The organism is Streptococcus sanguinis (assembly GCF_008329445.1).
Taxonomy (GTDB): Bacteria; Bacillota; Bacilli; order Lactobacillales; family Streptococcaceae; genus Streptococcus; species Streptococcus sanguinis_O.
This window is the reverse complement of sequence record NZ_VIBR01000003.1, coordinates 115,343-173,013: the sequence shown is the minus strand read 5'-3', so window position 1 is coordinate 173,013 and position 57,671 is coordinate 115,343. Positions and strand designations below refer to the sequence as shown.

General features: G+C 44.1%; 56 protein-coding genes and 1 pseudogene (1 of these 57 cut by a window edge). 15 read left to right on the top strand and 42 right to left on the bottom strand.

Translation table 11 applies throughout. From position 1 onward, the window contains the following. The 4 genes from FKX92_RS07835 to FKX92_RS07820 form a co-directional block, all read left to right on the top strand. On the top strand, positions 1–735 hold the 3' portion of the coding sequence (locus FKX92_RS07835; RefSeq protein ID WP_149566001.1) for a threonine/serine exporter family protein. The gene continues 42 nt to the left of window position 1, outside the view; 735 of the gene's 777 nt are visible here — the last part of the coding sequence; its start codon lies off the left edge, out of view; its stop codon occupies positions 733–735. A gap of 4 nt (positions 736–739) precedes the next feature. Beyond that, the gene (locus FKX92_RS07830; protein ID WP_149566000.1) at positions 740–1,207 is read left to right on the top strand and encodes a threonine/serine exporter family protein; all 468 of its coding nucleotides are present in this window, start codon (positions 740–742) and stop codon (positions 1,205–1,207) included. A gap of 145 nt (positions 1,208–1,352) precedes the next feature. Continuing rightward, complete coding sequence (locus FKX92_RS07825; protein ID WP_149565999.1) at positions 1,353–2,531, top strand: hydroxymethylglutaryl-CoA synthase; 1,179 nt, start codon at positions 1,353–1,355, stop codon at positions 2,529–2,531. After that, on the top strand, positions 2,528–3,802 hold the full coding sequence (locus tag FKX92_RS07820; protein WP_002919713.1) for a hydroxymethylglutaryl-CoA reductase, degradative: 1,275 nt from the start codon (positions 2,528–2,530) through the stop codon (positions 3,800–3,802). The genes FKX92_RS07825 and FKX92_RS07820 overlap by 4 nt, the downstream gene beginning before the upstream one ends. Positions 3,803–3,841: 39 nt before the next feature. On the opposite strand, the gene fni is transcribed toward FKX92_RS07820, so the two are convergent. From fni to gla, 8 genes are all read right to left on the bottom strand, one after another. Next, positions 3,842–4,849: a type 2 isopentenyl-diphosphate Delta-isomerase gene (gene fni, locus FKX92_RS07815; protein ID WP_149565998.1), complete on the bottom strand. Its 1,008-nt coding sequence runs from the start codon at positions 4,847–4,849 to the stop codon at positions 3,842–3,844. Then, entirely contained in the window at positions 4,830–5,849 is a 1,020-nt protein-coding gene (locus FKX92_RS07810) for a phosphomevalonate kinase (protein WP_125346874.1), read from the bottom strand. The genes fni and FKX92_RS07810 overlap by 20 nt, the downstream gene beginning before the upstream one ends. After that, positions 5,839–6,786 carry a diphosphomevalonate decarboxylase gene (mvaD, locus tag FKX92_RS07805; protein WP_125346873.1) on the bottom strand — a complete coding sequence of 316 codons (948 nt, stop codon included), beginning with the start codon at positions 6,784–6,786 and terminating at the stop codon, positions 5,839–5,841. The genes FKX92_RS07810 and mvaD overlap by 11 nt, the downstream gene beginning before the upstream one ends. After that, entirely contained in the window at positions 6,768–7,646 is an 879-nt protein-coding gene (gene mvk / locus FKX92_RS07800) for a mevalonate kinase (protein WP_125382087.1), read from the bottom strand. The genes mvaD and mvk overlap by 19 nt, the downstream gene beginning before the upstream one ends. 150 nt (positions 7,647–7,796) lie before the next feature. Beyond that, on the bottom strand, positions 7,797–8,732 hold the full coding sequence (locus FKX92_RS07795) for a serine hydrolase domain-containing protein (RefSeq protein ID WP_149565997.1): 936 nt from the start codon (positions 8,730–8,732) through the stop codon (positions 7,797–7,799). Continuing rightward, positions 8,729–9,463, bottom strand: coding sequence for a CppA N-terminal domain-containing protein (locus tag FKX92_RS07790; RefSeq protein WP_149565996.1), 735 nt, complete (start codon positions 9,461–9,463; stop codon positions 8,729–8,731). The genes FKX92_RS07795 and FKX92_RS07790 overlap by 4 nt, the downstream gene beginning before the upstream one ends. A gap of 95 nt (positions 9,464–9,558) precedes the next feature. Further along, positions 9,559–10,842, bottom strand: coding sequence for a DUF308 domain-containing protein (locus FKX92_RS07785; RefSeq protein WP_149565995.1), 1,284 nt, complete (start codon positions 10,840–10,842; stop codon positions 9,559–9,561). 63 nt (positions 10,843–10,905) lie between these two features. Continuing rightward, positions 10,906–11,769 (bottom strand): aquaglyceroporin Gla, encoded by an 864-nt coding sequence (gla, locus tag FKX92_RS07780; protein WP_002914417.1) that lies wholly within the window; start codon positions 11,767–11,769, stop codon positions 10,906–10,908. A 104-nt stretch (positions 11,770–11,873) separates the two neighbouring features. Here gla and FKX92_RS07775 point away from each other — a divergent pair, with 104 nt between their 5' ends. Next, complete coding sequence (locus tag FKX92_RS07775) at positions 11,874–14,162, top strand: Xaa-Pro dipeptidyl-peptidase (RefSeq protein ID WP_149565994.1); 2,289 nt, start codon at positions 11,874–11,876, stop codon at positions 14,160–14,162. Positions 14,163–14,200: 38 nt separating this feature from the next. On the opposite strand, the gene FKX92_RS07770 is transcribed toward FKX92_RS07775, so the two are convergent. Continuing rightward, on the bottom strand, positions 14,201–14,614 hold the full coding sequence (locus FKX92_RS07770) for a glycosyltransferase (protein WP_187759408.1): 414 nt from the start codon (positions 14,612–14,614) through the stop codon (positions 14,201–14,203). Between the two features lie 169 nt (positions 14,615–14,783). Between FKX92_RS07770 and FKX92_RS07765 the strand changes: the two genes are divergently transcribed. Next, positions 14,784–15,083 (top strand): YbaB/EbfC family nucleoid-associated protein, encoded by a 300-nt coding sequence (locus FKX92_RS07765; protein WP_032906355.1) that lies wholly within the window; start codon positions 14,784–14,786, stop codon positions 15,081–15,083. A gap of 117 nt (positions 15,084–15,200) precedes the next feature. On the opposite strand, the gene FKX92_RS07760 is transcribed toward FKX92_RS07765, so the two are convergent. Both FKX92_RS07760 and FKX92_RS07755 read right to left on the bottom strand, forming a co-directional pair. Further along, the gene (locus FKX92_RS07760; protein WP_149565993.1) at positions 15,201–16,955 is read right to left on the bottom strand and encodes a glycerophosphoryl diester phosphodiesterase membrane domain-containing protein; all 1,755 of its coding nucleotides are present in this window, start codon (positions 16,953–16,955) and stop codon (positions 15,201–15,203) included. A 90-nt stretch (positions 16,956–17,045) separates the two neighbouring features. After that, positions 17,046–17,540: a DUF536 domain-containing protein gene (locus FKX92_RS07755; protein ID WP_002903414.1), complete on the bottom strand. Its 495-nt coding sequence runs from the start codon at positions 17,538–17,540 to the stop codon at positions 17,046–17,048. 300 nt (positions 17,541–17,840) lie between these two features. On the opposite strand from FKX92_RS07755, the gene FKX92_RS07750 reads away from it, so the two are divergent. Together FKX92_RS07750 and FKX92_RS07745 are read left to right on the top strand one after the other, a co-directional pair. Then, entirely contained in the window at positions 17,841–19,016 is a 1,176-nt protein-coding gene (locus tag FKX92_RS07750; RefSeq protein WP_149565992.1) for a BaiN/RdsA family NAD(P)/FAD-dependent oxidoreductase, read from the top strand. Positions 19,017–19,060: 44 nt separating this feature from the next. Beyond that, positions 19,061–19,516, top strand: a complete 456-nt coding sequence (locus tag FKX92_RS07745; protein WP_032909604.1) for an 8-oxo-dGTP diphosphatase — start codon at positions 19,061–19,063, stop codon at positions 19,514–19,516. Between the two features lie 31 nt (positions 19,517–19,547). Here FKX92_RS07745 and FKX92_RS07740 read toward each other — a convergent pair whose 3' ends face one another. The 8 genes from FKX92_RS07740 to FKX92_RS07705 all read right to left on the bottom strand — a co-directional run bounded on the left by FKX92_RS07740 (position 19,548) and on the right by FKX92_RS07705 (position 24,904). Beyond that, on the bottom strand, positions 19,548–20,288 hold the full coding sequence (locus FKX92_RS07740) for a MerR family transcriptional regulator (protein ID WP_149565991.1): 741 nt from the start codon (positions 20,286–20,288) through the stop codon (positions 19,548–19,550). A 104-nt stretch (positions 20,289–20,392) separates the two neighbouring features. Next, positions 20,393–21,139, bottom strand: a complete 747-nt coding sequence (locus FKX92_RS07735; RefSeq protein WP_149565990.1) for a class I SAM-dependent methyltransferase — start codon at positions 21,137–21,139, stop codon at positions 20,393–20,395. Between the two features lie 122 nt (positions 21,140–21,261). Further along, on the bottom strand, positions 21,262–21,600 hold the full coding sequence (locus tag FKX92_RS07730; RefSeq protein WP_125407315.1) for an AzlD domain-containing protein: 339 nt from the start codon (positions 21,598–21,600) through the stop codon (positions 21,262–21,264). After that, positions 21,590–22,285, bottom strand: coding sequence for an AzlC family ABC transporter permease (locus tag FKX92_RS07725; protein ID WP_149565989.1), 696 nt, complete (start codon positions 22,283–22,285; stop codon positions 21,590–21,592). The genes FKX92_RS07730 and FKX92_RS07725 overlap by 11 nt, the downstream gene beginning before the upstream one ends. Before the next feature lie 9 nt (positions 22,286–22,294). Continuing rightward, positions 22,295–23,305, bottom strand: coding sequence for a tRNA (adenosine(37)-N6)-threonylcarbamoyltransferase complex transferase subunit TsaD (gene tsaD / locus FKX92_RS07720; protein WP_149565988.1), 1,011 nt, complete (start codon positions 23,303–23,305; stop codon positions 22,295–22,297). Continuing rightward, complete coding sequence (gene rimI, locus FKX92_RS07715) at positions 23,295–23,747, bottom strand: ribosomal protein S18-alanine N-acetyltransferase (RefSeq protein ID WP_002901553.1); 453 nt, start codon at positions 23,745–23,747, stop codon at positions 23,295–23,297. Before rimI ends, tsaD begins: the two co-directional genes overlap by 11 nt. Next, positions 23,744–24,430 (bottom strand): tRNA (adenosine(37)-N6)-threonylcarbamoyltransferase complex dimerization subunit type 1 TsaB, encoded by a 687-nt coding sequence (gene tsaB, locus FKX92_RS07710; RefSeq protein ID WP_149565987.1) that lies wholly within the window; start codon positions 24,428–24,430, stop codon positions 23,744–23,746. The genes rimI and tsaB overlap by 4 nt, the downstream gene beginning before the upstream one ends. 9 nt (positions 24,431–24,439) lie before the next feature. Beyond that, positions 24,440–24,904: a MarR family winged helix-turn-helix transcriptional regulator gene (locus FKX92_RS07705; protein ID WP_149565986.1), complete on the bottom strand. Its 465-nt coding sequence runs from the start codon at positions 24,902–24,904 to the stop codon at positions 24,440–24,442. A 132-nt stretch (positions 24,905–25,036) separates the two neighbouring features. Here FKX92_RS07705 and FKX92_RS07700 point away from each other — a divergent pair, with 132 nt between their 5' ends. The 3 genes from FKX92_RS07700 to rnjA all read left to right on the top strand — a co-directional run bounded on the left by FKX92_RS07700 (position 25,037) and on the right by rnjA (position 28,353). After that, entirely contained in the window at positions 25,037–26,089 is a 1,053-nt protein-coding gene (locus FKX92_RS07700; RefSeq protein ID WP_002903702.1) for an SDR family oxidoreductase, read from the top strand. A 347-nt stretch (positions 26,090–26,436) separates the two neighbouring features. Next, positions 26,437–26,667 (top strand): DNA-dependent RNA polymerase subunit epsilon, encoded by a 231-nt coding sequence (locus FKX92_RS07695; RefSeq protein WP_002896634.1) that lies wholly within the window; start codon positions 26,437–26,439, stop codon positions 26,665–26,667. 3 nt (positions 26,668–26,670) lie between these two features. Further along, positions 26,671–28,353 carry a ribonuclease J1 gene (rnjA, locus tag FKX92_RS07690; protein ID WP_002898451.1) on the top strand — a complete coding sequence of 561 codons (1,683 nt, stop codon included), beginning with the start codon at positions 26,671–26,673 and terminating at the stop codon, positions 28,351–28,353. Positions 28,354–28,372: 19 nt separating this feature from the next. Here the strand turns inward: rnjA and FKX92_RS07685 are convergent, their stop codons facing one another. From FKX92_RS07685 to FKX92_RS07615, 15 genes and pseudogenes are all read right to left on the bottom strand, one after another. After that, complete coding sequence (locus FKX92_RS07685) at positions 28,373–29,128, bottom strand: DNA alkylation repair protein (protein ID WP_149565985.1); 756 nt, start codon at positions 29,126–29,128, stop codon at positions 28,373–28,375. Beyond that, positions 29,112–29,699 (bottom strand): TetR/AcrR family transcriptional regulator, encoded by a 588-nt coding sequence (locus FKX92_RS07680; RefSeq protein WP_149565984.1) that lies wholly within the window; start codon positions 29,697–29,699, stop codon positions 29,112–29,114. Before FKX92_RS07680 ends, FKX92_RS07685 begins: the two co-directional genes overlap by 17 nt. After that, positions 29,692–30,111 (bottom strand): VOC family protein, encoded by a 420-nt coding sequence (locus FKX92_RS07675; protein ID WP_149565983.1) that lies wholly within the window; start codon positions 30,109–30,111, stop codon positions 29,692–29,694. The genes FKX92_RS07680 and FKX92_RS07675 overlap by 8 nt, the downstream gene beginning before the upstream one ends. 90 nt (positions 30,112–30,201) lie before the next feature. Then, complete coding sequence (locus FKX92_RS07670) at positions 30,202–30,621, bottom strand: GNAT family N-acetyltransferase (protein WP_149565982.1); 420 nt, start codon at positions 30,619–30,621, stop codon at positions 30,202–30,204. A gap of 54 nt (positions 30,622–30,675) precedes the next feature. Then, complete coding sequence (glnA, locus tag FKX92_RS07665; protein WP_002896640.1) at positions 30,676–32,022, bottom strand: type I glutamate--ammonia ligase; 1,347 nt, start codon at positions 32,020–32,022, stop codon at positions 30,676–30,678. A 31-nt stretch (positions 32,023–32,053) separates the two neighbouring features. Then, positions 32,054–32,419: a MerR family transcriptional regulator gene (locus tag FKX92_RS07660; RefSeq protein WP_125351030.1), complete on the bottom strand. Its 366-nt coding sequence runs from the start codon at positions 32,417–32,419 to the stop codon at positions 32,054–32,056. A gap of 80 nt (positions 32,420–32,499) precedes the next feature. Beyond that, on the bottom strand, positions 32,500–33,024 hold the full coding sequence (locus FKX92_RS07655; protein WP_002903432.1) for an FUSC family protein: 525 nt from the start codon (positions 33,022–33,024) through the stop codon (positions 32,500–32,502). A 183-nt stretch (positions 33,025–33,207) separates the two neighbouring features. Continuing rightward, entirely contained in the window at positions 33,208–33,873 is a 666-nt protein-coding gene (locus tag FKX92_RS07650; protein ID WP_002907349.1) for a COG3942 and LysM peptidoglycan-binding domain-containing protein, read from the bottom strand. Positions 33,874–34,045: 172 nt separating this feature from the next. Next, positions 34,046–38,611 carry an antigen I/II family LPXTG-anchored adhesin gene (locus FKX92_RS07645; RefSeq protein ID WP_316250853.1) on the bottom strand — a complete coding sequence of 1,522 codons (4,566 nt, stop codon included), beginning with the start codon at positions 38,609–38,611 and terminating at the stop codon, positions 34,046–34,048. Between the two features lie 314 nt (positions 38,612–38,925). Continuing rightward, a complete protein-coding gene (locus FKX92_RS07640; protein ID WP_149565980.1) occupies positions 38,926–40,122 on the bottom strand; it encodes a phosphoglycerate kinase in 1,197 nt (398 codons plus the stop codon). Positions 40,123–40,334: 212 nt separating this feature from the next. Further along, positions 40,335–40,913, bottom strand: a complete 579-nt coding sequence (locus tag FKX92_RS07635; protein WP_149565979.1) for a DUF4352 domain-containing protein — start codon at positions 40,911–40,913, stop codon at positions 40,335–40,337. 34 nt (positions 40,914–40,947) lie between these two features. Further along, positions 40,948–41,592: a DUF4352 domain-containing protein gene (locus FKX92_RS07630; RefSeq protein WP_149565978.1), complete on the bottom strand. Its 645-nt coding sequence runs from the start codon at positions 41,590–41,592 to the stop codon at positions 40,948–40,950. A gap of 157 nt (positions 41,593–41,749) precedes the next feature. After that, the gene (locus FKX92_RS07625) at positions 41,750–42,439 is read right to left on the bottom strand and encodes a VIT1/CCC1 transporter family protein (protein ID WP_149565977.1); all 690 of its coding nucleotides are present in this window, start codon (positions 42,437–42,439) and stop codon (positions 41,750–41,752) included. A gap of 156 nt (positions 42,440–42,595) precedes the next feature. Beyond that, positions 42,596–43,575: pseudogene (locus FKX92_RS07620) on the bottom strand (helix-turn-helix domain-containing protein). Between the two features lie 18 nt (positions 43,576–43,593). Then, complete coding sequence (locus FKX92_RS07615; protein ID WP_149565976.1) at positions 43,594–44,412, bottom strand: oxidoreductase; 819 nt, start codon at positions 44,410–44,412, stop codon at positions 43,594–43,596. Positions 44,413–44,478: 66 nt separating this feature from the next. Between FKX92_RS07615 and FKX92_RS12065 the strand changes: the two genes are divergently transcribed. From FKX92_RS12065 to FKX92_RS07600, 4 genes are all read left to right on the top strand, one after another. Continuing rightward, positions 44,479–44,637, top strand: coding sequence for a hypothetical protein (locus FKX92_RS12065; RefSeq protein WP_187759407.1), 159 nt, complete (start codon positions 44,479–44,481; stop codon positions 44,635–44,637). Between the two features lie 26 nt (positions 44,638–44,663). Next, on the top strand, positions 44,664–45,467 hold the full coding sequence (locus FKX92_RS07610) for a Cof-type HAD-IIB family hydrolase (RefSeq protein WP_008809768.1): 804 nt from the start codon (positions 44,664–44,666) through the stop codon (positions 45,465–45,467). 58 nt (positions 45,468–45,525) lie between these two features. Beyond that, positions 45,526–46,461 (top strand): LacI family DNA-binding transcriptional regulator, encoded by a 936-nt coding sequence (locus tag FKX92_RS07605; RefSeq protein ID WP_125351039.1) that lies wholly within the window; start codon positions 45,526–45,528, stop codon positions 46,459–46,461. A gap of 103 nt (positions 46,462–46,564) precedes the next feature. After that, entirely contained in the window at positions 46,565–47,710 is a 1,146-nt protein-coding gene (locus tag FKX92_RS07600; protein WP_149565975.1) for a low temperature requirement protein A, read from the top strand. A gap of 114 nt (positions 47,711–47,824) precedes the next feature. Here the strand turns inward: FKX92_RS07600 and leuS are convergent, their stop codons facing one another. The 8 genes from leuS to FKX92_RS07555 all read right to left on the bottom strand — a co-directional run bounded on the left by leuS (position 47,825) and on the right by FKX92_RS07555 (position 57,671). Further along, positions 47,825–50,326: a leucine--tRNA ligase gene (leuS, locus tag FKX92_RS07590; protein WP_149565974.1), complete on the bottom strand. Its 2,502-nt coding sequence runs from the start codon at positions 50,324–50,326 to the stop codon at positions 47,825–47,827. 166 nt (positions 50,327–50,492) lie between these two features. Then, complete coding sequence (locus tag FKX92_RS07585; protein WP_009659773.1) at positions 50,493–51,587, bottom strand: glycerol dehydrogenase; 1,095 nt, start codon at positions 51,585–51,587, stop codon at positions 50,493–50,495. 47 nt (positions 51,588–51,634) lie between these two features. Further along, a complete protein-coding gene (locus FKX92_RS07580; RefSeq protein ID WP_149565973.1) occupies positions 51,635–52,303 on the bottom strand; it encodes a fructose-6-phosphate aldolase in 669 nt (222 codons plus the stop codon). A gap of 14 nt (positions 52,304–52,317) precedes the next feature. Beyond that, positions 52,318–54,759, bottom strand: a complete 2,442-nt coding sequence (locus FKX92_RS07575; RefSeq protein ID WP_149565972.1) for a glycyl radical protein — start codon at positions 54,757–54,759, stop codon at positions 52,318–52,320. Positions 54,760–54,927: 168 nt separating this feature from the next. Further along, positions 54,928–56,229, bottom strand: coding sequence for a PTS sugar transporter subunit IIC (locus FKX92_RS07570; protein ID WP_002916103.1), 1,302 nt, complete (start codon positions 56,227–56,229; stop codon positions 54,928–54,930). 17 nt (positions 56,230–56,246) lie between these two features. Further along, positions 56,247–56,558 (bottom strand): PTS sugar transporter subunit IIB, encoded by a 312-nt coding sequence (locus FKX92_RS07565; protein WP_002896658.1) that lies wholly within the window; start codon positions 56,556–56,558, stop codon positions 56,247–56,249. Between the two features lie 20 nt (positions 56,559–56,578). Further along, positions 56,579–56,902: a PTS lactose/cellobiose transporter subunit IIA gene (locus FKX92_RS07560; protein ID WP_002896659.1), complete on the bottom strand. Its 324-nt coding sequence runs from the start codon at positions 56,900–56,902 to the stop codon at positions 56,579–56,581. A 286-nt stretch (positions 56,903–57,188) separates the two neighbouring features. Continuing rightward, on the bottom strand, positions 57,189–57,671 hold the full coding sequence (locus FKX92_RS07555) for a hypothetical protein (RefSeq protein WP_173346389.1): 483 nt from the start codon (positions 57,669–57,671) through the stop codon (positions 57,189–57,191).

The following is a 57,671-nucleotide window of genomic DNA, read 5'->3' as shown; positions in this document are numbered from 1 at the left end:
CTGGCGGTAGATGTTATCATGCTGGCTGGAACACTACTGCTGCAGAGCGGATCCGAGACCTATCGGGTGGAAGACACCATGATTCGTATCGCTCATTCGCAAGGGATCATTGACTGCAATGCCTTAGCAATGCCAGTGGCTATTTTCTTTTCGATTGAAAATACAAATATCTCACGGATGAAGCGCAATCTCAAAACCAACTACAATATCGAAAAGGTCTGCGATGTCAATCAGGTCTCCCGTCAGTTGGTAACAAGAGAAATCAGCCTTCAAGAGGCTTTTGATGAGCTGAATCGCCTCAAAGTTAAGGAGCTACCCTATAACAACAAGCAGCTGATTGCTGCCGCAACGCTCAGTGCTCCCTTCTTCTCCATCATGTTTGGCGGAAATTTCTACGATGCTTTAGGCGCGGCTATTGCTACCTTCTTTGGCTTTGCCTTCTCTTTGTATGTTGACAAATATATCCGTATCCCTTTTGTGACAGCTTTTGCTGGAGCCTTTGTCTTTGGACTGCTGGCTCATATCTGGACACGCTATTCTGGTTTTAACTCCACAGATGATTTGATTATTGCGGGTTCTGTCATGCCTTTTGTGCCCGGCATTGCTCTGACCAACTCTGTGCGTGACATCATGACCAACCATATCAACTCTGGGATGAGCAAGCTCTTTGAATCGCTCCTCATCACTCTTGCTCTCGGTGCAGGTACCTCTGTCGCCCTCCTTATTATGAAATAAGCCTATGACAATCTTGACTTTCTTACTGCAAGCAGTTGCCAGCCTACTGGCCATTATTACTTTTTTAATCGTTTTAAATGTTCAGCGCAGTATGCTGATTCCCGGCGGAGTGCTGGGCATGGCTATTTGGCTACTCTATCTCCTGCTCAAAGGACCGACCAATGTCATCATAGCAACCTTTGTGGCTGCTATCGTCGGTTCCTGCATCAGCCAAATTCTCAGCATCATCTATAAAACGCCCGCTGTTGTTTTTATTTTGGCTATTCTAGCGCCTCTGGTCCCAGGCTACATTTCCTATCGGACGACTGCCTTCTTTGTCACTGGTGATTACAGCCAGGCCATGATTCACGCCACTCTGGTAGTCATTCTAGCCTTGGTCATCTCGATTGGCATGGCCAGCGGCACCGTCGTACTCAAGCTCTACCACTACTTGAAAAAGCGCCAAACCAAACTCACAGCACATAAACAGTAGAACCATCTGCTGTTTTTATTTTGGAAAATACATCTTAAGCCTGATTTAGCTGAGATTAGATGTTTTTTGTAAGAGTTTTATTCCTAAGTATGGTAAAATAGTTTTCGGAATATACTAGAATAAAAGGATTTAAAGAGGTCTTATAATGACAATCGGAATCGACAAAATCGGTTTTGCGACCAGTAATTATGTCTTAAAATTAAATGATTTAGCTGCAGCCCGTGGGACTGACCCAGACAAGCTTAGCAAGGGGCTCCTACTCAAAGAACTAAGCATTGCTCCTCTGACTGAGGATATTGTTACCTTGGGAGCGGCGGCAGCAGAACCCATCCTGACAACAGAGGACAAAGAAAAGATTGATATGGTCATCGTGGCTACTGAGTCAGGGATTGACCAGAGCAAGGCGGCAGCCATTTTTGTCCACGGCCTTTTGGGCATCCAGCCTTTTGCCCGCAGCTTTGAAATCAAGGAAGCCTGCTATGGAGCTACTGCTGCACTGGACTATGCCAAGCTCCATATCGAAAAACATCCAGACAGCAAAGTTTTGGTGCTAGCTAGCGACATTGCCAAGTATGGCATTAACACACCTGGCGAGCCAACCCAGGGAGCGGGAGCTATTTCTATGCTGATTAGCAGCAATCCCCGTATTCTTGCTTTCAATGATGATAATGTAGCTCAGACACGCGATGTCATGGATTTTTGGCGCCCAAATTACTCGACAACGCCTTATGTCAACGGCCTCTATTCAACCCAGCAATATCTGGATAGCTTAAAGACAACTTGGGTGGAGTACCAGAAGCGCCACAAGCTAGCTCTCAAAGATTTTGCGGCCTACTGCTTCCACTTGCCTTATCCAAAACTGGCCCTTAAAGGCCTCAATAAAATCATGGATAAAAGCCTGCCCCAAGAGCAGCAAGACCAGCTCAGAAAGAACTTTGAAGCCTCTATTCTCTACAGCCAAAAAGTTGGAAATATCTATACAGGCTCCCTCTTCCTAGGCCTCCTGTCTCTTTTAGAAAACTCTGACAACCTCAAGGCCGGCGATCGGATTGCTCTTTTCGGCTATGGCAGCGGGGCTGTCTCTGAAATCTTCAGTGCCAATTTGGTAGAGGGCTATGAAAAGCATCTATCTCAAACACGCCTAGAGGAATTAAACCAGCGTCAAGCTCTTTCCATCGCAGACTACGAGCGCATCTTTTTTGAAGAAGCTGAGCTGGATGCGGAAGGCAATGCCCGCTTCTCTGACTATGAAAACCAAAGCTTTGCTCTGGCAGAAATTGCAGAGCACCAGCGCAAGTACATCAAAGTTGAGAAATCATCATGAAAGTAAACTGGACTGGATTTTCCAAAAAAACTCCTGCTGAACGGCTGCAGATGCTGAAAGAAAAGGGACTTTTACAAGATGAACATTGGCAGCTGCTAGACAGTCAGCAGACTTTGCCTCTGGAAACGGCCAACCAGATGAGTGAAAATGTACTGGCCACTCTAGCCTTGCCCTACTCTCTAGTGCCAGACTTTTTGGTGGATGGCAAAAGCTATCAAGTTCCTTTTGTGACAGAAGAGCCATCTGTTGTAGCAGCGGCTAGCTTTGCGGCTAAGATTATCAAACGGTCAGGCGGATTTGAGACCGAGGTTCACAAACGCCAGATGATTGGGCAAATCGCCCTCTATCAGGTTGATAATCCAGACCAAGCTATTAAAAATGTTCTCAAAAAAAAGAAAGAGTTACTGGAGCAGGCCAACCAAGCCTATCCATCAATTGTTGCCCGTGGGGGCGGAGCTAGAGATCTCTGGCTGGAGCCAAAGGAAGACTTCCTCATTTTCTATCTATCTGTGGATACGCAGGAAGCTATGGGAGCCAATATGCTCAACACCATGCTGGAGGCCCTCACCCTTCCTCTGGAAGATCTGACTGGCGGTAAGAGTCTGATGGCTATCCTGTCAAACTATGCAACAGATAGCCTAGTAACAGCCCGCTGTGTCATCGACTATCGCTTTCTCAGTCGGGATAAGGCTGAGGCAGAACTTCTTGCGGATAAGATGCAGCTGGCCAGCAAATTAGCTCAGGTCGACCCTTACCGGGCAGCTACCCACAATAAAGGTATCTTTAATGGTATTGATGCTTTGGTGCTGGCTACTGGAAATGACTGGAGGGCTGTGGAAGCCGGTGCTCACGCCTATGCCAGCCGAGAAGGAAGCTACCGTGGCCTCTCTACTTGGACGGCAGACCCATACAAACGCCAGCTTCATGGTCAGATGACCCTGCCCATGCCCATTGCAACTAAGGGAGGCTCCATCGGCCTCAATCCAGCAGTGGCAGCCAGCTTTGACTTGCTGGGGCAGCCTCAAGCCAAGGAATTGGCTTCCCTCATCGTATCGGTCGGATTGGCACAAAATTTCGCTGCCCTCAAAGCCCTGGTCAGCACTGGCATCCAAGCCGGACATATGAAATTGCAAGCCAAATCTTTAGCATTACAAGCTGGAGCCCAAGGCGAAGAAATTGCTGCTGTAGCCAATCGCTTAACAGCCATGAAGACTTTCAACCTCGCTGCTGCTCAAGAAATACTAACTGACTTACGAAAACAGGACAAGTAAAAAGGCCTTGATGGCCTTTTTTGTATGTCTTTATGCTTTTTAGTCAATCTGTTCCTGAGCTTCTTTTAGCCGACCGTAGAGTAGATAGGGAACATTCTTTAATTCTTGCAAGTTTCGGCAGGATAGGGCGCACATGATGAGACGCAGATCTGATTTCCAGCCTTCTACAATATCAATAACTTCTTCCACTGAGTGATTTTCCACCAAGTCCAGCATGGTACGAGAGAGGCCGACCGCCTTGGCTCCTAAGACCAAGGCTTTGATCATATCCAAAGGATGGCGGACACCTCCACTAGCCAAGAGTTCGACCTCATCGCGCAATAGCTGAAGCGCCAACAGGCTCTGCAGAGTAGATTGTCCCCAATCATTGAGGTAGTCACGATTGCCACCCCGCTGATTTTCAATATAGGCAAAGCTAGTGCCGCCCCGACCAGAAAGGTCAAAAGTCTGAATCCCCAAGGAGCGCGCTTCTTCAACAGTAGAGCGATCCATGCCAAAGCCAACTTCTTTAAGAATTAGGGGAAGATCCAGTCGCTGACTATAATCAGTCAAGTGCTGGAGCCAAGAGCGAAACTCCCGCTCGCCCTCTGGCATCAGCAATTCCTGCATGAGATTGACATGGACCTGCAAAAAGAGGGGCTTCAAATCAGCTACTGCCTGCTGGGCGGCTTGATAAGGCTTGTCCAAGCCGATATTGGTAGCCAGCAATAAATTAGGCCGACCAGCCGCCACCCGATAGGAAGGATCAGAAGGATTCTTCAAGGCCGCGCTGTAAGAGCCAGTTACAAAAAGAAGGCCGCAACTTTCAGCTACTTGAGCCAGCTTTTCATTGATTTGACCGCCTTTTTGGCTGCCGCCAGTCATGGCATTGATGTAAAAGGGAAACTCCCAGTCACGACCAGCAAAGTGAGTAGATAGATCAATCTCCGCCAAATCATACTTGGGCAAAGAACGGTGAACCAGTTCCATTTCATCAAAACTGTTGTAACCCGGACGCTGCTCTAAAGCGTATTTGATATGGTCGTCCTTACGATTCTGACTCATCATGGCCCATCCTTTCTCTGTATAATAGCTCAATGCCAGCTGCTTGCCAGGCTTGAATCAGTTGGTTGCTGGATGCGGCATCAAAGCTGAGAGCAATCCCGCAGTCCCCACCGCCGGCACCGCTACTCTTAGCCACACAGTTCAGTCCCTCTGTTGCTTCCTTTAGGGCTTTCAGCCTGTCTGTATAGATAGCCGGACTGAGCCTTTCTAAGAGCTTACTAGCCTTTTCCAAACTGGACTGAATAGCGGGCTGCTCTCCTGCTAATAAAGCGCTCTCCAAAGCATCAACCTGCGTCCTACTGCCTGTCAAAAAGGACTCTGAAATAGCTGACTTGACTTGATTGACCAAGTCCTTAGAAATCGCCGGCTGCTTGGTCCAGCCAACCAGAAAATCCATGGCTAAGCAAGGCTTAATGCTGCGAATTTCAAAATCCCAATCCTCTGCTAGTAATTGCTGTAAATCAACTTTGTCCATACGCTTACGAACCAATTCTCTATCAAAAGACCGATAGTATATCAAGTCTTCATAGGCAATACAGGCCAAATCTCCCATGGAACCATTGTCTCCGCACTTGAGGAGGACGTAGGAAGCCAGCTTAAAGAGTAGCTCTGGCTCTAAGTCCAGCTCATAAAGTGCTCCCATAGCCTTGATGGTCAGAATAACAACACTACCGCTGGAGCCAATACCGAACTTCTTGCCTTCTCTTTCCATCTTGCCACTAATCTTCAGAGAAAAAGGCTGAAGTTGGTAGCCTAAAGCCTGCAAATAAGCATTCATAACTGCTACCGTCTCCTGAATCAAGGCATAATCAGGGTCTGGCTCTAGGTTAGCACTATGATCAAACATATCAGATGTCAAGTGATAGGCAGAGGTTGTCTGGATTTCTCCCGTCATATAGATAGGAATGGCCTTGATAATGGCTGGCTGACCTGCTGTCAGCACTGCATATTCACCCGCCAGATAGAGCTTGCCACAGGTTTGGACTCTTGCACTAGTCTTCATCTGACAAGTCCTTTGTTTTAGAGACGATAAGCCGGTAGTCCTTCTCAAAAATAGCCACCAGATGGTCTAGGTCTTCCTCCAAGCAGAGCACCTTGACATTGGGCCCTGCGTCCATGGTAAAGTAGCAACGTTCGCCCTGCTCCCGCAGCTTTCTGACAGCACCCATAGCTTGGTAAGACTCCTCTGTCAGATAAGAAAAGGGCGGATAAGCTTTTTCTGTCGTAGCATGCATCCGAAGAGCATTTTCTTCCGTCAGCTGACCAACATTGGCAAAATCATTGTCCCGTAAATAACCAAGCATGGCCTGATAATCCAAGGCAGACTGGGCAATCCAATCTGGGAAAATCGTGGAAGTTTTGGCACAGAGCTCCATACCGTCGCGGCTGGAAATAGGCTTTTTCTCATCGTGCAGAACCAGCATAATCATGGCTAGCTTCAAATCTGTCTTTACTGGATAAATGGCCCCGTTGTCCTTATCCCAGGCCGCTAGCGAACCAAAGAAAGAGCGAGCAGACGATCCTGAAGCAAACTTGGCCAGCTGAGCCAGCTCTTGCGTTTGATAGCCCGTATGAAAATAAGCATTGCAAGCCTTGACAAGGGCTGACAGACCGCTGGAGCTGGAAGACAGACCCGCTGCTGTTGGCATATTGTTGCTGGTATCAACGCGGACAAAACCATCTTCTGGAGAGCGAAAACGGTCAATAATCTTACTGATTTTGGCATGTTCTGCCGGGCTTTGCAACTGACCGTCAATATAAAACTCATCTCCAGTTGCTGTGGCCGGCAAAGGACTCAGCTGGGTCTCGGTATACATATTTTCCAGTGTCAGCGAGATACTGCTAGTAGACGGAATCATCTTTTCTGCATCTTTCTTCCCCCAGTATTTGACAATTGCAATATTGGCATAGGATTTGACACTTACAGGCTTTCGATCCATGTGTTAATGGCCCCTTTCTCTCTCAATAAGGCGGCTAAGGCCTCCGCCTGATTTCTTTCTCCTACAAGAGCAATGACACAGCCACCCAGACCACCGCCGCTCATTTTAGCTCCCAAAGCTCCGTTTTCAAGAGCTGCCGCTACTAGCTCATCTGCTTTCTGGCAAGAAACCCCTAGCTTGGCTAGCTTCTCATGAGCCTTGGTCATAGCTTGTCCCATTGTCATCAGGTCCTTGATAGAAATGGCTTTCTCAAGGATTTTCGTTAAATTCCCCAATTCCTGCAGCAAGGGCAGAGCCTTTTGACCCTGACTTTCTACAGCACGGATAGCTTCGCGGGTATGACCGTGAATGCCCGTATCTGCAATCACTAAAAAGGCATCCAGATCCAGCTCTATTTCACTGAAACCGAAATTGCGGATAAACTTAATAGCTACATCGCTGAGGCAGGTCTTGGCATCAAGGCCGCTGGGATTCATATGGGCAATCATCTCTGCCCGATTGGCTAGAATCTCCAGTGTTTGGTCATCCAGCTCTTCCTCAAAGTAGTCAAAGACCGCCCGAATAGCTGCAATACTAACCGCGGCTGAAGACCCCATTCCCCTCTTCTCAGGGACCATGGACTCCACCTGACAGCGAATCTTAGCCCCCTGCCGACCGAGATGTTCTAGACAGGCAAAAACAGCCATAGACAGCGTATCCTCAGCATAGAGGGTCCAGGCCCGCTCAGACGGAAAGACCTGACAGGTCACTTCAATACGATTAAGGGGCAGGGAAATGGCCGGATAGCCGTAGACCACCGAATGCTCTCCCATTAAAATAATTTTACTATGTGCCTTGCCGACACCGATTTCTTTTGTCATATTCTTCTCTTGTCTGTAGATTCTCTCTATCTTATTTTAATATACTTTGGCAAAAAAAGCGATTTTTATTAAGAGAAAATCACTGGGGCTAGAGACCGATATTTATATAGGCAGACACGATAAAACTCCGGGGCTTGCAGCCGGAGTCTTTTAAAGTTCTCTTCTTATCAGGTCCATCAGCTGGTTACGATCTAAGATCCATTGAGCCCGCTCGTCTTTTTCATAGGTCCGGTTGGACAGGAAAATAGCCGCCTTTTGCTCCTTGCGATTATACATGATAAAGGTTCCTGTGTAACCAGTGTGATCCAGCCAGCTGCCCTCCAGATTCCAAGCTAGACTGCGTCTTTTGCCAGACACCTTGGAAAAATTCTGGGTCAGATTTGCCGCAAAGTCATCCTGCAGATAATGCTCTAGAAATATTTCCAAATCCCTGAGGGTTGAAAATAAGCCAGCACTGCCAGCATGGATGCCTAGAACACGCGCCTTGGGATCATGAACCTGACCATCTTTGACACCGCGAACGGTCGGCACAGCTCCTGAAACTGGTCCAAAACCTGTCTCAGCCAAACCCCAGGGCTGGAAAATCTGACTTTGAAAAATCTGATCCAAGGCCTGACTGTAGATCTCTTCCAACATAAAGCCCAAGAGCAGAAAATTCACATCCGTATAGCGGAAGGTCTTATCTTCAAGCACCGTCAAATGATTGAGTGCTTCTTTCAACTCGGGAGCTGTCAGCTGATCACGATTAGGAATAAAGGGATCTAGTCCTGATGTGTGGGTCAAGAGCTGACGCAAGGTCACATCTTCTTGATGAAAGGCCGGATAATAATGCTGTAAGGGCAAATCCAGTTCCAGCTTGCCCTGCTCATACAAAAAGGCTGCCAGAGTACCAACTCCGACCACCTTGCTGACGCTAGCCAAGTCATAGACCAAACCCACTTGAGTGGCCTTTCCTTCTTGCGGAGCAGCTAGACCAAAGTAGAATTCCTGCCACCGGCCAGCTTGGTACAAGGCCAGACTAGCACCGGGATAGATACCATCTTTTAGCTGTTCTTTGATTTTACTGATGATGTTTTCTAGAGTCATGCTTCAAACCACAATTCAATCTTGCTCGAATCCTGACTCAGTAGGAACTTATCTGACTTGGGTACAAAGATTTCGTGCCCTTCAAAGACAGGACGCAGGGCAGCGGTTTCTAAACGATTGACCTGAGCTTTGAGCATGGTCAAGTCCCAAGTTAGGGCGTTGTCTGCCTGCAAGTCTTGTCCCTCTGCTTCTGTAAAGGTCAGGAAATCCAGCGCATTTTCAATCTTGCTGTAAAATTCTTGGGCAGCATTGGCATCAGGCACACGAATTTCTACCGTTTCTATCTCAAATTGACTAAGACCGATAAAGTCCTCTTGCTTTTCAAATTCAGGCGCCGCCGTGACCTCTTGCAGATTTGCTCTATTCTCTTCTGCATGCAGGAGAATTAGGTCGCCCTCTGGTGACAGAGCTTCAAAAGCATAGCCTTTCTCTCCTTGATAAAGCTTAGTCCAAGCAGGCTTTTGAGCCAATAGAGACTCGATTTCTTTAGCGTCTGCAACCTTGACAACGATTCTGGCTAATTTTTTAGGACCTTTTACTCGCCGCGACCGCATACTGGGTGATTCTTCCAGCTGCAGTTTCTCTGTCTTGGTCTGATCTCCTAAGGACAGAAAAGCAGCTTCCTCTAAAAGAGCCTTCATGCCCAGCTGATTTACAAAAAACTCTTGATTTAAATGACGATTATTTATTTTTAATACAGGGATAATTCTAATAATATGATTCGCGCTCATAATTCCTCCAAACCATTTTATTGTAATGGATTTTCATCTTTTTGACAAGAAATTATGCGCAAATAAACAATTTTTAAAACAAGATGGCCTTGGATTTATTGGTAAATGGTCTGAGCAATGACCAAACCTCTAGCGGACTCAAACTCGTACTGCAGATAGGACTGGTAGGTACCGGGCGCGATAATACCACGAATATCCAGAGTATCTGTCCCAGCCTGCCCAATAATCGAATCTGCTAGCAGGCAACAGTTGGTCGACAGGACAAAATACGTCTTGAAACGACTGGTTTTAAACTTATACAGCTGCGCTCCTAGTTCATGCTTCAACTTGTAGGAGTATGTTGGCTGGCCATTTTTCAGTTCTGCTGGCGGCTCCCATTCTACTAACAGCTGATCAATTTCAGCCAGGCGCTTCTCAACCGCCTCTTTCTCCTTATCTGTCAAAACCAGAGAATAACCAAAGAGTGTTTTCTTGCTTTCTTTTTTGCAAAGCTCAATATAAGCGTCTTTAGGAACCTTGAAGAGAACACCGTCTCCAATCATGCCCTTGCATCGCTCAGAAAAAACATCATAACTGCCATAAGAAATCACTTGTCCCTGATAGCAAATATCTACATGACCAATGGCCCCTAATAAACTTGTCTTTGAAGTATGAACCAAAACCTCTAAGTCCGACTTTTTATCTCCACTCTTAACAAGACTATAAACATTTTTACGATCAGAAGCTGCATCTCCCTGAATCAGTCGATTAAAGTGTTCCAGATTTTCTACCGGAATAAAGGCTGCAAAAATAATAGGTAGGTTAATACGAATTTGCCTACGCAGCCGATGTTTTTCACGGTCATTATCAAAAAAGAGGCCATCCCGGATATTGGACATTCCCAGCATCATCAAATAGATTCCCAAAATCAAAAACTGCAAGTGTCCGTCAGTCGCAGGCGAAAGAATAGTGGTCAGTCCAATCCCACCATAGAGAATGGTATCAAATAGATAGCGCAAACCTCCCTTGACATGATTTTGCCGATAAAGCAGATAGGTCACTCCGTAAATACCTGCGGTTAAGAGCTGGTAGCTACCCAAACTGATAATCACAATATTGACAGGCACATCACTGATTCGGTTGAGCCAGCTGATACCCATAGCGACTGCAATCTGAAGCAGACTATGCCAGACAGCCCCTTCTTTCTTGCGCGTAAAAACATGAAGAACAATATTTACCAAGCCAACAACCGTCAGATAAAACGAAATAAAATCGAAGGCCAGCTTGGTAAATCTGAAGCCATTGACAATGATAATCAGGCCAAAAACAAGGGCTAAAAAGCCAAAGAGTAAGGTTCTGCGGCCACTGATCTTATGATATTTTGATACTTGCATCTCCATCTTTACCTTCTCTATCGTTCGAAAAAAGAGCTGGGGAAATCCCCCAACTCTGATCTTATGTGCTTATCCGTAGATTGTTTTAAACAAGAGGACTGCTGTGATACCTGCAAGAATCGGTGCCACAACTGGAACCCAAGAATACCACCATTTTGAATCACCCTTGTGTTTACCCAAAACAGATTCTGGCAGGATGAAGTGGAGGATACGAGGTCCGAGGTCACGAGCTGGGTTCAGCCCAGGTCCAGTAGGGCCTCCCAGAGAGGTTACCAAAGCCATTACCAAGAAACCAAGTGCCAAGTGAGCGACTGAAAGACCAGCTGCAGTATGCGGAGCCACTTGCGCTTTCACAGCTGCATCAGTCAACTGCTGACCAGATTGCTCAATAAATGGTTTCAAATATTGTAACGCTTCTGCACCAAAGAAGTTCTTAGTCAAGCCTAGAGCAGCAAAGAAAAGAACAAAAGAACCAACAAATTCATTGATAAAACCATTGAACAAGGCTGCTTTACGTGATTCAGGTGTGCCATGGTCTAGGCTAGAGATAGTAGAGAAAGTACCTAAGATATTGTTAGGATTTTCTGTTTTCAGATAGTAAGGACGGTGGGTCGCAACGACCAAGGCCTGTCCGAAGATAGCTCCCAAAATCTGTGCTGCAATGTATGGCGCAACCTGTGCCCAAGGGAAATACCCGCTGACAGCAAGTCCCAAAGTAAAGGCAGGGTTGATATGGTTACCAGACACATTACCAAACATCAAAGCTGGAATCATGACCCCCATACCGTATCCGACAGCGATGACTAACCAACCGCTCTGATGTCCCTTAGTTCCTTTTAATTCAACATTGGCAACAGCTCCGTTCCCCAAGACAATGAGGATAGCTGTTCCTAAAAATTCTGTGGCGTATTTAACGACCCATTCGAAATCCATTTAGTGATACTCCTTAAATATTTTTTAGACAAAGTCTATTTTATCAAGTATAATGGATAATGTAAAGGTCATTTTTTATAAAAATAAGAAAAAGAGGGAAGAATATGCGTTTTAATCAGTATAGTTATGCAAAAACGAAACGGGAAAATATGTTGATAGAATTAGCTGAATTAGGCTTTTTTTATGACAGCAATCGCTCTGATAAGGAAAATCTCGAAGATTTTCTCCGCACCAGCTTTTTCACTTATAAAAATACAGATTATCCCTTGAAATCCTGGGCTGCTGACAGCCAAACAGACCTGCTGAGCTTTTTCCAGTCTGACAGAGAACTGACAGCACCTATCTTTTACACTGTGGCCTTTCAGCTGCTTGAGTTCTCGCCCTTTATTGATTTTACAGATGTTGAGGCCTTTCGCAAAGAAACGGGCTTTCCCATTACATTTGGAGACTTATTGGAAAATCTCTACCAGCTGCTCAACACTCGGACAAAAAATGGTAACCTCTTAGTTGATAAGCTAGTCAGCGAGGGGTTAATTCCTGAGGACAATACCCACCACTACTTCAACGGCAAGAGTCTGGCAACCTTTTCCAGCCATGATGCCATCCGTGAGGTGGTTTACGTAGAATCACGCGTGGATACTGATCAAGACGGTCGTCCGGACCTCATCAAGGTCAGTATTATCCGCCCTCGTTACCAAGGACAAGTCCCTGCCGTCATGACTGCTTCTCCTTATCATCAAGGAACCAATGATCCCGCCAGTGACAAGGCTCTCCATGATATGAATGTGGACTTAGCAAAAAAAGAGCCTCATCAAATCACAGTACAAGATCCTGAGCTTAAATTGCTCCAGCTGGATTCGCCAGCTCCTGCCCAAGAAGTCTCTGAAGCCGAGGAAAAATTGGGTCATATCGGCACCTACACGCTCAATGATTACTTGCTGCCCCGCGGCTTTGCCAATCTCTATGTGTCTGGCGTGGGAACCAAAGACTCTGAAGGACTGATGACCAGCGGCGACTATCAGCAGATCGAAGCCTATAAGAATGTTATTGATTGGCTCAATGGCCGCTGCAGAGCCTTCACCGACCACACACGCCAGCGGGAAATCAAGGCCACTTGGTCCAACGGAAAAGTGGCTACGACCGGTATCTCCTATCTAGGCACCATGTCCAACGGGCTGGCTACAACTGGAGTAGATGGACTGGAAGTCATCATCGCTGAAGCTGGGATTTCTTCTTGGTACAACTACTACCGCGAAAACGGCCTTGTCACAAGCCCTGGCGGCTATCCAGGAGAGGATTTTGAATCCCTGACCGAACTGACCTATTCCCGCAACCTGAGGGCTGGTGACTACCTGCGTAACAACGACGCTTATCAGAGAAGCCTAGAGCAGCAGCGCAAAGACCTAGACCGGCAAACCGGAGATTACAATCAATTTTGGCATGACCGCAACTACCTGCTCCATGCAGATAAGGTCAAGGCTGAAGTCGTCTTCACACACGGCTCTCAAGACTGGAATGTCAAGCCTCTCCATGTCTATAATATGTTTCGGGCCTTACCGCCCCACATCAAAAAGCACCTCTTCTTCCATAACGGTGCCCATGTTTACATGAACAACTGGCAGTCCATCGACTTCCGTGAGTCTATCAATGCTCTGCTGAGCAAAAAACTGCTGGGTTGTGAATCAGACTTCGAACTGCCAACAGTCATCTGGCAGGACAACAGCCAAGCTCAAAACTGGCTGACCTTGGAAGACTTCGGTGGACAAGAGCAGAAACTTCAGCTCCAACTAGGCCAAAACTGCCAATCTATCAAAAATCAATACCCAGAAGAAGACTACAATCGCTTTGCTAAAAATTACCAAAGCTTTAAGACTGAGCTCTTTGACGGCAAAGTCAACCAGATTACTCTGGACTGGACCTTGGAAAAGGACCTCTTTCTCAACGGAGCGAGCCAGCTCAATCTTCGCCTCAAATCCAGCACTGATAAGGGACTGATTTCTGCTCAATTACTGGACTTCGGACCAGCTAAGCGCCTCACACCGATTCCTACGCCTATTGAGCCTAGAGTCATGGACAACGGCCGCTACTATATGCTGGACAATCTGGTTGAACTGCCCTTTGCCGAAACGCCTCATCGCGTCATCACCAAAGGTTTTCTCAACCTGCAAAACCGGACCAACCTACTGACTGTCGAAGAAGTCACTCCTGACCAATGGCTGGAATTTTCCTTTGAACTGCAACCAACCATCTATAAGATGAAAAAAGGCGACCAACTGCGCCTCGTCCTCTACACTACAGACTTTGAGCATACCGTCCGTGATAAGACCAATTATCAGCTGACGGTAGATTTGGAGCAATCTAGTCTGGATTTGCCAACCATGACATCACATTAATAAAAGAAAAAGACGCTGAAATTCAGCGCTTTCTTCTTTTATCGTAGATTGAGATATTCCTCTGCATATTTTTTATAATCCGGCTTTTCCTTGCGGTTCATAGCAAAGAGCATACTGCCTGTGAGATAGTCATCGTCTGAATCAGGAATTAACATAATAGCAGTGTTTTTATCTTTCTCAGGAAAGACGATAGAAAATGTTCCGCCATTATCTTTCCGGGTCAGGCCATAATAACTCACCCCATTCTTAAAACCAACTGCATTTTGAGTATACTCATACTCTTCTTCGTTGACAATAATGGTCTTATCTTTTATTTCAATGGTCTTTTGTTCACCGCTAGCGTCCTGTACATTCCATTTTCCCTGAATTTTTGGGCTGCCGCTGCAGCCAATTAGGATGAAGAGGGATGAGAGCACTACCAACAGAAAACCTTTTATCTTCTTATTTTTCAAGTTGTCTTCTCCTTGATATATAGATTCATGACCATTCTACTATAAATGCTAAATCTTTGTCAAACCTCTTAGAAATGTTCTTCTTGCCACTTTCCCAAAAAATGATATAATTTGAAGAGTGAAGATTACCGAGGGCTTAGCCCTTGCGAGAGAAAGGAAAGAAAATCTTATGATGAACATGCAAAGCATGATGAAGCAAGCACAAAAGCTTCAAAAACAAATGGAAAAAGGACAGGCAGAACTAGCTGCAACAGAATTCACTGGCAAATCAGCCCAAGATTTAGTCGTTGCTAAACTGACTGGTGATAAAAAAGTAGTCAGCATTGACTTCAATCCAGCCGTTGTGGATCCTGAAGATTTGGAAACTCTGTCAGAGATGACTGCGCAAGCTCTGAATCACGCGCTGGCTCAGATTGATGAGGCTACTCAGAAGAAAATGGGCGCTTTCGCAGGCAAATTGCCTTTTTAAGCAAGATAAATAACCTTACCTCTTGACTAAACATAAGTCAAGAGCTACTCGAACCAACAAAAAAGACTGAAGAATCTCAGTCTTTTTTTGATTTATAGTCGTTTCCTCACTAGTCCACTACACAAAATTAAGCAAATCCGCTGCCTTACTCATCAAAAGCAGGGCATAGTCGGGTTTGTTTTGCAGCTCCTTGATAGAGCTCTGCACCAGCTCCAAATCGTCGGTAATCATGCCATCAACACCCAAGCGGAAGGATTTACCGATACTGTCTGCATCATTGATGGTCCAGTCATAAAGCTTCTTATCCGTCGTCCATAACTTATCGACAAAGTTTTCATCGAGAGTCGAGTACTCCATCGTATAGCCGGAAGCCTGTGTTCGTGGGAAAATAGTATTGTAGGGCAGGATAAAGAAGGTCGGTATGCTCTTATCATACTGGACTGTCTTGTCAATAACCTGATAGTCCAAAGACTGAATCTGGTGGCCATAAACCTTGATATTGGCTCCGTATTGACTCAGAAAACGGTCCATCATATCGTCTGAGTCCAAGCTGCTGGTCTTGATTTCTATCAAGAGTCTCTGGCCCATCTGATTGGCTCGTTTGAGATAAGCATCAAAACTGGAAATTTTGGCAGTCTGTCCATTTTCTGAAATATCTAAAGCTGTCAGCTCTTGCAGAGTCAGCTCTTGCGGTTTAGCATCAACGCCGGCCAAGGCTTTTAGATTGGCATCGTGCATCATGACAAACTGGCCATCCTTGGTCTCCTGAACATCCATTTCGATATAGTCTGGCTTGAGCAGAGCTGTCTTCTCAAGCGACTCAACTGTATTCTGAACACCATTTCCCTGCGAAACTCCACGATGCGAGATGGTCAGAGGGACGTTTTCCAAGGGCAGATTGAGATAGACAAAGCCTTCAAGGGCAAAGACAGAGCTAGTGACCAAAAGGATAAACCAGCGCATGAGAGGCAGGCCTTTTCTGTAGCGGTATTCAGACAGCTTACTGTCTGTCAGAAAAGCCACAAACTTAATCAGAAAGTAGGCTACCATAAAGTAATAAGCCAGCTTGATGAGGCAGTAATTGACAACCGCTGCTGTCAAGGCTATCTGATTGGACTGGCCATCCGCATACTGCTGCAACACTAAAATCGGAATGCTGCTTAAAAGAAAGAAGAGAAAGCTCTTAGCCAGTATCCAAAAGAGCTGCCAAGTATAGCGAATCAGGTGCCCCTTGGTCTTCTCCAAACTATACCTAATCGCATCTCGTAGGCGGAAATGCTCAAAAAAGAGCTTGGGCAGGGCAAACATCAGTCGGACAGCTATCAAAAAAAGCAGAAAACCTAAAGCATAGATTGATAATTTCATCCATAAGGCCGTCTTGAGATAGGTCACGATAAATTCTGGAATCAGAATTTTATTCAAGTAGTAGATTTTGAGAATTTGCCGCAGAAAGGGAAAGATAAAGCCCATATACAGTGCAATAAAGAGGACCTTGCTGGGGCGGGCGTAGCGAATCAGCGATCCGCTGTCTTTGAAACTTTTCTTGATAAACTGAAAGGCGCTTCGTTCTTCCTCGTCCAGAAGATTGCGGAGCCCCATAAATATCAGTCCAATCTGAAAATAAGCGACAAAGAGATTGGCCGCAAAAAGCGCTAGAAAGGCTAAACCAACCCAGACATTTGAAGTCAGAACTTTAAAGGCATTCGTATAAGATAAGAAGAGGTAGCCTGTCTGCTTGAGCAGAGTCTCTGCTGCAAAGGAGTTGAAAGGCACCCAGGCCAGCTCCATGAGCATAAAGACTGTGAAAAAGAGCAACAAAATTTTATCAAGATTACGATAGAGACGTAAAAGCCCTAGTCTTTGTGATTTCATTTTCTTCCTTTATGTTGTGAATAATACAAAACTTGCTAAAAAGCGATTCTTATTTAAAACAAGGTTGAGACAGATGTCCCAACCTTATTTTTATTTTCCAAATAAACGTGCCCAGAAGCCCTTGCTTTCCTGCTCCTGCACCTTTTCCTTGGCTTCATCCAACTCCAACAGCAAGGTTTCACGCTCATTCATAGCCTTAGCTGTTAGCTGCTGCTGCTGGTCCAACTGCTTGTCCTTTTCAGCAATCTGGACATCCTTGATGCGCAGCTGCTCATCTTTCTTAGCCAGTTGGCCGTCCTTGGCCTTAAGCTGCTCATAGAGACGCACAATCTCAGCATTTTTTTCGTCCACCAAGATTTCCATCAGCTCGCGTTGCTTCACATCTTCGCTGACAGGTTCATCTTCAAAAATAGTTTTCTTATAAATCTCTTCCAGCTTAATCAAGCCGCTGCGGGTCACCACCGTGACTCCTTTTTCATTCTTTTCCGTATCTTCTGGCGGCAGTGCCTTGACACGATTGTTAATCGCCTGGCGGCTAACTCCAAGAATCTCGGCTAACTCGCTGACTGTCTTTTCAATTGCCATAATTTCCTCAAAAACTTTTTCTAGTTTGTAGATACCTAAATCTTATCATATCAAGCCTTAACTGTCAAATTTCACAATATTTTTTGAGCCTGACTCCTATCTTTTTAGCCCTTTTTTATGATACAATGAGACAGATTAGTCTAGTAAAAGAAATGAAAAAATCAAATGAATTTAGAAGCCTAGAGATGTTCAGCTACAACCTTCCAAGAACGTCTACAAGATAGCAAATCCTGCTCACCAAGGAAGCACAAGATTTCTGACTAACTGATAGAAACCACTCTCCACGAAAGGAAAAGACCAATGAAGTATTTCGACACAATCATCATCGGAGGAGGACCGGCTGGCATGATGGCTGCCATTTCCAGTTCTTTCCACGGGCAGAAGACCCTGCTCCTCGAGAAAAATAAACGACTGGGCAAGAAACTAGCTGGTACAGGTGGCGGGCGCTGCAATGTGACCAACAACGGAAACCTAGATGACCTCATGGCCGGTATTCCAGGCAACGGGCGCTTTCTTTACAGCGTCTTTTCCCAGTTTGACAACCATGATATCATCAACTTCTTTACAGAAAACGGTGTCAAACTCAAGGTCGAAGACCACGGCCGTGTTTTCCCAGCGACAGACAAGTCCCGCACCATTATCGAATCTTTGGAAAAGAAAATTGCAGAGCTGGGCGGCACTGTCATCACCAATACTGAAATTGTCTCCGTCAAAAAAACTGATGAGCTTTTTACTGTCAGATCCAGCGACCAGACTTGGACCTGCCAGAAATTGATTGTGACGACTGGCGGCAAGTCCTACCCTTCAACTGGCTCGACAGGATTTGGCCACGATATTGCCCGACACTTCAAGCACACAGTGACTGACCTGGAAGCTGCTGAAAGTCCTCTTTTGACTGACTTTCCTCACAAAGCGCTTCAGGGAATTTCGCTGGACGATGTAACCCTCAGCTATGGCAAGCATGTCATCACCCACGATCTGCTCTTTACCCACTTTGGCCTATCAGGTCCGGCAGCCCTGCGCTTGTCTAGCTTTGTCAAGGGTGGCGAAACCGTTTATCTGGATCTTCTGCCACAAATGAGTCAGCAGGATCTGGCGGACTTTTTAGAAGAACATCGGGAAAAATCGCTGAAGAACTGCCTGAAAATCCTCCTACCCGAGCGAATGGCAGACTTTTTTGCCCAGCCCTTTCCCGAGAAAGGCAAACAACTTCATATCAGCGAAAAAGATGCGCTCATCAAGCAAATCAAAGAACTAGCAATCCCTGTCACTGGCAAAATGTCCCTGGCCAAGTCCTTTGTTACCAAGGGCGGCGTCAGCCTCAAAGAAATAAATCCTAAAACCTTAGAAAGCAAGCTCGTTCCCGGCCTCCACTTTGCTGGAGAGGTCCTAGACATCAATGCCCACACGGGTGGCTTCAACATCACATCTGCCCTCTGCACCGGCTGGGTAGCAGGAAGCTTGCAGTATGAGTGATGGCTCATATTTATCCATTCAGGTCAAACAAAAGGAAGAAACAAATGAATCGACTGGAAAATGTAGAATTCGTCAATATGTGCATGATTTATGACGGAGAAAAAGTTCTCGTACAAGAACGAGTCAAGTCTGACTGGCCCGGCATCACTTTTCCTGGCGGGCATGTAGAGCGCGGAGAATCTTTTACCGATGCAGTTATCAGAGAAATCAAAGAAGAAACTGGATTAACCATATTCAATCCTCAACTTTGTGGCATAAAGAATTGGTATGATGATAAAGATTTTCGTTATGTCGTCCTGCTCTACAAGACAAAGCACTATTCTGGTGTGCTACAATCCTCAGATGAAGGAAAGGTCTGGTGGGAAGATTTTAAAAATCTGTCCCATTTAAAGCTGGCAACCAGTGACATGTCTGATATGCTACGTGTTTTTTTAGAAGACGATTTAAGTGAATTCTTTTACTATAAAGACGGTGACGACTGGCTTTATGACTTGAAGTAGAATAAAATAGGCTAGGAAATTCCTAGCCTATTTATTTCGCATTTGTCCGCACATAAACTGCAATCACATCTGCTGTGTACTGGGCAGTTCCTGATCCAAATTGATCGATATTCTTCTTGAATTCTGGATTGTGGACATAGCCTTGGCCGATGTGGGCAAAGACTTGCAGTGAGCAGTCAAAGCCATAAGTGCGAATGGCTTGCAAGAGACGCGCTGCCTGCTCTTGATTTTCTGCTGCCTCAATTGGCAATCCTTGCTGCATATTCTCTGCCAGACTTTGAAAAACTTGATTGAAAGTTGCGGCAGATTCTTCTTCCCGTCCATTTTGACGAGCCAATGCTTCTGACATGACTTCTTGACCGTATTCTTCGACAGCTTCTTGATGATATTTGTGATTGTCTTCATAGGTAAAACCTGCGAATTTTTCTTTCATTGTCATTTTTCTTTCTCCCTTTTCATCTTGGATGGTTTTTTGTAAGGTGGAAATCAAGGTATCCAAGCGGTCTCTTTCCTGCTGCAAATACTCTAACTGTCTAACCAGATGCGGCAATAAGGCCTGATTGTCCTGACTCAGCAGCTCTGCTATTTTCTCCAAAGAAAAACCCAGATACTTATAGTAAAGGATGACCTGCAGCCTCTCTAAATCAGCTTGGCTGTATGTCCGATAGCCATTTTCTGATTTAGCTGGGACTAAAAGTCCGATTTTGTCGTAATGATGCAGGGTTTTGACAGAGACTCCTGAAAGCTGCGCAGCTTCTTTGATATGGTACATGATAGACCTCCTTACCTAACTAGTATATACCATGACCTAAGAGGAGGGTCAAGTTTTTTTAGAAATTTTTTTAAACCGCCTTAGAGTTTACAAAGCGACTAGCATTATTTACGAGAAACCATAGCAATGAAGCCCAATTTTTCCTGATTTTTTTGGAACATCTTAAACATCTTCATAAACTGGCCGTAGTTCTCTTTTTTAAGGGCATTGAAGCAAATTTTCAGAGTGCCGCCCAGTCCTTCGTCATATATCATCCCTCGAAGGCTCATCAAGGTCATTTCACCGACAAAGGTGTCCACACGGTCAAAAGCATGAGAACGTGCCAGCTGAATCCAAGAGCCTTCTGTCAGAGGACCGACATTGACATTAATTGCACGAGATAGCTCTTCCCGGACATTCTCATCTCTTTGCTTGAGCATGACATCGTGGGTGAGGAGCACTCCACCTGGCTTCAGCACCCGGTAGTACTCATCCATACATTTGGCCTTCCCCTTATCCGTCTGCATGGTCAGCATGGCTTCATTGATAACAACATCAAAAGAATTGTCATCATAAGGCAGCTTCATAGCATTAGCCTGCTCAAATGTGACGAGTTCACTCACACCAGCCTTGTCTCCATTAAGCTTAGCCTGAGCCAGCGCAGCCTTATCCAAATCAACTGCAGTAATTTGGCAGCCATATTTTTTAGCTAGCTCGATCGTTGTGGTCCCCATATTGCAGGCAACTTCTAGAACTTTCTTATCGCTGGAAAACTGCCCCTGCTCAATCAGCCAGTCGGTTGCCAGCTTACCACCGGGACGAAGGCGTTTCTTTCCTAATTTTGCTAAAAATTTATGACCTGCTTCTGCCATTTCCGAACCTCCATGATTTTGATTGCTTCCATTATAGCATAAAATATTATATTTTCAGATAATTCTTAGAATTTAGCAAAAAAACAGACCGAATCGACCGATTCAATCTGTCTTGTATCTCTTTACAGCCCAAGAAATCCAGCCAGATAGCGCAGCAAGGCCACCAAGACCACGCCAAATACAACAGTTGCAATTAAGTTCTTATACTTAAAAGCTACATAGCTAGTCGGAAAAACGGCTATTAAATCCAGCCATTTAAAACTCGGCAGCTGACCTGTTTTAGCATTGGTGACACTGGACAGGATAAGGGCAAAGATAATGGAAACTGGCAGATATTTGAGAAAACGCTCTGCCATGGGCGGAAGCCCCTTGTACTTGACTAGGATAAAGGGCAAAACCCGTGGAATCCAAGTGACCAGGGCTGACAAAAGAATGGCCAGCAAAATATACTTACTTATCATCCAAAATCACCCCCACTGTACATCCTAACAAGGTTGCAAAAAGCACCGCCAGCGAATTTTGAAGCAGCATGGTCAGGAGCAAGTAGGCAAGGCCCACTACACCTAAGACTAAAAAGAGCTTCTTTATCTTAACCCGTCGCAGCATGATTGTAAACTGAGAGGAGAAAATACCAATAAACATGGCGACTAGGGCAAAGTCTAGGCCAAAGCTCTCAGGATTGGGCAGAAGGGCGCCGAGGGCAGTTCCTAAAATAGTACCCAAAATCCAAGAAGTATAACTCATGAAATTGTTACCCATCATCCAGCTAGCCGCAATCTCTTCTGTATGCACCTGCTCTCCCATCAAGACCCCATAAGATTCGTCCGTCAAAAAAGAGCCAATGACAATATTCTGCATCAAGCTAGCCTTACGAAAAAGAGTTGATGCATGCAAACAGAGCAAAAGATGCCGGATATTAATAAGAAAAACAGTCAGTGCGATGGCCAAGACCGGCGCCTGCTGGGTAAATAAACCAATCATGGCAAACTGGGCACTGCCGGCATAAACCAAAATACTCATCAGCCCCATCTCCAAGGGATTCATATAGGGTGCCGCCATGATGCCACAGGCTAGGCCAATCCCAATATAGCCCAGAGCCGTTGGCACTGCCGCCTGTGCCCCCTGTTTAAATGTCTGCCCGCGCATTCTTCTCCTTTACTCCATCGTTTCAAAAGCCAGACTTGGCTTAGCATTGAGGTCCAAACTGGCAAAATTCTTCTTATTCCACTCACTGACACTAGCATAAGCAATCATACCAGCATTGTCACCGCAGAGGCGCAGAGGCGGAATAATCACCTTAACATCCTGAATCTCAGCAGCCAAGCGTTCTCTCAAGCCTTGATTAGCCGCAACACCGCCCGCCACGACTAGAGTCTTGACTGGATATTTTTCCAGGGCTTTCTTAGTCTTGGCCATGAGAATATCCATAACCGCTGCCTGAAAGCTAGCAGACAAGTCTTGATTAGACAAAACCTCTCCTTTTTGTTGGGCATTGTGGTGCAGATTGATAAAGGCTGACTTGAGACCGGAAAAAGAAAATTCCAGATTGTCTTCCTTGATCATTGCTCGCGGAAAATCATAAATATCCTGTCCTTGATGAGCCAGCTGATCAATCTCCCGACCTGCTGGATAGGTCAGGCCCATAACGCGACCGACTTTGTCATAGGCTTCACCGACCGCATCATCGCGAGTTTCCCCCACAATCTTATAGTCACCAGCCTGACTGACATAGACCAGCTCAGTATGGCCGCCACTGACCAAGAGAGCCAGCAAGGGAAATTCCAAGGGCTCCACGCTCTGGGCTGCCATCAGGTGTCCAGCCATATGATTGACTGGAATCAGGGGAATATCATGAGCCCAGGCAAAGGACTTGGCCGCTGCCAAGCCGACCAAAAGCGCCCCAACCAGACCAGGACCGTAGGTGACGGCCACCGCTGAGACTTGCTCCTCACTAATCCCTGCTTCTGCCAAGGCCTCCTCAATGCAAACCGTAATGACCTCCACATGGTGACGGCTGGCCACTTCAGGCACCACTCCGCCAAAACGCTTGTGGCTCTCAATCTGGCTGGCAATGACATTGCTCAAAAGCTCCGTCTCATTCTTCAGAACCGCCACACTGGTCTCATCGCAAGATGTCTCAAAAGCTAAAATATATCTATCTTTCATGGATCTCTCTTTTCATGACAATCGCATCTTCCACCGGCGCATGGTAGTAGGCCTTCCGCCGCGCGATTTCTTCAAATTTTTCTTTTTTGTAAAATAGCAGAGCTGGCCTGTTGGACTCCCTCACTTCGAGGAATATTTCCTTGTCGGCAGGCAAAAAGTCAAACAAGGCTGTCGCGATTTTCTGCCCCTGATAGTTAGGCAATACAGCAATCTGCAGAACTTCCGCTTCAAAGTCTGTCTCCTGCCAGACTAAAAAGCCGACAAGCTGACTCTCATCTGCTGCTAGCGCACAACTGTTCACATCCGACCGCAGAACCTCTTCCACTTGGTCTGCGGTCCAAGGACTGACCTCATAGACTGCAAGTAAGAGCAATTCCAGTTCTTTGGCGAGAGCGGCCGCGTCCACATCCGAGCCGTCGCTCCATTTTCTCATCTCAATCATAGGCGCTGAATGTAAGAAACACTAGATGCCTGATGGGTCTTGAGCCAATTTTCCTCGGCTTCTACCCGCTTGAGATAGTTAGGAACAAAGTCATGAATGGACTGGGCTGGCAGGTCTAAACCGAGACGACCAATAGCTGCCGCATCTGGCAAGCTTGGCTGAATGGCAGCCTGAGGAAGAGCAGCTCCAATCTGCTCCGCAAAAGCTGCTGTCTCTCCGACAAAAGTGACTGGCTGATTAGCAGCGCCAGCTATTTCTAAAACCTCTGCCAAAGGCAGATGAGCCTCTGGCCGCACAGCCTGACCAGACTGATAAAAACCAGCATAGACATTATTGCGGCGGGCATCCATGACAGGAATGACCAAACCTTCCACCTGCTCTGGGACTAAAGCCAGCAAACTAGACACACCGACCAGCTCAATCTTGAGGGTATGAGCCAGAGTCTTGGCTGTCGCCACCGCCATTCGCAGACCTGTGTAGCTGCCCGGACCCTGAGCAACTACGATACGATCCAAATCCGTCGGCTTCATGTCCAGACTATTCATCAGAAAATCAATAGCCGGCATCAGGGTAATGCTGTGGTTTTTCTTTATATTTAAAGTCATCTGCGCCAGCAAGGTCTCGTCCTCTAAAATCGCGAGCGTCAGCGCCTTACTTGACGTATCAAAAGCTGCAATCTTCATGCTTATCCTCTATTTTTCCTCTTGCCGCCAAAGTGAGCGGCGTTTTAATTTGTCTTCGTAGAAACTATCTACCAAAAATTCCTCTAAAATATGGCTAAAAGCCTCCAAATTAGGCACTTGCTGCGCCAAGTGTTTTCCAAAAATCGCTTCTTGCTCAGCAATCTTGGGCAGCAAATCCGCTCCAGCAGCAGTCAAGCTCAAGCGAGAACTGCGCTTGTCCTTGCTAGAAATTTCCTTCTTGACCAAGCCTTTTTTAATCAAAGCCTGCACCAAGCGACTAGGGCTTTTTTCCTCACAAATCAGGGATTCCCCCAAGCCCTTGAGAGACAGCGGAGCATGTTCGCCCAAAACGAGCAAGACCTCGCTTTGATTGGGCGTAAGTCCCAAAGGCTCTAGCAACTTCCCATATTCTCTCGTCGCTAAGCTCTCTGCACTTCTAAACAAATAGCCAAATCGAATTCCTTCTGCTACCACGCTGCTCTCCTTTCAAAAATCACTTCTATACTATTTTACACTAGATTAGGTAAATTGTTGACAATTTTAGTTAAAAAATATAAAATCTTAAATAGATGATATATCATCTATTTGCAAAAGGAGGAAAAACGGATGACCCCAAACCCTACAAATCAAAAACCAGCTAGAACAATGACCCACGCTTTTGTGACTGGTGCGACCGGTCTTTTAGGAAATAATCTCGTGCGTGCTCTGCTAAAAGAAAACATTCAAGTGACCGCTCTCGTTCGCTCCGAGGAAAAAGCGCGCAAACAATTTGCCGACCTGCCTATCCAGATTGTCAAGGGAGATATTTTAGAGCCCGAAAGCTATCGTGACTATCTAGCAGGCTGCGACAGCCTCTTTCATACCGCTGCTTTTTTCCGCGATAATTATAAAGGCGGCAAGCACTGGCAGGAGCTCTACGACACTAATATTATAGGCACAAATAACCTCCTAGAAGCTGCTTACGAGGCTGGTATCCGCCAATTTGTCCATACTTCCTCCTGTGTCGTACTGGAAGGTGAGGCCAATCAGCTAATCGATGAAAGCATGTCTCGCTCAAAAGATACTCCTTTTGATTACTATCGCAGCAAGATTTTGAGTGAAGAGGCCGTTCGTGATTTCTTGGACAAGCATTCAGATGTTTTCGGTTGCTTTATCTTGCCGAGTGTAATGTTGGGTCCTCGAGACCTTGGTCCGACCTCCAGTGGGCAGCTGATTATCAATTTTGTAGAGCAAAAACTTCCAGGTATCTTAAAGGCTAGCTATAATATGGTGGATGCTAGAGATGTAGCAGATATTCATCTCCGCGCCATGAAATACGGACGCTCAAAGGAGCGCTATCTGGCAGTTGGACGGCAAGTGACCATGACAGAATTGTACCAAATACTGGAAAAAATCACTGGCGTTCCCGCCCCCAAGCGCAAGATCTCCCCTCTTTTCGTCAAAATCTATGCCCAAGCAAGTGAGCTCTACCACCGGCTCACCAAAAAACCAATTTTGGTTACCAATGAGCTCGCTCATCTCATGGCCGAAGAATATCTCAAAAGTAATTTTAGCTTTGCCAAAACCGAGAGCGAGCTAGGCGGACAGCATCGCCCTCTCGAAGAAAGCTTAGCTGACGTGGTAGATTGGTACCGCAAGCACGGCTATTTCGCCAAATAAGCAGCCCTCAAAATCAAGTGACCAAATGTTCATCGCTTGATTTTTCTTTTTGTCAAGCCGCTTTGGCTGAAAAACCGTCTCTGAAATTCACCGTCCCGACTTGCTTCCTAAGCTCATTCTATGGTATAATTACAATAATAATTAAACATCAGGTCAATTTCATTACTCTTACTTTTCCATAAGATACAAGGCTAAAACAGCATTTTAGCCTCTTCATTTGAGTAAGCCCTATCAGAAGTCACAGCAATCGCTCACTTTCCATTTATCATTTTTAATTTATCATGTGAAGAAATGCGCTAACGCCTGCCTTCTTTTATTTTTTAGACCTTATCACAGAAAGGAATCTTATGATTTACAAAGTTTTTTATCAGGAAACAAAAGAGCGCAGTCCGCGCCGTGAAAAGACACGCGCCCTCTATTTGGATATTCAAGCTGACAGTGAGTTGGAAGGCCGCATTCAGGCTCGTAAGCTCATCGAAGAAAATACCCCTTACAATATTGAATTTATCGAGCTCTTGTCTGACAAACACCTCGAATACGAAAAAGAGTCAGGCACTTTTGAATTGACGGAGTTCTAACCCATGGCATATACCTTAAAACCCAAAGAAGTTGGCGTTTTTGCGATTGGTGGGTTAGGCGAAATCGGTAAAAACACCTACGGGATTGAATACCAAAATGAAATCATCATCGTGGATGCCGGTATCAAGTTCCCAGAAGACGACCTACTAGGAATTGACTATGTCATTCCCGACTACTCTTATATCGTGGAAAATATTGACCGCGTAAAAGCTGTCCTCATCACCCACGGGCACGAGGACCATATCGGCGGTATTCCTTTCCTGCTCAAGCAAGCCAATGTTCCTATCTATGCTGGTCCTCTAGCGCTGGCCCTCATTCGGGGCAAGCTAGAAGAGCATGGACTTTTGCGCGATGCCAAGCTCTATGAAATCAATCAAAACACAGAACTGCAGTTCAAGCATCTGAAAGCTACTTTCTTCCGGACAACCCACTCTATTCCAGAGCCTTTGGGAATTGTCATCCATACCCCGCAGGGTAAGATTGTCTGTACAGGTGACTTCAAGTTTGACTTTACGCCAGTCGGTGAGCCGGCCGATCTGCACCGCATGGCTGCTCTGGGCGAGGAAGGCGTTCTCTGCCTCCTATCTGACTCGACCAATGCTGAAGTTCCAACCTTTACCAATTCCGAAAAAGTGGTCGGACAATCTATCATGAAGATTATCGAAGGCATTCATGGACGGATTATTTTCGCCTCTTTTGCTTCAAACATCTTCCGGCTCCAGCAGGCAGCAGATGCTGCTGTTAAGACCGGCCGTAAGATTGCGGTCTTTGGCCGCTCCATGGAAAAGGCTATTGTCAATGGGATTGAACTGGGCTATATCAAGGTTCCTAAAGATACCTTCATCGAGCCAAATGAACTCAAGGACTATCCAGCTGGTGAAGTGCTGATTATGTGTACCGGAAGTCAGGGTGAGCCGATGGCAGCTCTATCTCGGATTGCCAATGGTACTCACCGTCAGGTTCAGCTGCAGCCTGGAGATACAGTCATCTTCTCATCTAGTCCTATCCCTGGCAATACGACCAGCGTTAACAAGCTGATTAACATCATTTCCGAGGCCGGTGTAGAAGTGATTCACGGTAAGATTAACAACATCCACACCTCTGGACACGGTGGCCAACAAGAGCAGAAACTCATGCTTCGCTTGATCAAGCCTAAATATTTCATGCCAGTCCATGGTGAATACCGTATGCAGAAAGTCCATGCAGGCCTAGCCGTTGATACTGGAGTACCAAAAGACAATATCTTCATCATGAGCAATGGTGACGTGCTGGCTCTGACAGCTGACTCAGCTCGTATTGCCGGCAGCTTCAACGCTCAAGATATTTATGTTGATGGGAACCGCATTGGTGAAATCGGAGCTGCAGTCCTGCGCGACCGTAAAGACCTGTCAGAGGACGGTGTTGTCCTGGCTGTTGCGACGGTTGATTTTGAGTCCAAGATGATTTTAGCCGGTCCAGATATTCTCAGCCGTGGCTTTATCTACATGCGCGAATCAGGTGACCTCATTCGCCAAAGCCAACGCATCCTCTTTAACGCCATTCGCATTGCACTCAAGAATAAAGACGCCAGCGTCCAATCTGTTAGCGGCGCTATCGTCAATGCCTTGCGTCCTTTCCTCTACGAAAGCACCGAGCGTGAACCTATTATTATTCCGATGGTGCTTACACCAGACGAAGACAACTAAAAAATAAGCTTTGCTAGATTTAGCAAGGCTTATTTTCTGCTTTATTTTTTGTTCGCGAAGCATGCTTGATAATCCAAGCGCAACTCGGACTCAGCTTTTCCTCTTGCCAAGTCCCAATCACCCTCTCAAACTTTTCAGGATCTTCTTTATATAAATCATTCAGATTATTAGCGACACTTTTTTGGATTGATTTATCCGCATCATCCTTTAGATTCCTTAAAATAGCGGTAAATTCATCAAAATAATCTAAGACCACAGTCTGCTTCTTAGCCCAGGGCAGTCGGATACGCATACACTCGCTGGCTAATCTGCGGACGCGCATATTCTCATCTCGGCTCCACTCTAGCAGTAACTCCATCGTAGCTTTAGGATAATTAGCCAGCAAGGGTCGCATGGAAAATTCTCCAGTAAATCGCTTGGTTAATTCCTTGCCGAAGGCTGCACTCAGCTCGAATTCCTGACTTCCGTAAAGTTCTACGTATTTGCCAATCGGCCACAACCAGTACCCTTCTGAGAACATCCCCAAGCCGCCCTCTATCTCCGGACCAAGTATCTGCTCAAAAACCTTCAGAGAATCAGCATAAGAAAGCGGCAAGCATTCTTTGATACTCCTTGCCAGCAGCTCCTGACGCTGAGTAAATTCCAAAGCCTCTAAGTCGCTTTCAACTAGAGACATAAAATGCTGAGCATCAAATTTATCTGTGGCTTCTTGCAAACGACGGCTCAAGTCCTCCGCATAAACCAAATCATAATAATCTTTAACCTTTTTCGCCATAATTTCTAAATCCCCTTAACAGACTTCTCACTATTCCTCTGACTTCTGCTTCTTCCTCTTTCTCAGCCAGAAAAAGAGACAACTCATTCAAGGCACCTGAAATCATATGAGCTGCCATATCCAGATCAATAGAGATAAGTCTTCCTTCTTTAGATAAAATGTCTAATTGCTCTCTCAAATGAAAGAAAGAATTAGCCTCATCCTGACGACGCCACTCTTTCCACTCAACGACATTGGGACCATCAAGCAGAAGAATACGTTTATTTTCCGTCAAGGTCGCAAAACGAACAAAGGCAACACAGCCTTCCACCAACTGCTCCCAAGAATCCTGTGCTTCCAGGGCGTTTTTTTCTACATAAGATCCCAGTTCGGATTGAATTTGTGCTAATACGGCGGTAAATAAAGTCTTCTTATTCCCGAAATGGTGATAAAGTGCACCTCTTGTCATTCCCAACTCATCTACAATTTCTTCCAAGGAAGTTTCTGAAAAACCCTTTAAAGAAAAATGTTTCCGGGCGATAGCTAATATTTTCTTGCTTGTCTCTAAGGAAGCCTGCTGTTTTTTATTCATCTTCACTCTCCAAATAATTTGCTGCAAACTCAGCGTTAGGTGGAATGACTTGAATGACATCAACCAAAACAGAACCCGGCGCTTCCACAATGAAATGGCGCTGACCAAAATCTTCACTCTTAATGGGAAGAAGGAACTCCATTTCTTCTTGCTGACGCAATTCTTCATAAAAACAATCCACATTGTCAACTTCGATATTGATGATTAGTCCACTCGCCTTAGACTGGTAGGCTTGTGGCACTGTCCCATGCTTGCTATCAATAAAAGCAAGCTCAAAACCACTCTCGATATTCTTTAAACTAATATACCAATCTGAACGGAAAGATTCCTGAAATTGGAAATGGTCAATGAAAAATTGTGCCGCTTGATTAAGGTCTCCACTCATTAAAACGGGGTATAAACTGGTAATCATTTGTTCTCCTTTTCTTAAACTTTATTTTAACATACATACTGAATGTATGCAAATAAATATTTAAAAAACAGAAGCCAAATTGGCTTCCGTCTATTTGAGAATGGCTTCATTTAATCGCTTGATAAAATGATATTTGGTAATGCCCTTTTGCGGGACATCTGATAGACTGGCGTAGATTTCATAGCCTTGCTTGATGTAAAAATCCTTGGCCTGATAAGATTTAGTGGACAAGGTAATGCTAGTTACTCCAGCTTCTGTAGCCTTTTCTTCTAATTCTGCCAGCAGACTGGCTCCCAGACCTTTTTTCTGATACTCTTTATCCACCACCAAAGCCTTGATATGAATGCTTTCCAACACCTGTTGGGCATGGAGCAAGGCAATCAACCGGCCATCTTCCTCCCGCCTTAGATAATAATCTTGAGGTTCAAGTTTTTCAAGCATACCTGAACTAAAACAAGCCTCATATTGCTCATCAAAAACCCGCTTAATAAAATCATGAAATTCTTCCATCTTTCTCCTCCTCCATGAAAAAGCAGGGGATATGCCAATCCTCCTGCTCTAAGTTTAGTATAAATCTAAATAATTATCCACTTCCCATTGAGAGACAAAGGTTGCATAGCTAGCCCACTCGATACGTTTAGCTTCTAAGAAGCTCGTATAGATATGCTCGCCAAGAGCCGCTTTCACAACTTCGTCTTCTGTCAAGGCTTTCAAGGCATTGTGAAGAGTTGATGGCAGGTCTGTAATTCCTGCTTCCTTCCGCTCCTCTGGAGTCATGATATAGATATTCTCTTCGATTGGGGCTGGAGCTTCGATTTTATTTTCAACACCATGCAGGCCAACTTCCAAGAGAACAGCCATAGCAATATATGGATTGGCCATCGGATCAACGGAGCGCAACTCCAAGCGAGTACCCATACCACGAGAAGCCGGCACGCGCACCAACGGTGAACGATTGCGTCCTGCCCAAGCGATATAAACTGGCGCTTCATAGCCAGGAACCAGACGTTTGTATGAGTTAACCGTTGGATTCATGATAGCTGTATAGTTATAAGCATGATTAATCAAACCACCCAAGAAATGGTAGGCTGTTTCTGACAGCTGCATACCCTTTGGATCTTCTGGATCGAAGAAGGCATTATTTCCATCTTGATCAAAGAGGGACATGTTACAGTGCATACCAGATCCCGCGATGCCAAACTTAGGCTTAGCCATAAAGGTTGCATACAGACCATGCTTACGAGCAATAGTTTTCACAACCAGCTTGAAAATCTGAATCTTATCACAAGCACGAAGCACTTCGTCATACTTAAAGTCAATCTCGTGCTGGCCAACTGCTACCTCATGGTGACTAGCTTCTACTTCAAAGCCCATCTTGGTCAGGACATTGACGATTTCCCGACGAGTATTATCTGCCAAGTCTGTCGGCGCCAAGTCAAAATAACCACCCTTGTCATTTACTTCCAGCGTCGGATCACCATTTTCATCCAGCTTAAAGAGGAAGAACTCTGGCTCTGGTCCGAGATTAAAGGACTTGAATCCTAGCTCTTCCATATGCTTGAGGGCGCGCTTGAGGTTGCTGCGAGGATCCCCTAGAAACGGTACATGATCTGTCGTATAAACATCGCAAATCAGACCCGCTACACTGCCGTTTTCATCTCCCCAAGGAAAGACTGTCCAAGTATCCAAATCAGGATAAAGATACATATCTGATTCATTGATACGGACAAAACCTTCGATGGAAGAACCATCAAACATGGCTTTATTGGATAAGACCTTGTCAAGCTGTTCATCCGTGGCAGGAATTTCTACATTCTTCATAGTCCCTAAAATATCAGAGAACATAAGACGAATAAAGGTAACATTTTTCTCTTTTACTTCGCGACGGATATCAGCTGCTGTAATAGACATTAAATTTCTCCTTGTAATTCAAACAAAATAGCTATGGTCGACGCATCTGACCAAAGGTTGGCAGAGAAGAAGCAAAACGGCCTTGCTGCAAGATGTCATGATGCAGGGCACGGCGGACATCTTTGTCACTAACGGTCTTTCGGGACTTGGCTTCACGCTCAGCATATTTCCTCTTAATTGCAGCGATATTATGGCCTTCCGAAATATAATCCTTAATTTCTAAAAGACGGTCCATATCATTCAAAGAATACATCCGACGATTGCCCTCATTCCGAGCAGGGGTAATCAGATTCTGGTCTTCATAATAACGGATCTGACGGGCAGATAGGTCCGTCAGTTTCATAACACTGCCGATGGGAAAGACTGCCATGTTTCGGCGAAACTCTTTTTCCTTCATTCAAATTCCTCTCTACGCACTATTATAGGCTGAAATCAATCTTATGTCAAGAAATAATGTCAGATTTTCTTACACAGATTTTATTTTTTCTTTTCAAAGATGGCTCGCAGCCGATCTATATCAGAATTTACCAGAATTGCAACAAAGACTCCCATGAAGGTTTCAAATATTCTGGCAAAGACATACAAGATGGTATCTTCCGGCCGAATGGACAGGGTAATAATCAGCATGGCAGATACCCCACCAATGACTCCAGCCTTGTTGTTCATGGCGACATTGGTCATGATTGTCAGCATGGTACAGACCGGCACCAAAAGGAGGGTGACCCAATACTGCTCCTTAAAAACACTATTGACAATGAAAAATAGCAGAGCGTAAAAACCACCGATGCTGTTTCCCAAGATTCGCGATGTTCCGAAGTGGACACTCTTATCAAAATCCTCACGAAGACTAAAGACTGCCGTCAAAGCACCGATTTGCAGGCCTTTCCAACCAAAAAGCCCAAAGAGCAGTAGAATGATGAAAACAGCCAGACCGGTTTTAAAGGTACGCATGCCCAGACGAAATTTCGATTTATCAAACTTGTACTTATTGAAATAACTCATTAGTCTCCTTCCAGGAAATCCTCCCTCTCTTCATTTTAACATATTTCGCCTCAAAAAAACTCTTTCTGCTTAGGAGATTTCCCACACAAAGAAAAAGCCCTATCAGCTAGCGCATCAAGAACTCTCTCCTATAAAACAAAGCAGGCTGAGATAATCTTTATCCCAGCCTCGTTTTTATTATCTTTAGTTTGGATAGATATAGGTAACGCCACCCATAAATTCATTTGGGTTAAAGTAGCCACGATAGTTGTTAATCTGCTTTTGGCGATTGTAGTTTGCTTCCAAGACTTGGATAGAGCTGTCGCTTTGCACATCTGTCACATAAGCAACATGTCCGTATTCACCGCCATCCCAAACTGCAATAGCCCCTGCTACTGGGACATTTCCTGTTGCATAACCCTGAGCACCAGCATTGATTGCCCAAGTATTAGCATTGCCCCACCAGTTGCTTGCCCAAGGAGCCATTTCTTTCACGCCCCAAGTACATTGGCCGATTGGGTAAGAATTGCCATAGTCAGTTGGTGTATTTAAGACAACATCTTCAGTATCAGATACCAAAGCAGCATCGCTTGTCGCTTCATAAGCTGGAGCACTGTATGGATTGTAAGTCTGTGCCAAAGCTGTACCATTTACTTGCAGCACATCTCCTGGGTTAATCGTATCAAAAATTGATTTTCCATTATTGGCAGCAAGTTCGTAAGGATTCATCCCATTGGCGCTAGCAATGGCAAAAAAAGAGTCCCCTTGCTGGACAACGTAAGAATCTGCATTGACAGCTTGAGCGCCGATTGTCGCTAACAAAGCTGTGGAAGTTAAACCAAGAGTCGCTTTAGCAAATGTTTTTTTCATAACTGTTTTTCTCCGTATAATTTGATGATAAAAAAATCATACCTCATTTACATGTCAGTTTTTTTAGAGTTATGTTTTTGTCATGTTACAAATGATTTAGACTTTTGCTACATGAGATTTTGCAGTATTTTTAAAGATAAAAAGGCTAGGGATTCCCTAGCCTCATCTATTATCAGTCTTCTTTACGTCTCAATTTTCCTAGACCTAAAGCACCAATAATGGCTGCTAAACCTAGATATGGCAGATAGACTGCATCTTTGGCTCCCGTTTCTGGCAGAAGAGAAACAGGAATCTTTTTAGCCACTGGAGTTGGATTGGCTCTTCTTGGATCGTTTACACCCGAAACAATCAGATGCTGTGACTTAGGAGTGACTGTTGTAACTGTATTTGAAGCATAGACTACATGATTGACAGTATTGATGTAGGTATTTTCAAAAGTACCCGCAGCAATCCGCTTCATCTGTAGATAGGTTTCAGCCTGAAAAGCTGAATCCAGAGAAATAGTCTCTAAAAATTCTTCCTTGAACCGAATAGAAATCAAGCCTTTCTCAAGATCAATATTCGCAGCTGTATACTCAGTCAAGTCTGTACCAGCCTTTATCACCTTACCATCTTTGAGTGTGATGTCCACTTTGGCAAAGGTTTTGTAAGCACCCGTGTACTCATCTCCTCGTTGGTCATAATCATCCACAAAGCTATAGTCTGTCAACTCTTCAGAGTGGTTAGCAGGGATCAAGCCGCCGATGAGACGGTAGTTAAAATGCCGTCCCAAAGTCAGTTCCTTGCCATCCAAGTTCTCTGCACTTGCTGGATCAAGACTCAATGTAATATCTTTTTCAGGACTGATTTTAGGAACATTGTTCACGACTACGTCTGTCGCATAACCATTTCCAAAGTCAATTTGATAAGCCCGGTTCTCGAATTTACCGCCTGTGCGGCCCATTCCTTCTTTGACTGCCATAGGGCTTGTTATGGTCAAAGACTTACCTGTTACGACATATTGGTCATAAAAGGCTTGGGCATCGTCTGCTGCAAAGAGTTGGAAAGAACCTTTAACAGTGATATTGGCCTTTTGAAGGAGCTCCCGAACAACAGTAGGTGCTGTTTCAAGACTCTCATAGTGAGTTACTGTAACACCTTCCACAGCCTTGCCATCCGCATCTACTAGCTTGACTAATTCCGGACGAAGTTCAAGTGCTTCTTCCGGATAGTCATCTACATAGTAGAAACCTTTTTGAATCGTGCTCTTAGATGACTTGTCACCCTTATACTGGTCCAAATCCCAAGTCAGCTCGTAGTAATTGGTCGAACCAGCCAAGACTTCCTTACCATCAATCACCAATCCTGCCTTGTTTTTATTGACCTTGGTTGGCTTGATGTAATTATTGCTAGGATTGTCTGAATCGTCTGGCTTGCCTGGCGTAGTCACGCGTACGACATTTGAGCGGACACCATAGGCATCATTGACTGTCAGGGTGAAATTATTAGTATAGGTTGCGCCATCATTGAGTACTCGGCCAACCACTGTTGGAAAGAGCGTAGCAACTTCTTTGGTCCTATCAGCGTTATAAGTAGCTAAGGTTGCTGCAGTTGCTTTAAATGTCACTGTGTGACTAGCCTTATCATAGCTGACGTCAAAACCTGCGCTAGCAGCTTTTGTTGCTTCTAAGTCAACTTCATAACCACTTGGTAACGGATCAGAAATAACAAAAGAAGTCGTCTCGCTGCGTCCAGCTGGAAGAGCTTCTGTCTTTAAGGCAAACTGAACGACCGACTGCTTAGCCACCAGAGTCTTATCAATATTGGTGCCTTGGTCATTTTGAATTTCTTTATTAATCTGCGGTTGAGATTGCAAGAGATGATAATGATAATGCACAGTCGGAGCTACGGGCGCTGCTGGCTCTTTTTGATAAACAGGCTCTGCTGGTAAGGTTGGCAGTGGGCTATAAGTTGGTTCTACCGGCTTATTAGGCTCTGGTGTTTCTGGTGTAGGAGTTGGAGCTGCCGGCTCCTTCTCATAAGTCGGTGCTGCCGGAGGTGTTGGCTCCTTTTCATAGGTCGGTTCTACCACTGCTGGCCGGACAGCTTTTTCTACTTCATAGCTTGGCTCAGATGGCTTATTAGGCTCCGGTGTTTCTGGTGTACGCGTCGGTGGCGTCGGATCTTTTTCATAAGTCGGTGCTGCCGGAGGTGTTGGAAGAGCCTTCGGTGTCGGTGTAGTTGGAGCTGGATCCAAAGGCTTAAGCGCTTCTTCAGTTGGCACTGCAGGAGCTGTAGGAGCTACTGGCACTTCCGGTTCTTCTACTGTGATGATTGGCAGATCATTCGCTCGAACATCACCATTAATCGCAAACCAAATATTTGGTTTCTTAGGAGCTAGCTTGTCAGCCCTACGTGGATCAGTAGCCTCTGGCTGGCCTAACACTTCAGAAGAGGAAATCGTTCCAATCGTCATGCTGTTGGTTGTACCAGAAATTTCCACCGCTCCTGCCCCATACCATGAGTTAGGAGCATCTGTAGTGTCCCAGCCTGAGTCCGGCTGAGCATTCTTATACATGGTAAAGCGAGATCCGCCAACTCCTTTTTTGAAGTTTTCAGACTCGGTCGCATAGATTTGGCCGTTCTTTTCACCAATAGATGAACCCGAAATCTTGTTGAAAGTTCCGGTATAATCTTTGGCCATTTCGATAGAGTTAGCTTCACGGTTGAGGGAAGCCACGGACATCAAGGCCTGGTCAAAATTAATCGGTTGGCCTTTATCATCATAAAAGACAAATTCCGTCTTCACAAAGAGAGAGGTTGCATCTTCAAAATTTCCTGTATAAGCTGAAGCAAACACTCCCATGGTTGGATCTTTAAAAATACCTAACCAAGCCTTATCATTGCGGAATTGGGAGCTTGGATCAAGAGTATAAGTATAAACGATTTTAGAAACTTTTTTCCCTCGATAATAAGTTCCCTGAAGATTTGTATAGGTTGCTGTTGCAGACTGACCGCGGCTCAGCAAAACAGAAGACCATTCAGTCGGACCTTTGCCACTTGTTACGTTAGAACTATAATCCGCATACTTGCCAACTGTCCCAAAGCTTTCCTGCTGGTTGGTCTGATAGTTAGCATTTTGAATATCTGTTACTTTGAAGTTGTCCAGTTGGAAGAATTTCTTAGAAAACTCTGCAGTATTCTTTACAGCGGCTTCCATACCAGCATAGCTGACAAACTCACCAGTTGTAGTCAGTGACAGATCAGCATTAGGTTCTGATTTGAAAACTAGGCTTTGCGCAATTGGACGGCTCAAATGACCGTCTTCAGCCTTCTTTGTTTCTGCGAGAGCCAGACCAGCCTTAATCTTGGCCTGTTCAGCATCATATTTAGCCTTATCTTGCTGATACTTGGCTAATTTTGTGTTATAGACAGCCAAATCAGCATTATACTGGGCCAACTGAGCTTGATAGTTTGCTTGGGCTTGAGCATTACGCTTCTTGATTTCTTCATTTTCAGCTGCTATAGTGGCATTCTTAGCTTGATTCTCTGCTAGCTTTTGCTCATATTCTTTTTGAGCTGCTGCATTTTCAGCTTCAATTTGAGTCTTTTTAGATTCATAAGCTGCTAAATCTGCTTCATATTGAGCTTTTTTATCTTGATTTTCCTTTTGGATACGGGCTAATTCTGCCTGATAATTTGCCTGAGCCGCTTGATATGCCGCTTCATTATCAGCATTGGTCTTTCGGACAGTTGCTAAATCTGTTTGATATTGGACAAGTGCTGCCTCGTAGGCCGCTTTTGTAGCCGCATTCCGCTGTTTAATAGCTTCATTATCAGCAGCAATCTTAGCATTTGCAGCTTGAGTATCCGCTAAAGCTTTTTCATACCGTGCCTTAGCCGCCGCATTCGCCTTCTGAACGCGATCCAGCTCACTTGCATAAGCCGCCAGAGCTGCATCATAATTAGCCTTTGTTTCCGCATTTAGTTTTTGAACACGGGCCAAGTCTGCATCATAGGCCGCTTTAGCTGCTTGGTAGGCTGCCGCATTATCTGCGTTGGTCTTTTGAATCGTTGCTAAATCTGTTTTGTATTTACTAAGGGCAGCTTCATAATCTGCTTTCAGCTGAGCATTTTTTGCTGTAATCCGAGCTACTTCTGCTTGATGAGCAGCCAAATCTTTAGCGTATTGTTCCGCTGTCGCTTTGTTTTCTGCTGTAATCCGAGCTACTTCCGCCTCATAGGCTGATACTTTTTCTTTGTACTCCTTGACCTTGGCATCAATCTCGGTTACCTGCGCTTGATAATCTGCTTCAATCTCCGCTTTTTTGTCTGCTGTTTCTTGAGCAGTCTGAGCTACTCCTTTGTCAACAGCTGGGTCTTTGACCACTGTCAGCCCTGCTTCTTGAGCCTTTTTGACGCTTTCATCTAAACCAGCTGTTGGAACAGTCACTGTCACACCGCCATCTGCCTGACCTGCTCGCGCCTGACTCTCTTTAGATGCCTGACTGGCTGGTCCTTGAGCTTGAGGCAGATTGGTCGCTGCATTTCCAGTGCCCACCATTTCAGTATTGACAGGACTATTGGTATCAGATACCACTTCATCTGCTCTTACTTGCATCGTTGACGTTAAAAAAGCCGCACCTAGAACAGCACCGCATAAAGTTTTAACAGCCTTATTTTTCCGAAAACCAAAAACTTCTTTTTTCTTCATTTTTCTCCTCCCCCTGCTAACTTTTACAGTCTGCAGTTTTCTCATGCTTTCAGAAAATCAAAAAGTAATGGAAACCACCAATCGGAAGTTTCTTTCTCATTTTGACCCTCTGTAAGCATCAGAATAAATATATATATCTTAATCCTAACAAGTTTTTCTCAGTTTTGCAAGCATTTTTTGCTCCTTTTATTTACCTTTATGCAGATTTAGACATCCAAGGAAAAACGTATTTTTATTGTAGGCCTTTTCCCTACAGCTTGACAATGTGAATACAAGAAAAAGACCAGCTTTCGCTAGTCTTTCCTTATTACAGTTTTGTACTTACTTATCTACAAAATCAAAGTTTCTAAGCTGACTGCTTATTTCTCTGTCAATGCTGCAAGTCCTGGTAACACTTTACCTTCAAGGAGTTCCATTGATGCACCACCACCAGTAGAAATCCATGAGAACTTGTCTGCACGGCCAAGGTTGATGGCTGCGGCAGCTGAGTCACCACCACCGATGATTGATTTTACGCCAGGTTGTTTCACGATAGCGTCCATCACACCGATTGTACCAGCTTGGAAATCAGGGTTTTCAAATACACCCATAGGGCCATTCCAGACAACAGTTTTCGCACCAGTCAAGGCTTCATCAAATTTAGCGATAGATTTAGGACCGATATCCAAACCAAGGAAGCCTGGATCCACTGCTTCACCTTCAGTATCTTTCACTTCAGTATAGTCCGCAAAAGCATTTGCTTCTTTAGAGTCAACTGGCAGAACCAATTTGCCGTTTGCTTTTTCAAGAAGAGCTTTCGCAACATCCAATTTATCTTCTTCTACAAGTGAGTTACCGATTTCGATACCTTGTGCTTTGTAGAATGTGTAAGTCATACCACCACCGATAAGAACTTTATCAGCTTTTTCAAGCAAGTTTTCGATAACACCGATCTTGTCAGATACTTTTGAACCACCAAGGATAGCCACGAATGGACGTTCTGGAGTTTCAACCGCTTCTTGGATGTAGGCAATTTCGTTTTCAAGAAGGAAACCAGCAACAGCTTTTTCTACGTTGCCTGAGATACCTACGTTAGATGCGTGTGCACGGTGAGCTGTACCAAATGCATCATTTACAAAGATACCATCTCCAAGTGATGCCCAGTATTTACCAAGTTCAGGATCGTTTTTAGATTCTTTCTTGCCGTCAACATCTTCAAAACGAGTGTTTTCGACCAAAAGAATTTGTCCATCTTCAAGAGCATTGATAGCTGCTTCCAATTCAGCACCACGAGTGACACCTGGGAAAACAACATCTTGACCCAATTTAGCAGCCAAGTCTGCAGCTACTGGAGCAAGTGATTTGCCTTCTTTGTCTGCTTCTTCTTTGACACGTCCAAGGTGAGAGAAGAGAATTGCACGACCGCCTTGCTCAATGATGTATTTAATAGTTGGAAGAGCTGCAGTGATACGGTTGTCATTCGTAATCACTCCATCTTTCAATGGTACATTAAAGTCTACACGAACGAGGACTTTTTTACCTTTCAAATCAACGTCTTTAACAGTAAGTTTTGCCATATTACAAAAACTCCTTTTCATATTTTATACGCAACTATTATATCATATTTCCCAAAAGTTTTCTTGATATAAGGAAAATTTTCACAAAAAAGAAGCGCATAGCACTTCTTTCTCTCGAACTTTGAATTAGAGAATAAAAGGAAGTACACTGCACTTATTTCAGATGATAACTAAGAAAATCTTTTTGTAAAAGATGACCGCAGACTTTTAGCTTACGAATTGATGCTGACTAATCCTTTCTGCGTCCCCCAATATCCTGTCTGGACTTGTAGTTGCAAGTTAGGGTCGCTCACAGTTTCTGGGTTTAGATCAAAAACAACATTACCCGTAACAGAATTTTCAGGATTTAAATCGCTATAAAAGAAATCTCCATCTTCATTTGCAAATATCCCAGCAGCACTATCGGTTTCATATTTAGCCTTTCCTTTGAGTAATTTAAAGAAGCTATCTGTAATTGTAATAGATTTAGAGCCATTATTCTTAACTGTAACATTCAGAATTAGATACGTTCCGTTCGCATTTTCTCCAAACTCTCCACCTATGTTTTGCGCTGTTTCCTTGGAATTTATTGTATACTCTACATCACCTACTTTAAAAGTTTCTCCAATCTTGTAAATAGGAGTCTGCTTCTTTTTATTTTTCTTCTTTTTCTTCTTTCGATGTAGTTGGACATGTTCTGTTTTTTGATTTGCTAATACTGGGGTACTAGAAAGAATTATCTCACCTGATACCATAAATACTACTACGGCAAATAAAATAACACTTATTTTATTGATATTTTTCTTTTTCATATTTCTCACCTCTATTTATAATTTGATTGTCTCTTTAATTGAGATTAATAATTCCTTTTTGTGTTCCCCAATACCCTGTCTGCACCTGTAACTGTAAATTAGGATCATTTGCTGTTTCAGGATTGAGATCAAAAACAACATTTCCAGTAACTGTGTTTTCAGGATTTAAATCTGTTAAGAAAAATTTTGTATCTTCGTTTGCATAAACCCCCGCTGTACTATCTGCCTCATACTCAGCCTTACCTTTAAGTAAAGTAAAGAAGCTATCTGTAACTGTAATAGATTTTGAACCATTATTTTTAACTGTAACATTCAGAATCAAATAAGTTCCATTCGCATTTTTTCCAAACTCTCCCCCTATATTTTGAGCTGTTGTTTTTGAATTTACAATATATTCAACATCCCCTACTTTCACTAAATCGCCTATTTTATAATTAACCTCTACTTTATCTTCAGAAGATGCATCCTCACTACTCGCTTCTTCAGTTGAAGAACTCGCCTTTGCTACCTCACTTTTTTCACTAGATGATGTTGTTTGAGGCGATTCTGTCGAAGAACCTCCACCTTTAATGGCACCATAACCAATTAAAATAACAATTAGAATAAACCACCATTTTTTATAAAAAGGGGTTTTCTGAACATAAACCTTCCCATTCACGTCTTTGATTTTTTTAGCCATAATTAGCCCTCCTAAAATAAACTTTTTCTTACTATATCATTATAAAACATTTACATTTAAAAGGAAAGCGTTTTAAAAAAATATTTCATCTTTAAAACAAATTTTTTGATGCAGTTAAAAAGCCAGTAAAACTACTGACTTCAACTTTTTCTACTATCTAAATTGCAAAAGCCTGCCCTACTACATAGGTGACTGCCATGGTTAAAAGACCGATCACGAGGTTGCGAATCATGGCATTTTTGAGCGGTGCTTTGCCCAATCTAGCGCTGGTGTAACCTGTTCCCAAAAGGGCCAAGGCCACGATTAGAACGGTTGCCCAGATACGGACGCTGGCAGGAAGCAGGATAATGGTAATCATAGGAAAAAGTGCACCAACAGCAAAGGCTAAAAAGCTTGATACGGCAGCATGCCAAGGATTAGTGAACTCCTCAATCTCGATGCCATACTTTTCCGCCACTAAGGCTTCCAACGGATTTTGGAGAAAAGCCCGGTTGGTCATGAGCTGGGCAGAAGTCTCACACTCGCCATTTTGAACATAGGCAGCATAGAGCGACTGCCTAGCGATATCTGGATTTTTCTCTAAAAGCTCCCGCTCTCTGGCAACAGCAGCTTCTTCTGTATCCTTTTGAGTAGAAACAGATACGTACTCTCCGCCAGCCATAGAAAAGGCACCCGCAAAGACTGCCGCCAAACCAGACAGAAAGATAATCCAGACATCGGCCGTCGCACTAGCCACCCCGATAACCACACCTGCTATGGAAATAATGCCGTCATTAGCTCCTAAAACCCCTGCCCTCAATATATTCAGCCGCCCACTAAAGTTCGTATCAATTTTATGTTCTTCCACTATTTAATTTTCTCTTTCTTTTTTATTTATAATGATTATAAATAAAATCCAGAACGAATACAAGAAAAAATCGAAAAATGAGAAAAGTTCTACTATTTAAGAGAAGAAAGGCGCAAGATTTCTACTATCTGATACCTTTCAAGTTCTATTTATATTTTAGGGTTGTTTCTGAATATCTTCGCGATACTCAGAAATGGTCTTTCCCGTCCACTTTTTAAAAGCTCGTGAGAAGGAAGATACTTCCGAATAACCAAGCAAATAGGCTACATCATCCGTTTTCATGTCAGGATTTTTGAAGTAACCAAAGGCTAAAATCTTCTGCACATTTTGCAATTCCTGGTTAAACTTGGTCCCTTCTGCCGTCAGGTTTCGTTGCAAGGTCCGGCTGCTATGCCAAGGCTCGCTGCGATATCTTCGATACTAAAGGCACCACTTGGGATGACCTGGGAGAGTTTTTGCTGAACGATACCGATAAAACTTTCACTGGTCACGGCTTCTGCCAAGCGCTCTTTGAGCTGAGGTTCTAGGTAATCCAACATGACATTATTTGCTGTCAGGAATGGTTTCTCCAAATCTGACTTTTTAAAGACTAGTTCGTTCCCTTCCATGTTTTCCACATGACAGCCAAATACCGTAAGACTCGCTTCTTCATAAGTATAAGGAGCGCCCACATGTACTGGAATGATATTTTCTCCTGTACCTGTCCGAATCAAATCCACCAATAAAAGCTGTTCATTGAGAAGGGCGAAACGAGGCAAGTCAAACCCTGGATAATCGTAGCGATAGCTGACACGGACTAAGTCATCAAAGATCTCAATGCAGACAACAATAGGACCTGTAATTTTCTTGTATTTGGCAAAATGTTCAATAGCTGCGAGACCATTTTTTGACGAAAGTGCCGCAAAGAAAGGAGGCATGAACATTTGAATATCCTTGATGCGGCTCATAGCGATAATCTGCTCATCATTGGCTAGCTTGTCAAAAGTCGTCAAAAGATGGTAATAGTCCAGGGTTGAGAGGTTCATCTCTTCCTTCCATGTGGTATCTGGAAGATTGGCTAGTTCCAGAATCATGTTCAGATCTAGCCCGATTTGTTTTAGATTTTCAATATACTGCTGACTGAGACTAAGACGCATAGTCTTCCTCCTTTTCCATTAACGCATAGCCACCAACATCATACGGTCGAAGGATTTGTCACCAAAGATACGGCGAATACCGACCAAGAGTTTCCCTCCACGTCCAACTAGATAACGTGTTTTAGGGTTACGAGAGTTGATGATTTTGAGAACAGTACGAGAAATGACTTCTGGGTTTGAACCTGGTGCTGGGTTGTTTTCCATGGCTTTGATGTAGCCATTGACCAAACGGCTGTAAGCTCCGTTCTTAGACTCGTAAGAGAAGTTTTGACCTACTGTCGCGTTAAAACCTGTATTGACCATTCCCGGTTCTAAGACAACGATCTTGATGCCAAATTCTTTGACTTCCATACGGAGGCAGTCGCTAAATCCTTCAATAGCGTGTTTTGATGCGTGGTACCATGCTCCAAGTGGTGTGTAGATTTTTCCACCCATAGATGATGTATTGATGATGAGTCCCTCTTTTTGAGCACGCATGTAAGGCAAGACTTTCTTGGTCAAGCGAGCTACACCGTAGACATTGACTTCAAATTGTTGTTGGGCTTTTTCCATAGACAAGTCTTCTACAGGACCATAAAGACCATACCCTGCATTGTTCCAAAGCGCATCGATACGACCTTGTTCAGCGATAACTTGCGCTACTACTTTCTCGATATCTTCTTCATTGGTCACGTCCATCTTCATGATGTGACCACCAAGAGCTTCCAAGTCTTTCATCTTGTCCACGCTACGAGCAACGGCGTAGACTGTGTGACCTTCTTTAATGAGGTCTTGGGCTGACAATTTTCCCATACCTGATGAAGCGCCTGTGACTAAGATAACTTTTTTGTTTGACATAATCATTTCCTCTTTTGTTTCATTTGATTGATGAGACTATTATACGATACAGGAAGCGACAAGAAAATGACAGATTCTGACAACGGAATGACAATTTACGCTATAAGCAAGCGTATTTCTTCTACTATATTATTTTTAACCGGTCAAACACTTGAATTGCAATACTTTGTAAAATTTTTAAAAAAAATCATTGACATGGAACGCGTTCCACAGGATATACTTTAGAAAAACACCAAACGGAGGTTCATAATATGACAATCAAACGTATTTTTTGCGATATGGACGGAACGCTATTGAATAGCCAAGGCAGACTGACTGACAGTAATGCTAAACTTATTTCTCAGGCCAATCTTCCCTTCACCTTGGTTTCCGCACGTGCACCTATGGAGATGAAAGAGGCCATTAATAAATTAGAACTGACTGGTCCCCAGATTGGTTTCAATGGTGGATTGATTTATACCTACAAGCAAAATCAAATCAAAATCCTGCATCAGCAAGCTTTAGAAAGAAATGATTCCACTTATTTAGTCAACTTTATCAACCAGCATTTTCCTCACTTAAGTCAATCTTACTACGACTTAGAAAACTGGTATACCTATAAAATGGACAATGGAATCGACTATGAGCAACAATTGACCAGACTAGAGGCAACTATTATCGGGGAGGAGCAATACCTAAAAGTTCAAACAAGCATTTTTAAAATTATGCTCATCACTTTTGATGGAAACGAAATGAGAGCATTAAAAGCTAAACTCGAAGAATTAAATCTTCCAAATGTTTCTATACAGCAAGCTGGTGACTTCTATCTAGAAATTACACACAAAAAAGCTAAAAAATCAGTTGGAATTGACTATATAATCAAAGAAGAAAAGCTACATAAAAAAGAACTAGTCGCCTTCGGCGATGGTCACAACGATCTCCCCATGTTTGAACGGGTTGGACTGAGTATTGCAATGGAAAATGCTAGTCAAGCAATCAAAGACAAAGTCAGTCTCATTACCAAAACTAACGATGAAGACGGTGTTGGCTATGGTATCCATCACTTTCTTCTGTAAATCCAAGCTTGCCAACAACTCCTATCATTTGGTATAGTGTATAAAGAAAGGGGGTACTATGGTTTCCATACGTGACATCGCCAAACAATCTGGCTATTCTATCTCAACTGTTTCTCGCTACATCAACAAATCAGGTTATGTCTCACAAGAAGCTGCCGAAACAATTTCAGCTATTATAAAAGAACTAGATTACAGCCCTAGTCAGATTGCTAGAGACTTAAGTGCCGGCCATACTCGAAAAATCGGTGTTGTAGTGCCTCATGTTCGGCATACCTACTTTACTGAATTGATAAAAGGGTTGCTAGACGCAGCCCTAGAGAGTCATTACCAGCTCCTATTTTTGCCATCGGATTACAGCATTGAAGCTGAGAAAGCCTATCTGGAACAGCTACGGAGCAATGCTTTTGATGCACTAATCTTTACTTCTCGGGCTATTGATATACAGACCATCGCTAGCTACCGAAAATATGGCTCCATTGTCTGTCTGGAAGAAACAGACTTACCTGAGTTAATTTCTATCTCAGTGGATCGAAAACCTGGATATCAAGCTCTCTTTAAATGGATCCAGAAGCATAACCCCCAGAAAGTAGCTTTGTTATTCTCTCGAAACAGTCCAATCAGCCCCACTTTTCGTGAAACCCTATCAGTCTTTGAGGAAATTTTCAAGGGCGTGGAGTATGTAACTTTTGGGGGATTGATGCGATATGAGGATGCAGGATGGATTTTTGAAAAGCTGTGTATGCAAAAAGGTTTAGACTGCATTGTTTCCAATAGCGATGACTTAGCAGTCGGACTACTAGAATTCTATAAAAAAGCTGGTATAGAACCGCCACTCATTGTCAGTCAAACCAGTCAGTTGTCCGGGAAACTGCTCAATATCCCCAGCATTGACAACTATTCTTACCAACTTGGCACACTTGCTTTTAAAGCGGCTATTGCAAAAAATCCCCAGTCAATCTGCTTGCCATCAAAATTTCTAATCAAAAGAAAATAAAAGTGGTTTAGGCCACTTTTTAGTTTTGCTAGTTTACTTGTATCTCTTGATACCCATTTTCTGTTATAATAAATTGTTAGAAATTACCGCGAAAGGTCTTACAATGACAAATCTTATCAAACACAAACGGGTGGAATTTAGCGAGCTTTTTTATGACTTGGTTTTCGTCTACGCGATTTCCAAAACAACTGCCCTCATCCATCATCTTCATCATGGGGTTCTATCCCTAGATGCTATCTTCGGCTTCCTGATGTCACTTCTAGTTCTGGTCAATTCTTGGATGATTCAGACCGTCTACACGAATCGTTACGGAAAGAATTCTCTTTTCAATATGGTCGTCATGTTTGTCAATATGGGTATGCTGCTCTTGATAGCAAACATGATTACTAATGACTGGCAGTCCTATTTCCATACCTTCTGCTGGACGATTGGGACACTGACCCTGACCTTATTTTTCCAATACATGGTTGAATATCTTCGAAAATCTACAAGCTCTGCCAATCGTAAAAGTATCAAAGGATTTCTTTGGATGACCGGTCTTCGAACTATTTTGGTCTACCTAGCTGCTCTCTTGCCAATTCATCTTGGGATTCATGTCTACATGACTGGGATTCTCCTGACCTTTATCATGCCCGTCCTATTGACACGAAAAGTTTCCCATTTTCAAATCAACCTGCCCCACCTGATTGAACGCATTTCGCTTTTAGTTATCATCACTTTTGGTGAGATGATTATGGGACTAGCTGATTTCTTTACCCTTGAACATTTCTCCATCCATTCTATCCTTTACTTTATCATCATGGTCAACCTCTTTATGAATTACTTTGGTCAGTTTGACCATGCTATTGATGAGAATGGGGAGAATAAAGGAATTTTCCTAATTTATAGCCACTATCCGATTTTCATCGGCTTGATTATGATCACTGTGTCTATGAGTTTCTTGGTAAACCCTGAAGCCCATCACCTCTTTGCGACTAGCTTCTTCTATGCTGGTATCGGACTCTTCCAATCTGCGGTCTTGTCAAATGGTCGCTTCAACAAGAGTTACCTCCGCTATAACAAGTTCTTTTATGGGTTCCAAGCAGGAATCTTCCTTGTCGGACTAATTCTTTCCCTTCTTTTCTCAGCCTATCCAACTGTTGTCATTTCCATCGCAACCTTGATGACCTTAGCAATGGAAATTCATTTTACTCATTTTTATATGGCACAGACCAAGAAATTCTCAACACCTAATTGGGAATTGTTCTAACAAAAGACCTTGAGAAAATTTTCTCAAGGTCTTCTTTGTATTTGATTGCAATAGCATTTTATTGTCTAATGCGGACTTGATTGAAATCTCCTGTAAATTCAATAAACAAACTAATTATTTCACCACAATATTAACTAGTTTATTCGGCACACTAATCACTTTGACGATTTCTTTGCCAGCGATTTCGGACTTGATTTTTTCATCTGCCAGAGCGATCTCCTGCAGTTCCTCACGGCTCAGGTCCTTTGCTACGACTAGCTTAGCACGAACTTTACCCTTGATTTGAACTACGATTTCGACCTCTGCTTCGACCAGTTTGCTTTCGTCATAAGTTGGCCAAGTTACATAGGAAATGCTCTCACCAGTTTGAGCGACTGCCTGCCAGAGTTCTTCAGCCAAATGCGGTGCAAAAGGCGCCAGCAATTGAATAAAGCCTTTGGCATATTCGACATAGAGCTTTTCTTCCTTGTTGGCTGCATTGACAAAGATCATGAGCTGGGCAATGGCTGTGTTAAACTTGAGCTCCTCAATCTGCTCTGTGACAGACTTGACTGTTTCATTGTAGACCTTGTCCAATGCTCCGCTATTTTCCGCAACGATTTCTTTGCTTGTCATCAAACGATAAACACGATCAAGGAACTTGCGGCTGCCTTCCAGACCTTCTTCTGACCAAGCGATAGATGCATCCAGCGGCCCCATGAACATTTCATAGACACGAAGCGTATCGGCACCATATTGCTCCACTACATCGTCTGGGTTAACCACATTCTTCAGAGACTTAGACATCTTAGCAGGTGCTTGCTCTAATTCTTCTCCCGTTTCGATGTTGAAGAATGAACCATCACGTTTTTCCACCTTGTCAGTTGCCACAAGTGCTCCACGGTGATCACGGTAGCTAGTCCCCAAAATCATCCCTTGGTTAAAGAGTTTTTGGAAAGGCTCTTTGGTAGGTACCACTCCGATATCATAGAGGAATTTATGCCAGAAGCGAGCGTAGAGGAGGTGGAGCACAGCGTGCTCTGCGCCACCGATGTAAATATCGACTGGCAGCCAAGCCTTGAGCAGTTCTTCGTCTGCTAATTTCTCATTGTTGTGCGGGTCAATGTAACGCAGGTAATACCAGCTGGAACCAGCCCATTGAGGCATGGTGTTGGTTTCGCGGCGTCCTTTGACACCATCTTCCCGAGTCACTTCCAGCCAGTCAGTCAGATTGGCCAGAGGGCTTTCACCGGTACCAGAAGGGCGGATATCCTTGGTTACAGGCAGGACAAGTGGCAATTCACTTTCAAGGACAGCTGTTGAGGTGCCATCTTCCCAATGAATAATTGGAATCGGCTCACCCCAGTAACGCTGACGGCTAAAGAGCCAGTCGCGCAGACGATAGGTGACTTTTTCATTTCCGACACCTTCTGCTTCCAGCCAAGCAACCATCTTTTCGATAGCGGCAGCCTTGTCTAAGCCATCTAGGAAGCCAGAGTTAATATGCGGACCATCTTCTGTGTAAGCAGCGTCAGCAACATTGCCCCCCTCTAAAACAGGAATAATCTCCAAATTAAATTGCTTAGCAAACTCCCAGTCGCGCTCGTCATGCGCAGGAACGGCCATGATAGCTCCTGTTCCGTAGCTTGCAAGAACATAGTCGGCAATCCAGATTGGGATTTCCTTGCCATTGACAGGATTGATGGCATAAGCTCCTGTCCAGACACCAGTCTTATCCTTAGCCAAATCAGTCCGAGCAAGGTCAGATTTGAGACTGGCTGCATGTTTGTAGTCTGCAACTGCTTGGGCTTGTTCGGCACTTGTAATGGCATCGACGAGAGCATGCTCTGGAGCCAAAACAGCATAGGTCGCTCCAAAAAGGGTGTCCGGACGAGTCGTAAAGACGGTGAAGTCCTTGTCTGTGTCCTTAATCTTGAAGGTTACATTGGCACCGGTTGACTTACCAATCCAGTTGCGCTGCATATCCTTGATAGACTCTGGCCAGTCCAGCTCTTCTAAATCATTGAGTAAACGTTCTGCATAGGCTGTGATTTTCAGCATCCACTGACGCATGGGTTTGCGGACAACTGGATAGCCACCGCGCTCAGATGTACCGTCTGGCAGAACTTCCTCATTGGCGATAGCCGTCCCCAACTCTTCCACCCAGTTTACTGGCACTTCAGCTTCATAAGCCAGGCCTTTTTCGTAAAGCTTGGTGAAAATCCACTGGGTCCACTTGTAGTAATTAGGGTCAGTTGTATTGATTTCTCGGTCCCAGTCATAGGAGAAGCCCAGAGCGTTGATTTGACGCTTAAAGTTGGCGATGTTTTCTGCTGTAAAGTCAGCTGGGTCATTCCCTGTATCCATGGCATATTGCTCAGCCGGCAGACCAAAGGCATCCCAGCCCATAGGATGAAGGACGTTATAGCCCTGAGCCCGCTTGTAGCGGCTGAGGATATCTGTCGCCGTGTAGCCCTCTGGATGTCCTACATGGAGCCCCGCTCCTGATGGGTAAGGAAACATGTCCAGCGCATAAAAGTTAGGCTTGTCCTTATCCGTACCTGTCTTAAATGTATGGTGCTCTGCCCAGTATTTCTGCCACTTGGGCTCGATTTCTTTGTGATTATAATAAGCCATTCTTTTCTCCATTTTTTGTACTGTTTCTATTATACCATTTTCAAGGGATTTTGAAAGACGGAATTTCATGACTGCCAGACACATCAGACAAGGGAGCTCTCCACCAAAAAACAAGCCACGCTTTCAACCGTAGGGTTGAAAGCGTGGCTTGTTTTATATTTTGCTTTTATTTATCCAAATCCCTGACATATTGGTCAACCGCTAGGATGGCACCTGCAATGTCAGAAGCTGAAATCTCAAATGGCATCTGATGGATGGTTTCGCCCTCAATCGTCGCTTGCTGACCAACTTTGAGCAAATCTTCATAGCTGGCATTTTCTAAATGCATTTCTTTCAGAGTTGTCGGCATACCAATCTTTTGATAGAAGCGGATATATTTTTCCAATTCTTCTTTAGGCCGGTTTTCTAAGAAGAGCTGGGTCAAGGTTCCATAGGCTACTTTTTCGCCGTGGGTCAAGTGATGAATATCGCCTGTGAGAGCTGTAAAACCGTTGTGGATAGCATGGGCTGCCGCTAAACCACCGCTCTCAAAGCCGACGCCACTGAGAAGGGTATTGGCTTCAATGATGTTTTCCAGAGCTGGAGTCACGACTTTTGCTTCACAGGCTGCAATAGCCTGCAGGCCATCTGCAAACAGTGTTTCTTCACACTTCTTCGCAATCGCCACACCAGCCAGACTCTGTCTTTGTCCCAACATGGTAGTGCCATTTTTTTGCTGAACAGCACGCGCCTCTACCCAAGTCGCTAAACCATCTGCAATCCCAGAAGCCAGAAGTCGTTTTGGCGCTCCAGCAATCACTTTCGTATCCACCAAGACTAGTTCGGGGTTTTTACTATAGAAAATGTACTTTTCAAAGGCTCCATCTTCTGTATAGATAACAGAAAGTGCTGAAGTTGGGGCATCTGTAGAGGCAATGGTTGGCGCAATGACCACAGGACGTCCTAGTATGTCTGCAATCGCCTTCGCACTGTCAATCGTTTTTCCACCACCTAGACCAATAACTAGGTCTGCTCCGTCTTTTTCAGCCAGAGCAACGACCCGATCAATTTCAGCATCAGAAGCTTCTCCGTTAAAAGCGACATGCAGCACATGAAAGCCATAACGAGTAAGGTAGTCATTGAACTTTTCCCCAACAATCTGGTAAACCATATCATCACAAAGCAAGACTGGATGGCTGCCTAACTGAAGAATCTGTTTTGCATTTTCAAACAGAGCATTTTCTCCCTGAATATAACGAGACGGGCTTGCAAAAATTCTCATAGAACACCTCTTCCATTTATTCATAAATAGAGCTTTAAATATACCTTTTAAATGTATTCCTGATTGTGAATTGCTGACCAGTCAGCAGCAAAGTCATCTACTGCCTTAGCGATAGACGGCATAGCAAAGGCTGCTGCAAAGACATCAGGTCCTGCTGTAATGGCTTGGGCCCCATCAGCAAAAGCACGATTGATTTGGCCAACATTCTTAAAGGAAGCTGCCAATATTTTGCTGGTGGAATGATCCCGCTCAATCGCCTGAGCCAACTGGCTGATGACAGCATCTGAATCAATATTGAGATTTTCCATGCGGTTATAGTAAGGAGCAAGGTAATCAGCCCCTGCTTCAATGGCTAATAGCCCTTGAAAGGTTGTATAAATAGCTGTCGCTGTAATCTTGTAACCTTCTGGTTTAAGAGTTTTGATAGCTGCCAGCCCAGCCGGTGTAACCGGAACTTTAATGTAGACAGCATCGCCGCATTTTTTTCGAATTTCAGCAGCATCTTTCAAGATTCCCTCATAATCCTTGGCAACAACCTGCACATGGATAGATGGACCTTCTCCTATGATTTCCCGAACAGCGCGAATCCGTTCGAAGAAGTCTATTTTTCCTTCTTTTTTTGCGATGGTCGGATTAGAAGTCACTCCCGCCAAGGGGAGGACTTCCGACCATTTTTTTATCTCCTCTAAATTTAAGGTATCAAGCATGAATTCCATAAATTGGACCTCTTTTACAATGTGTGCTCCGTACGTCCGATAATATCATCTTGTGTCGCCTTGGAAAGCACATTGAAGAAAGCAGAGTAGCCTGCAACGCGAACAATCAAATCGCGGTGTTTTTCAGGATGCTTCTGAGCATCAATCAAGGTTTCCCGAGAAACGACATTATATTGGATATGATAGCCATGCAGACGGTTAAAGAATGTACGAAGCAAGGCAATAAGTTTCACTTTATCTTCTTCCTTAGACAGGGTCTGAGGATTGACTTTTTGATTGAGCAGAACGCCACCTACGATTTCGTCTGTCGGTAATTTGGAAACAGATTTTAATACAGAGGTCGGGCCGTTCTTGTCCATATTGTGGGATGGAGAGCAGCCTTCAGCGAGCGGTGTTCCGGCATTGCGGCCATCTGGTGTCGCCAAGGTACCACGACCTTGACCTACATTGGCTGAAATAGAAGATGTTCCTGAGTATCGAATACCGCCAATTGGACCACGGCCATAACGGGTATTTGGATACTTAGCGATTTCATCCACATAAATATCATAAGCATCTGTCACTAGCTTATCTGCGTAATCATCATCATTACCATATTTCGGTGCATCATGAATCAGCATCTCTTGAATTTCTTTACCACGCTCACCAGCATAGTCCGTTTCAAGTGCATGCCAGAGTTCAGCCGGAGTCAGCCTGCCTTCCTCAAAGACCAGCTTCTTGATGGCCGCCAGTGAGTCTGATAGATTGGCAATACCGACTTGAAGACCGGAAATATAGTCATAGACAGCTCCGCCCTCTTTCAAATGCTTACCGCGTCCGATACAGTCATCTGTCAAAGCTGAGCAGAGAATATCTGGCACTTCTCTTTCAAGAGACAGGTCGATAGAATTTTCCACGATGACACTCATGCGGGTCAAATGACGCAAGGTCTTGTCCCAAGCCGTTTGCAGCTCAGCAAAGCTCTTCATATCTTTAAAATGACCGAAGCTTGGTGCAAAGCGCTTGCCAGATACCGGATCAATTCCATCGTTCATAGTAATCAGGAGCACCTTAGGGAAGTTCATGTAGCTCATACCTGTACAACGGTAGCCCCATTTACCAGGCACAGCAGTTTCCACACAGCCGATAGCACTGTAGTCGTAAGCATCTTCTTCCAAAACGCCTTTTGCGATAAAGGACGGAATGATGATTTCATCATTATTGAATGCCGGCATACCGAAGCCAAGCTTCATGACTTCGATACACTCATTCATAAAGCGAGCATCCAAGCCTGCATGATAGCGAACAGTTAGATTAGGCTGAGGAAGATGAGTTTGAGCTACAGATTTCAACACAAGGTAGGAAAGCGGGTTGACTGCATCTCTCTTATCTCTCGTTTGGCCACCGATTGTCACATTTTGATAAAGGGGACTGCCCGCAGATGAGAATGTGTGGGCCTGGCTGCGCACTTTATTAATGGTAATCGTCTTAATCCAGAGATTGGTTAAGCGTTCTACAATGCTAGCCTCTGTCTCACGACCAGCTTCCAAATCCGCCTTGACATAAGGATACATGTACTGGTCAAAGCGTCCATAAGAGAGTGAATGTCCGTTGGACTCAATCTGAAGGATACACTGGATAAACCAAACAGACTGAACAGCTTCAGCAAAGGTTGATGCTGGCTCGTACGGCACTTTAGAACAGATTCTAGCGATTTCTAAGAGCTCTTGACGGCGCTTAGGCTCTGCTTTTTCAGCAAGCTGATTGGCCAAGGCCACAAAACGCTCCGCATAAGCTTTCACAGCATCTACTACGATGAAAATGGAATCATAGAAGTGGTATTTGTCAAGACTAGCCGGATCGGTCAAATCCAAGGCTTCCTTAGCTGCGCGAGCTTTTTCTTCAAAACCTTTCAGTCCATAGGCCAAGAGTTTTTGATAGTTGACCGCCAAGTGGGCGTCCCCAGAGTTCATCTTTCCTTCCATACCAAAGAAGCCAGTTTCCATATAAACCTGAACTTCCTCTGGAAGTAAAGCTCCAGCTCTCGCACGGAGGTTATTGTTTTCCCAGAAAGGAGCGATGCTGCGGAGCTGCTCTTTGGTTTCCTCTGTAATGTAGAAGACGTCTCCGTCCCGCTTCTCAAAAAGATCTAGTTCATTGAGTACAAACTCTAAAGTATACTCTGGGAAGATAGGCGCGTCTTTATTAGATGAAGCCTGATTGCCGACAATCATCGTTTCATCTTCGATATAAAGCGTCATATTTTCCAAGATCTCTTTGAGCATGTAAGCACGTTTCAACACATTTGGTTTTTCCTTATGCTTATCATAAGCCTTGGTAGCTAAGACAGCGCGCTCTGCATCAATATAGGGCTTTTTATTTAAAACATCTTCCCGATACTTATCCATCCGCTCTGTTAAGCTGCCAAAATAGGCTGTTTTTATTGTTGTTTTTTCTACTTCTTTTACTTGGATCATTTGGCCACAACCTTTCTTATGAAATTTAATTTATTTCTTTCGTAACTATTGTAACATGCAAAATCTTAGAATTCAATCATTTATAGGCGATTACTGAATTAAAGATTTTTTGCACATTTGTGCCATCTGAGCCAAGAAACTTTTGTGTTTTTATCCATCAAAATCAGATTATTCTTCATTTTTCAATTCGTTATTGTAGGCAATCTTATCCTGAAACTTCACAAATGGGAAATAGACAAAGGCAGACATAGCTAGAATGACAATTTGAATGACTGCCCCTTGCCAGCCAGCGACCATAAAGCCAGAAATGATAGCCGGTGTACTCCAAGGCAAAGTCACACCTGCGAATGGCTGCATAAAGCCGACCGCAATCGCCATGTAGACAATCAAAGCGGCTAGAACCGGTACCAAAACAAAGGGCAGAAACATGACCGGATTCATCACAATCGGAAAGCCAAAGACAACTGGCTCATTGACATTAAAGATTGCCGGGAAAGCAGCAACTTTCCCCAGAGCCTTATACTGTTTGGACTTGGCAGCAAAGAGCATGGCCACGACCACTCCGAAAGTAATACCGGATCCCGATAAGATAAGAAAACTATCCAAGAACTGTTGGGTCACAATATGAGCGCCTTGACTAACGGACAGCTTATCTGCAGCAAGCAGGGCCTTATTGGCATCTAGATTTGACAGTAGCAAAGCTGTTACGACACCATTGACAACAGACTGGCCATGGACGCCAAACCACCATAAGAAAGAAATGAAGAAAGCAATACCGATAGCTCCATACAGAGAGCCTGTCAGACCTTGCAGAGGAACCTGAATAACATCGTAAATCATCTCAATAAAGGTGCCGCCACCAGTCGCTATCTTGGCAATAATATAAACAAGCATTGATAGCAAGAAAATAACGAAAGCAGGAATCATGGCTTCAAACTGCTTGGCAATCGCTTGTGGAACCTGCTCTGGCATTTTGATGACAATATGCTTTTGAATGAAAATCGTATAGATACTGCCAACTGCCAGACCAATGAGAATGGCCCCAATGATTCCTTGACCACCAAACCAGACCTTGGCAATCGCATCTGCAATTGCCTCACCCTTTTCTGGTATGTAGGAGGATTTCAAAAGGATAAAGAAAGAAGAAAGAGACAACACCCCTGCCGGCAGAGGCTCTACACCGCTGTTCTTGGCATAAGAATAACCAATTGAAAAACAGGAAATCAGCCCCATAATGGCAAAGGTACCTGAATAAACCTGCATAAACGGTTCTGTCCAGTCAGCCCCAAACATACCAGCAATGGCTTGATTTAGACCTTCAAACGGCAATTGCCCTACAATCAAGAATAGACTTCCCACAACTGTAAGGGGCAAAATTGCCAACATACCGTCTTTTAAGGCGATAATCCCGCGCATATTGACAAACTTCATAATCGGCGCAATGATTTTTTGAGTATCCACTTTAGACATAACGAAGCTCCTTGATTTTAATGTTTATCCAACAAACTCAAAGCGAGATTTAACACTTTTTCGCCATCTAGCATACCGTAATCAGCCATCGGAATAACTGCAATCGGAGTATGGCAACTGTCGCAAATAGCTGTAGATTTGTCTAGTGTATAGGCTACCTGCGGGCCCAATAAAGCGACATCCAGATCCGCTGCATAATCAGCCAACTTAGCCTGAGAGTAGGCTTCAATCTCAGCTTCCAGCCCTTTTTCAGCTGCAGCTATTTTCATATTGTTGACCAACATTCCTGTTGAAAAACCTGCCGCGCAAAACAAACCAATCTTAACCATCTTTTCATCCTCCTGATGATTTATTTTTCCCCTTGTAATTCTCTTCTCAAGTCGATGATTTCTTTGATGAGGTTAATCTCTGTAATGCTAGTCATCAAATGATCTTGAGAATGAACAAACAGTGCTGTAATCTCTGTTTTCGTTCCTCCAGCTTCCTGAGCTAGGAACTTGGTCTGCAAGTTATGGGCCTCTAACAGCGCCTTATCTGCCAGCTCAATCTGCTCATCGCATTCTGAAAACTTACCATCTTTAGCTAGTGATAAAGCTTGATAAATATGCTGCTTGGCATCACCAGCGTCTAAGATAAGACCCATGATAATTTGATCTGCTACAATCATTTCCATATGTTACAATCGCTCCTATCTTTATGATTAACAAAAACTTGTTCTTTTGTTTGAAAGTGATTTATTTTTGTTTGTAACTAGAATGTATCACCTTTATCTCAGTCCGTCAATATATTATAGAACAAATTAGCTTATTTAAATTATTTTGCACATTTGTGCAGAATAAAAACTCCCCCCCACAAAGAACAGTTCTGTACAGCTGTATTCATCTGCGATTCAAAGGCACTCTATTAGATAAGAACGATAAGCAGATTCGGCACAAAAAAGAAGCAGCAGCTATTTGCTTCTACTTCATCATATATGCTATTTTACTTTTCCGCAATTTCCTCTGGAGGATGTATTTCAATAAAACAGCAGGATTCAGACTGTAGGATAATTGCCATTTAAAATAATTCATCCACTCGATGACAGCAAAAAACCAAATTGCTACAGAGATTATGAAGGTGGAAAAATCACTGGAATTAAAAATGATTATCAGAGTTCCCACACCCAGTAAAATAAGGTCTAAAATCTTTAGTACCCTGTAAATCTTGCCTGTATATCTTTCAGCAAATTCTGGATCGGAAATCCTTTTTATCAAAATCCACCAAAAAACTGAGCCCTGTATCAAAATAAAACTCAGTACAAACAAGGAGAAAGAAATAGAAATCAAAGCTCCAGTAGTAAGAATCCATTTTTTGAGAAGGAAAAAATTCATCCAAAATACTAGCACAGCGACTAGCTCTCCTGTGGCTAAACTAGTCAATTTTCGTTTCATTAACTTTTTCAA

Coding starts and splice junctions, on each gene's coding strand:
- FKX92_RS07650 (WP_002907349.1), bottom strand. CDS start 33,873: ATGAAAAAAACATTTGCTAAAGCGACTCTTGGTTTAACTTCCACAGCT.
- FKX92_RS07755 (WP_002903414.1), bottom strand. CDS start 17,540: ATGGCAATTGAAAAGACAGTCAGCGAGTTAGCCGAGATTCTTGGAGTT.
- FKX92_RS07660 (WP_125351030.1), bottom strand. CDS start 32,419: ATGAAGGAAAAAGAGTTTCGCCGAAACATGGCAGTCTTTCCCATCGGC.
- FKX92_RS07775 (WP_149565994.1), top strand. CDS start 11,874: ATGCGTTTTAATCAGTATAGTTATGCAAAAACGAAACGGGAAAATATG.
- FKX92_RS07615 (WP_149565976.1), bottom strand. CDS start 44,412: ATGTCAAACAAAAAAGTTATCTTAGTCACAGGCGCTTCATCAGGTATG.
- FKX92_RS07730 (WP_125407315.1), bottom strand. CDS start 21,600: ATGATAAGTAAGTATATTTTGCTGGCCATTCTTTTGTCAGCCCTGGTC.
- FKX92_RS07750 (WP_149565992.1), top strand. CDS start 17,841: ATGAAGTATTTCGACACAATCATCATCGGAGGAGGACCGGCTGGCATG.
- tsaD (WP_149565988.1), bottom strand. CDS start 23,305: ATGAAAGATAGATATATTTTAGCTTTTGAGACATCTTGCGATGAGACC.
- FKX92_RS07640 (WP_149565980.1), bottom strand. CDS start 40,122: ATGGCAAAACTTACTGTTAAAGACGTTGATTTGAAAGGTAAAAAAGTC.
- FKX92_RS12065 (WP_187759407.1), top strand. CDS start 44,479: ATGACAGATTCTGACAACGGAATGACAATTTACGCTATAAGCAAGCGT.
- FKX92_RS07630 (WP_149565978.1), bottom strand. CDS start 41,592: ATGGCTAAAAAAATCAAAGACGTGAATGGGAAGGTTTATGTTCAGAAA.
- FKX92_RS07680 (WP_149565984.1), bottom strand. CDS start 29,699: ATGAATAAAAAACAGCAGGCTTCCTTAGAGACAAGCAAGAAAATATTA.
- FKX92_RS07740 (WP_149565991.1), bottom strand. CDS start 20,288: ATGTACCATATCAAAGAAGCTGCGCAGCTTTCAGGAGTCTCTGTCAAA.
- FKX92_RS07700 (WP_002903702.1), top strand. CDS start 25,037: ATGACCCCAAACCCTACAAATCAAAAACCAGCTAGAACAATGACCCAC.
- mvaD (WP_125346873.1), bottom strand. CDS start 6,786: ATGGATCGAAAGCCTGTAAGTGTCAAATCCTATGCCAATATTGCAATT.
- FKX92_RS07675 (WP_149565983.1), bottom strand. CDS start 30,111: ATGATTACCAGTTTATACCCCGTTTTAATGAGTGGAGACCTTAATCAA.
- FKX92_RS07725 (WP_149565989.1), bottom strand. CDS start 22,285: ATGCGCGGGCAGACATTTAAACAGGGGGCACAGGCGGCAGTGCCAACG.
- FKX92_RS07825 (WP_149565999.1), top strand. CDS start 1,353: ATGACAATCGGAATCGACAAAATCGGTTTTGCGACCAGTAATTATGTC.
- FKX92_RS07575 (WP_149565972.1), bottom strand. CDS start 54,759: ATGATCCAAGTAAAAGAAGTAGAAAAAACAACAATAAAAACAGCCTAT.
- FKX92_RS07645 (WP_316250853.1), bottom strand. CDS start 38,611: ATGAGAAAACTGCAGACTGTAAAAGTTAGCAGGGGGAGGAGAAAAATG.
- FKX92_RS07670 (WP_149565982.1), bottom strand. CDS start 30,621: ATGGAAGAATTTCATGATTTTATTAAGCGGGTTTTTGATGAGCAATAT.
- FKX92_RS07570 (WP_002916103.1), bottom strand. CDS start 56,229: ATGTCTAAAGTGGATACTCAAAAAATCATTGCGCCGATTATGAAGTTT.
- FKX92_RS07820 (WP_002919713.1), top strand. CDS start 2,528: ATGAAAGTAAACTGGACTGGATTTTCCAAAAAAACTCCTGCTGAACGG.
- mvk (WP_125382087.1), bottom strand. CDS start 7,646: ATGACAAAAGAAATCGGTGTCGGCAAGGCACATAGTAAAATTATTTTA.
- FKX92_RS07695 (WP_002896634.1), top strand. CDS start 26,437: ATGATTTACAAAGTTTTTTATCAGGAAACAAAAGAGCGCAGTCCGCGC.
- FKX92_RS07610 (WP_008809768.1), top strand. CDS start 44,664: ATGACAATCAAACGTATTTTTTGCGATATGGACGGAACGCTATTGAAT.
- FKX92_RS07810 (WP_125346874.1), bottom strand. CDS start 5,849: ATGAAGACTAGTGCAAGAGTCCAAACCTGTGGCAAGCTCTATCTGGCG.
- FKX92_RS07655 (WP_002903432.1), bottom strand. CDS start 33,024: ATGAGTTATTTCAATAAGTACAAGTTTGATAAATCGAAATTTCGTCTG.
- FKX92_RS07785 (WP_149565995.1), bottom strand. CDS start 10,842: ATGGAGATGCAAGTATCAAAATATCATAAGATCAGTGGCCGCAGAACC.
- FKX92_RS07795 (WP_149565997.1), bottom strand. CDS start 8,732: ATGACTCTAGAAAACATCATCAGTAAAATCAAAGAACAGCTAAAAGAT.
- FKX92_RS07735 (WP_149565990.1), bottom strand. CDS start 21,139: ATGGCAGAAGCAGGTCATAAATTTTTAGCAAAATTAGGAAAGAAACGC.
- tsaB (WP_149565987.1), bottom strand. CDS start 24,430: ATGAAGATTGCAGCTTTTGATACGTCAAGTAAGGCGCTGACGCTCGCG.
- FKX92_RS07745 (WP_032909604.1), top strand. CDS start 19,061: ATGAATCGACTGGAAAATGTAGAATTCGTCAATATGTGCATGATTTAT.
- FKX92_RS07760 (WP_149565993.1), bottom strand. CDS start 16,955: ATGAAATCACAAAGACTAGGGCTTTTACGTCTCTATCGTAATCTTGAT.
- FKX92_RS07685 (WP_149565985.1), bottom strand. CDS start 29,128: ATGGCGAAAAAGGTTAAAGATTATTATGATTTGGTTTATGCGGAGGAC.
- leuS (WP_149565974.1), bottom strand. CDS start 50,326: ATGGCTTATTATAATCACAAAGAAATCGAGCCCAAGTGGCAGAAATAC.
- fni (WP_149565998.1), bottom strand. CDS start 4,849: ATGATGAGTCAGAATCGTAAGGACGACCATATCAAATACGCTTTAGAG.
- FKX92_RS07790 (WP_149565996.1), bottom strand. CDS start 9,463: ATGAGCGCGAATCATATTATTAGAATTATCCCTGTATTAAAAATAAAT.
- rimI (WP_002901553.1), bottom strand. CDS start 23,747: ATGATTGAGATGAGAAAATGGAGCGACGGCTCGGATGTGGACGCGGCC.
- FKX92_RS07830 (WP_149566000.1), top strand. CDS start 740: ATGACAATCTTGACTTTCTTACTGCAAGCAGTTGCCAGCCTACTGGCC.
- FKX92_RS07585 (WP_009659773.1), bottom strand. CDS start 51,587: ATGAGAATTTTTGCAAGCCCGTCTCGTTATATTCAGGGAGAAAATGCT.
- FKX92_RS07765 (WP_032906355.1), top strand. CDS start 14,784: ATGATGAACATGCAAAGCATGATGAAGCAAGCACAAAAGCTTCAAAAA.
- FKX92_RS07565 (WP_002896658.1), bottom strand. CDS start 56,558: ATGGTTAAGATTGGTTTGTTTTGCGCGGCAGGTTTTTCAACAGGAATG.
- FKX92_RS07560 (WP_002896659.1), bottom strand. CDS start 56,902: ATGGAAATGATTGTAGCAGATCAAATTATCATGGGTCTTATCTTAGAC.
- FKX92_RS07605 (WP_125351039.1), top strand. CDS start 45,526: ATGGTTTCCATACGTGACATCGCCAAACAATCTGGCTATTCTATCTCA.
- FKX92_RS07635 (WP_149565979.1), bottom strand. CDS start 40,913: ATGAAAAAGAAAAATATCAATAAAATAAGTGTTATTTTATTTGCCGTA.
- FKX92_RS07600 (WP_149565975.1), top strand. CDS start 46,565: ATGACAAATCTTATCAAACACAAACGGGTGGAATTTAGCGAGCTTTTT.
- gla (WP_002914417.1), bottom strand. CDS start 11,769: ATGGATTTCGAATGGGTCGTTAAATACGCCACAGAATTTTTAGGAACA.
- FKX92_RS07580 (WP_149565973.1), bottom strand. CDS start 52,303: ATGGAATTCATGCTTGATACCTTAAATTTAGAGGAGATAAAAAAATGG.
- rnjA (WP_002898451.1), top strand. CDS start 26,671: ATGGCATATACCTTAAAACCCAAAGAAGTTGGCGTTTTTGCGATTGGT.
- glnA (WP_002896640.1), bottom strand. CDS start 32,022: ATGTCTATTACAGCAGCTGATATCCGTCGCGAAGTAAAAGAGAAAAAT.